The organism is uncultured Nonlabens sp., from assembly GCF_947495285.1.
GTDB lineage: Bacteria > Bacteroidota > Bacteroidia > Flavobacteriales > Flavobacteriaceae > Nonlabens.
In genome coordinates, this window is record NZ_CANLXZ010000010.1 from 57672 (window position 1) to 101034 (window position 43363).

A 43363-nucleotide genomic window follows, 5' to 3' on the forward strand; every position below is an offset into this window, starting at 1 on the left:
TGCTGGCACGAAACAAATGACATTAACAATGGTTTTATAAAGAGAGAGACTAAAATCCCTGATACAAAATCATACGATATGATATATAATGGTCCTCACTTTTTTGTTGGCAATCCTTTATATAAAACGCCAAGGGAAGTTTGTTCTCAAAATTCTCATTACGATATTATAGATTTATCTCTTTACCAGAGACCTAAAGATTTTCAAAGAACAAATTACATCCCATTAAATGTAACCGAAGATTACCACCACTCCATCATTGGTTTTAAAAATGGAACTTATGAGGATGGAAGATCGAAATATGATAGTTGGTTTGATTATTATAAACTTGGTTTTAGAAAAATGATAGATATTAATACCGAAAGGTCTTTAGCTGGTGCGATTTTAGCTAGAGAGTCTTCTCACGTTAATGGTGTTATATCGATAATTTTCAAATCAGAGAGTCTTTTACTTGAATTAGCAGCTATATCTTCTTCTGTAATTTTTGACTTTTATTTAAAATCCATTGGTAGATCAAATTTATATGATCGAACCTTGAGGTCATTCCCTATGGGAGTAGATGAAATCTTTTTGAATCATTTATCTTCTCGTATCCTTTTATTGAATTGTTTGAATAATCAATATTCAGATTTATGGGAACGCAACTGGAACGATGATTTTAAAAAAGAAACTTGGAGCAAAAAAGACACTCGATTAAAACCTTTTAGTGCCTTAACTGAAGAATGGAAATGGGATACACCATTACGCAATTGGTTTGAGCGTAGACAAGCACTTGTTGAAATTGATGTAATTACTGCAATGGCATTAGGCTTATCCTTAGAAGAACTTATTTTAATGTATAATGTACAATTTCCTGTTTTGCAACAAAATGAAGATGACACTTGGTATGATACCACAGGCAACATTGTGTTTACGGTTTCTAAAGGATTAGTAGGTGTTGGTTTAGACAGAGGCGATTGGAACACTATCGCAGCTATGAAAGCTGGTCAAACCTATGAACATACCATTACTAAAAGTGAATTGTATTTAGATAAAGAAGTAACCTACCACGCACCATTTACAAAGTGCGACCGCGTAGAAGATTATAAAACAGCTTGGGCACATTTTGAGGCCATTTTTAAAACAGAAGAAGCAGTAGTATGATCACAGACAAAGATATAAAAAGTATTGCAGCTTCTGGAGAAGGTTACAATGCAGAATTCAAGGTACGTTTACCTAATAAAGTAAAAGAAGTAACAGAAGAAATATGCGCTTTTGCTAACGCATCTGGCGGTACCGTATTAATAGGTGTAGAAGATGATAATGTAATACAAGGCGCTACAATCGATAACGCAAAGCGTTCTGCCATTCAAAACAGTATTAGAGAAATTAAACCAACCCTTAATTGTGATGTATATGCTGTTGACGTAGACGGGAAAGAAGTCTGGGTTATAGAAGTGCCATCTGGCACTCAAAAACCCTATGCACTTAGTGGAGCTATTTACGTGCGTAATGGTCCTAATTCACAAAAAGTAATGGAGATTGAAGAAATGCGTGATTTTTTTCAGCAAGCAGATCGTATCTATTTTGATGAAACTCCGTGTCCAGCTTTTGACATTGCGACAGGTATTCATACAGAAAATTTAAACGAGTTTAAAGCAGAAGCAAATTTATCGAGCGCAGTACCTAACGAGCAAATATTTAGAAATCTAAAACTACAAGACCAAAACGAAGCGTTTAAAAACGGAGCGGTTTTGTTTTTCGGGAATGCTCCAGAGCAATACATTGATACTGCCTTGATACGTTGTGTGGCTTTCGACGGTAAGGACAAACGATACATCGTAGACGATAAAAAATTTACTGGACCATTATACGTACAATATAAAGAAGCGATTCAATGGTTAAAAAACAAACTAGATGTACGCTATGATATTGAAGGTACCACTGGGCCACGTGAGGAAGTCTGGGAAATACCACAAACAGTCTTTAAAGAGGTCATCGTTAATGCACTTGCGCACAGAGATTATTATGACAGAGGCGCAACCATTACCATAGAGCTTTTTGATGATCGTGTAGAAATTGCTAATCCAGGTGGACTGGTAAGTGCGGTGTCTTCTAAAGATTTTGGTAAGCGTAGCCACAGTCGTAATCCATTAGTATTTGGACTTTTTGCACGTATGCGTATGGTAGAGCAAATAGGTTCTGGTATAGGTCGTATTAAAGACCTTATGAAAGAGAATAATTTACAAGCACCACAATTTTCTTTTGATGGAATGTTTACCGTAACACTCACAAGACCTTTTGATTTTGAAAAATGGATTAATAAATGGAAAGAACAACTTACAGATACACGTATTACGATTTTAAGAGCGATTCACAATAACCCAAAAATGACTAAAACTGTAATAGCAGATTTAGCAAATATTGGATCAACAGCTTTAGATAATAATATGGAATATTTAAAAGATTTAGGTTTACTAAATCGAGAAGGAACAAAAGGTGGACGATGGATTCTCAACTATATTAATCCAGAAGTGGGTGAATCAGGTGGGTAAATAAATTAATTTGAGTTGCTTATAAACCTCTGTAAACATTGGTTTTACAATTAATCAGGTTGTTTTAGGTGGGTAAATCAGGTGGGTAAATAATTTTAGGATTAAACGCTGTTAGTCAGCTGTTTAAGTAATACTGCTTTTGTAAAGTGGGTAAAAAGAGTGGGTAAATAATGATAAAAATAACTAATAAGAATATATAGATGCTACCATTACTACAAGCAAACGAAATAAAACGTGCGGTGGTAGATTATCTAAGATCTACTTTCAACTTTGAAGATCCGTTACTGGATCAGTCTTTTGAAGATTTCCTTTTAAGTGAAAGAAGGGGAATGTTTAAAGGGCCATATATGCAGTTAAGACTGCCATTTGACAAGATTACTACAGATGGTGACAGAGACGCTTTCGCGAAAGCGTTATATGTAAAACCACCTTTTGATCCATATCATCATCAGTTTTTATCTTTTCTCAAATTATCTACACGTAACGACCATAAGCCCGAACCTGTAATACTAACAACAGGTACAGGATCTGGTAAGACAGAGAGTTTCTTGTTTCCATTATTAGATTATTGCTATAAACATAGAGATAAACCAGGAATAAAAGCAATTATCCTGTATCCTATGAATGCACTGGCAACAGACCAAGCACGTAGGATAGCAGAAGAGATTAATGATTTTAATAATGGTGAGTTAAAAGGAAAAATACGTGCCGGACTTTTTATAGGAGAAGGAAAAGATAAAAATGGAACTCGCGCTACGCGTATGGGAGAAGACCATATTATTGAAGATAGAGATACGCTTGTAAAGTCGCCTCCAGACATACTGCTTACCAATTTTAAGATGCTTGATTTTGCATTACTGCAATCAAGATTTCATAACCTATGGAGCCACAACTTTAAGAATACAGACCTTTTAAAATTTATAGTGCTGGATGAACTCCACACCTATGACGGCGCAAAAGGATCTGATGTTGCAAATTTAATACGTCGCTTAAAGCTAAAACTCAAGCTGCCTAAAGATCAAATTATTCCCATAGGAACATCTGCAACAATGGGTGGCGGAGATCAAGGGAAGCTAGAACTGGTAGATTTCTTTTCTAAAGTATTTGGAGTAAAAGTTACCACTGATGCTGTTATAGAAGAACAGCGTTTAGAGCCAGATGAATTTTTTGATGATAATATAGAAGAACCTATTATTGATGTTACCCAGATTCAAAATTGCACTTTTGAAGAAAACGATACCTACGATAGCTATTTAGAAAGACAATTGGTTTTTTGGAGTTATGCAGGCTTATCTCCTAAAGATTTAGGAGATGCACTCAAAAAAAACAAATGGTTTTTTGACCTGTTGAAAATTTCAAAATCTAAAGTAGTTGAAATAAAACCACTGCTTAGAAGGTGGCAAGAAAAAATAGGCCTTGAATTAGATGATAAACAGATTCATTTACTTTTTGGCTCTTTACTGGCGCTTATAACGTATGCTAAGGAACAATCTGGTTCAAAACAGTTTCCTTTTTTGTATCTGCAAATCACATACTGGTTACGTAGTCTATCCAAAATAGTACGTAAACTACAACCAACAGCAGTTTTTGAATGGGAAAGCGATATGAACCCTAACGATCCAGTAAAAGCTTTACCGCCATACTTTTGTAGAGAATGCGGTGGTAGTGGATGGATAGGAATCAAGAAAGAGCAAAACGCTCATTTTGAAGAAGACTTATCCAGAACACGCCAACAATTAATGGCGCACAGCCAGAACAAGAACTTATATTTTATTAGCAGTCTTGAAGAACGTGATTATCCAGAAGTTTATGCATCTGATTACACACACTCTGGAGATGCGATAGATGGATATTTACATCCACACTCGTTAAGTATTTACGATAATTATGAGAGTGATGAGTATTTCAAAATATTAGGGACACGTATTGTTGAAGGAAATAGAATAGATAAAATCTGCCCACATTGTAATTCTCGTAATACACTTGCACTTATAGGAACTGGTGTGCCAACCTTAGAATCTATAGCAACAGCTCAAGTACTTGCCACAGCGACAGATCCTACAAAAGATGGACAACGTAAATTACTTGCTTTTACTAATGGGGTTCAAGATGCAGCGCATCAAGCAGGTTTTATAGAAAATAGAAACTTCCGTTTCGGTATGCGTCACGCGATACAAGCGATATTAAAAGATGTAAAAGAACCTATTACACTACCACAGGTATATGATAGATTTATAGAACACTGGAAAGAACATTCTGACGATGAAGGAACAGGGAATTTAGAAGCCTATTATTACAAGTTTTTTCCGCCAGATTGTGAAGCGAGATTAGAAATAAGCGATTACAAAAATAAGGATGGAAAATTAAGCAGTGTTTTTGACAAAGAGTTTTCTAATAGAATGTCTTGGGAAATATGGTCTGAGTTCTCATATAGTGCGATGATAGGTCGTACACTTGAAAAAACAGGAGCATCTGCAACCTATTTTGATACCGAGTTAATGAGTGAGGTTTATGACCAAATGAAATATTGGTTAGACGAAAATCAACTTGGAACTGCAATTGATAAAGAGCCTTTTTTGAAATTCTTAAACGGTTTCTTACACAGGCTACGAACGAAAGGTGGTGTAGATCATAAATACCTGAAAAAATATAGAACAGAAAAAACGAGTTCCTATCTTTTAGGAACCAGAGGAAATGTTAACAAACAATACTTCTTGATGAAAAATTTTGGGCAATCGTCAAGACTACCCAAGTTTTTAGCTCTTGCAAGTGGAACAAATACTAAAGCTTTTGATGTTGTTCAAACGACTACTAAAGACAATTGGTTTAGCGCTTATTTTAAAAAATGCTTTCAAGAGATTATTCAGGAAGAAACGATTTTAATAAATGACTTTTACGCGCAATTATTAGATTATCTAGACGCAAATAAAATATTAGATAAACGTGTTGCAGCTGGAGTAACTAATTATGGACTATCTGAGGATAGTATTTATTTAAGTGCAGAAGTAGCACACTATGGATGCTCTAAATGTGGTCATCAAATCAATACAGGTGCAGTACAAGCTCCGTTAGTTGATGGAATGAAATGTTTACAATACCGATGTCAAGGCCAGTATAAAGTTGCAGAAAACACACCATTAGATTATTACCGTATGGTTTACAATCGTGGACGCTCATTACGGATTTTTGCAAAAGATCATACAGGACTTATTGATAGAAACGAGCGAGAAAAACTGGAATATGACTTTAAAAAACAACCCAAACAAAATAGTACCAACGTATTAGTAGCGACATCTACTTTAGAAATGGGTATTGATATCGGTGATCTTAACGTTACCTTTAACTCATCCTTACCACCAGAAACTGCAAATTATTTACAGCGTATAGGACGTGCAGGAAGATCAAGTGGTACATCAATGATATTAAATCTTGCAGGGCGTGATGCTCACGATTTGTATTATTTCCAAGACCCACAGGATATGATGAGTGGAGAAATTAAAACTCCAGCTTGCTATTTAGAAGCTAAAGATATTTTAAAACGACACTTTATGGCGTTTTGTTTTGATAATTGGGCAACACTTGATCCAGAGGAAAACAAAATACCACCGCTTATAAGAATGTTGAGATTGAAATCACTAAAACCAGGTGATCCAAATTTCTTGTTTCAGAAAATAGCATCGTATGTAGAAAGCAATAAAACGGTGTTATATGAATCGTTTGTTGATCAGTATAAGGATCAGTTAGGAGAAAAATCACTTAGTCTTGAATCTATATTTGAAGATTTGAGCTCTGGGCGATTAATTAATAGGCTAACACGTATTCATAAAGATTTATTAAGCGAATTAGATTACTATGCTGGCAAGGTAAAACAAGTAACTAAAAGACTTAAAAACTTACCAGAAACAGGTAATGAAACGATAATTCTAAAGAATGAGAAAAGGGCATTATCTAGTGCTATCCATAATATTAATAATCGTAATGTTATTGAGTATCTAACTAATGTAGGCGTATTGCCTAACTATGCTTTCCCTGAAACTGGTGTTACATTAAATGCCCAAATTAAAAGGAAGAAAGAAGTTGATGGTAAAACAGAATATAAATATGAGGATTTTAGCGAAATAGTTAGACCTAGTTCATCAGCGTTGACAGAGCTTGCTCCAGCGAATACTTTTTATTCTCAAGGACACAAATTAAAATCTGAAGGTTTAGAAATTAAATCACAAGAAGACTATGAAGAACATCGTTTTTGTAGCAATTGTGATCACGTGAAGAAAGAGATTGATGTAGAAGAAAATCAACAAACCCAATGTCCTATTTGTGGTCACGGTTCTTGGTCTAGTTTAAATAACAGGAAATTTCTCGTTAGACTTCAAGGAGTTTTATCGGTTAACGATAAAGAACGTTCCAAAATCACAGACTCTTCAGATGATAGAGAGCGTAAATTTTATCAAAAATCGGTACACATAAAAATTAATCATTCTTCTTCTCAAGGTGCTCACGTTTTAAAGAGAGTACCATTTGGAATTGAATTTTTTCAAGACGTAGACTACTTAGAAATAAATACTGGTATTAGAGAAGAAGGTTTCTTCGGTACCAGAGAGATTGAAATTAATGGAGCAAAGCATCCGCAGGTAGGTTTTGTCGTATGTAAGACCTGTGGAAAATCAACAGAACGCCCATTAACAGCAAGGGAGATAAACAATAGAGACAGAGCCTATCATTTTCCGTATTGTTCTAATCGAGAAGCGCTTTATGAGGATGCAATCGATGATGTTTTTAATGAGATTTATTTGTATCGTAAATTCAATACCGAAGCCTTATCTATTCTTCTTCCCATTGAAGATTTTAGATCTGAAGAACGTATTGCCTTATTTAAAGCAGGTCTTCAATTAGGTTTAAAAGAATACTTTAAAGGTCGTCCAGATCATATCTTAATTAGAGAAAATGAGATATTCAATAAAACGACAAATAGAAAGGATAGATACCTCGTTTTCTATGAAACTATTCCTGGAGGAACAGGATATCTATCTAAGCTTTTTGATACCACTGTTTTTACAAAAATTTTAGAAAAAGCGTATGAACGTATTGCTTTCTGTTCTTGTAAGCAGGAAGGGAAAGATGGTTGTTATAGGTGTATTTACACTTACGGAAATCAATATGAGAGAACCATTTTAAGTCGTTCTGAAGCTGAAGAACTATTCTCTAATATCTTAGAAAAAACGGATGAATGGAATAGTATAGAAAGCCTTCAAAATGTAAGTACATTCGGCAATAATGAAGAGTCTGATTTAGAATGGAAGTTTGTAACGCTTCTTGAAGATTTTGCGAATAAATTTCCAGGATCATCTTTTAAGCCAGATAACGAAATGGGGCTTAAAATTTATAAACTTAAACTCGTTTACTATGGTAGCGAAATTGTCTATAAAGTATATCCCCAAAACTTACAAAGGTGGCTTTTTGGAATCGATAAGAAAACACGTCCTGATTTTGTTTTAAAATGTGTGGGACTCACTAAGGATGGAAAGAAGTCTACATTAGATGAAATCGAAACCATCAAGGATATTGTAATCTATCTTGATGGTTATGAGTATCACGCAAGTAAAAATAATAGCGAGCGATTCCCCAAAGATTTAGAAATTAGAAACAGCATTATAAAGTCTGGTAGATATAATCAATGGATATTTACTTGGAGCGATTTTACAGAGTCTATTTTTAATGATAAGGATGCCATAGGTTTAAATTTTATTAGCAAAGGCGCAACTGATTTAAGGCAAAACGAGAAGTTTATTAAAGAGAAGTTTTTCCTAAAACATCCTAAGTTTAAAGGCTATGATTTAAAAGACTTTTATTACAACAACAATGCTACACGGTTTTTTCAGCTCGTTATAAATCCAGTCACAATAGTTGATAATAAAAACTGGTCAAGTTTAGTTGTTTTGGCTCCTAAAAGTGGAAGTTTAAATGATTTTTATTCAATGACTAGTCTTGAAAAAATAATAGAGAATAAGAGTTTAAATGACATAAACACGGATGAGCCTAATTTATCAAATTATGTTTATGCTGATAGCATATTACTAAAAGATGAAGCTACTTTTGGCCTGTTTATTCGCCCTAAAGACTTTGAACTGAAAGGCTATGGTTATTACAAAACAGTTCCGTTTTGGGATAAAGATAATTGGGCTTTATTCTGGAGGTTCTACAATTTAACGCAATTTCATAATCTACAGGTGCATTCTTTTGATAAAGAAACCAAAAAAGAGACGCCAATATCAGAAGGTGCTGTAAGCGAAAAGATACTGCTTAACTTCTCCGAAGAATTACACGATATAGTCAAGCTACTTGCTAAGAATGGTTTTGATTTTAATGCAGACACAGATTTTGATTTGATGGATAATGATGTCATTTTAGCATCTGCCGAATTAGGCTCTCACGATAAAAAATTAGTTGTGAACCCATTTGACTCAGAATCAGAAGAAATATTTATAAAAAATGGATATCAGGTTTTTACTCCTGACAATTTTAAATTAGAAAAATAAGATGAATCACGCCATAAAACTGTTTATACACGACTCATTTTTTGATGCTTTCTCTGTTCTTCCTCGAAAGATACAGAAGAAAACTAGGGAGTTTATGAAGAAATTCAAAGAAGACCCTAAGTCAAGTGCTATCAACTATGAGAAAATAAATACATTCAAAGATCAATCACTTAGAACAGTCAGAATAGATCAAAAATACCGTGCTATTATTCAAGCTCCAGAAGAAGGTAATGGGTTTCATTTACTTTGGGTAGACAATCACGATGAAGCAATGGATTGGGCTGAGAATAAAGTTTTTGAATGGAATGCCAGTACGCAGTCATTTCAAATGTATGACCGTCCTAAAACTCAACCTAAGTCTGTATCTTCTGACATTAAAGTAAAGGATTCCACGCTACTTTATACATCATATTCAGACGATCAATTAACAAGTATAGGTGTACCTAACGACCTTATTGAATTAGTGAAAAGTATTGAGCGTGTAGATCACTTAGAAAGCTATGCGTCTAATCTTCCATCAGACGTTTATGAATATCTATACTATCTATCTGAAGGTATTTCTATTGATGATATATTAGAAGAAATAGAAGCTGGTAAAGTTGCTGATAACGAAACACTGAGTCCTAATGCTCAAAAGAATGTATATGTACTTACTGACGATAGTGAGCTTGAAAATATTTTGTCTGGAGACTTTGAAAAATGGAAGTTATTCCTTCATCCTTCTCAACGTTCTATAGCTTATGGAGAATTTAAAGGACCATTAAAAGTTACGGGAAGTGCAGGTACAGGTAAAACTGTTTGTGCATTACACAGAGCCAAGTACTTATCGCAAAAATTAGAATCATTTGACAAGCCAATACTTTTTACAACATTCACAAAAAGCTTAACGCAATATCTAAGTACCGTAACTGAAAAATTTAGCATACCTGATAGTGAAATAGTAATTTCAAATATTGACAAATTAATTTTTGAATTAGCTCGTGATTTTAAAGTGATAGATGAAACGTCAGGAATGATTAATAGCACTCAAGAGCTAGAACTATGGAAAGAGATTATTGAATTTAATCCCTCTACATTTGACGAAAACTTTCTGCAAAATGAGTATAATGATGTGATTTTAGCAAATTCCGTAAAATCAGTTAAGGAATACTACAAAACGTCGAGAGTTGGTCGTTCTGTTAGAATTGGTCGTCAAGACAAGACTCAAATTTGGGAGCTTTGCGAAGAGTTTGTCAAAACAAAAGAGTCTAATTACACTAAGTTTGAGTTATGTAATTTATTAATCGCACATTTCAGAAGTACTGTTGAAAAACCTTTCTCTCACATTATTTGCGACGAAATTCAAGACTTTTCAAACCTTGAATTATCACTATTAAGAGTATTAGTAAATGAGAAAGAGAATGATTTGTTTTTGGTTGGTGACCCATTTCAAAACATTTATGGAAGAAAAATTAATTTCTCTAAGTCAGGTATTCACATCCGTGGTCGTAGATCAAGAAAATTAAAAGTGAACTATCGAACTACCGAAGAAATAAAAAAGAAGGCTGTTAGCATATTATTAGATACACAGTATGATGATTTTGATGGAGAGAAGGAAACGAATACAGGATACGTTAGTCTAATGCACGGTTCAGATCCTACGTATCAAGTTTTCTCAAGTCCCGAAGAGGAAGATCAGTATATTTCTGAACAGATAGAAAAGTTACTAAGTAATGATAATGTTAACCCAAGTGACATCTGTATCGCAAGCAGAACAAATCGATTAGTTGATGAAAGCAAAAAAATGCTTAACGAGATTCAACAAAAGTACACAGATATAAAGGCTACAATAAGACCAAGTGAATCAATAATAGTATCAACCTTTCACAATTTGAAAGGACACGAGTTCAAACATTTATTTGTTAGAGGTTTTAGTAAGGACTATGTGCCATTTAGACATCCTGGTTTTGATGTTTATTCAGATATCCAGAAAAAGGAATATCTTAAGCAAGAGAAATCTCTTTACTATGTAGTTTTTTCAAGAGCAATTCAAACGCTAATGATTACAGGTGTTGGCGAAAAGTCAGATTGGATATTTGAGTAACTCAGAATTAACATATTGCAACAGAATAAAAATTTTGATTTTCAAAATAACAAGATACCGTTATCCTGCGTGTCTATGTAAATTCCCTGAAAATGCTCAAATGATGGATATATGCGAACGGTATAAAAAAGTAGTGTAGTCTATGAATGACAATTTAATAAATGAAACTGTAAATCAATTATTAGATTTCAACACTTCAAAGCCCTTGTCTCACTATGTTACTTTTAATGGAAATAAGATAAGGTACACTAAGGTTCCTAAAGAGAAAAAGGGACTCTATGCTTTTTGGTTGCTGAATAATGATCGTGATGTAGAGAAACTTAATAGGTTATTAGAAATAAAAGGACCAGGTAACGAGCTTTACCCATTTACTTGGGACTGGAATGTGAATGAAAAAAGCATATTAGTTTATGTCGGCAAAACAACTACGTTTAAGAGCAGATTGGCGCAACACTTAAAACTAAAAACTTTTAATTGGGAAGTGCCAGAAGACAAAACAAGTCCATATAAATCTACAACGTCCTGTCAATTAAGAAGCGGTATTGAGCATTTACTTAGTGGAAATACCCAACCAACTAATCTTGGATTAGATTTTATTAGAGACAGAATCCGAGTTTCGTATATACCATTAGACGGTTTAGGAAATCGATTCTTTGCAGAGGATCTTGCTATTGGTAAAGGTAAGCCTTGGTTTAATGTAGATTCAGAGCGTTAAGGGTCTAAATCGTTCATTATAATTGACTGTTAAGTGACAATGAACAGTCAATTATAATGAACACTATTACTTTAAGATTTTAACCTCATACTGATACCTGAAAACACTAGTCCGAGTGACACAATACTTTCCAATAACCGTTTCCCAACCCAAGATAGTCTTAATTCCCAAATCCTTAAAGGTAGAACGCCCGATATCTTGTGTCCGTCCCATTTTTACAAGTTCGTCTAGTATAGTCTCGTCAGTTGTTTTTTGAGTTAGTTTATTTGATTTCTCTGTTGTGACTTTTTCAAGTTTAGGTTCATCTTCAAGAACTTCTTCAATATCATTAAACTCCAGTTTATCGGCGTATTCTTCGTCTATATCTTCTAAGATTTCTAAATCAAGAGATTCAAGTTGCTCCAATAGATTTCCTTTTTCACAATCTGAAACCGTTTCTAACAGTTTGTGCATTCTATCAAAGATTTCAATTTTTTCTTGAATGGGTTGAAGTAAGAGCTTTGTATCAAGTTTGTTGTTTTTAAGGACTATTTTATGTTCAATTTTCTTCATAGTGTTATGCTGTTATTGGGATAAGTTGTTCGTTTTCTACCATTGCATTTTCAATGATATTTGATAGCGCAGCAGTTGCGAGAGACGTCGCGATGATAATGCCGGTTGTTTTCAATAATTCGGCACCTCTTGGGATTTGAAATGCAAATTTTTCTTTGTTCGCGTTCTTACCTAAATTATAATAGATAAGCGCTTCTGCAACACCTATGGCTAGACCAGCACCTGTAATGATTAATACTTTTTTATTCATAGTTATTTGGTGGCTTTTTCTTCCATTTTGTCATACTTCTCCTTAATGGCAAGTTCTCCAGCTTCGGCACGTACAAAGTTGATTCCATAGGTGTTCATAATACCTCTGTGTGCGCGGAGCAGAATCTTTTCGGCTTCCTTCTGCATCTTCACATTATCCTTGTGCGCTGGCGGAATCAAATTAGCAATCGCGATAAAATGATTCTTGATTTTGGTATGGCGCATTGGCTTGGGCTTCTTAGGCTCATTCTTGCGTTTTTCTTCATTAAATCGTTTGATTTTTAACCGACACGCCTTTATGTCTTTACTCAAACTATCCAGTTCTTTTTTGACTGTTGTAGTTGGTTCTTTGTCCTTTTTTGGAGCATCCTTTTTAGATTCAGAAGATTCCTTTTTGGAAGACTCTTTTGCTTCTTTCTTTTCTGATTTCTCAGCTTTTATAGCATTAGGTGCAAGACGTTCTACTAACAAAAAAACCTTTTCAATGTTCTCTTTGGCTATTTCTTCAAAAGCCTTTTTATCATTGGTTTCTTTGTAGTCATCCAGTATGTCCTGCACAGCAGTTTGTAACGCTTCAGGTTGTACGTTGCTCATATCGAGCGCTTGTAATTTTTGTATGGTCATCGTTTATTTTTAAGCTGCGATTAGTAATTCTAGTTCCAAGAGGTCTAATGCTCTTGCACGTTCTTTTTCTTGAAGGCGTATGATCTCTTTAGCATCGCTACGGTTATCATTCTGCTTCATTTTAGGATGTAGCATCTCATATAAAAGCGCATCTGCTTCTTGGGCTTTTGCATCAGATTTGCTGAAATCTTCAGAAGTTGATTTTATAACTTCCCAAGCCTTTACAGGATCAAGTTTACTGCCTGTGAGATCTACAATTTCATCTTGATTTTTAATCTTCAACGCCTTTAGCGCTTCCTTGGTTATATTCTTAGTTTTATACATTTTCTATAATTTATGATCGATGGCATATTGTTGATGGTACAGCGGTTCCAGCGACCAGATAAAATCATTGGCTTCCTCTTGGTCTGCATAATGAATGGAACACAATTGCGATGTTCCATCAGTTTTAAAACACTCATAACGGTAGCATTGCACAGGATTATCTTCGTTTGAAATATCAATGGTTGTCCAGCGCAGGATTAAAGTGTTTTTACGCTTTCGCGAAAGCATAATCTGAAAATCTGTACATCGTTCTTTACAGGCCTTATTGATTTCAATCGCTCTGTCCATTATCTTGTGAATGACACTTTGCTTCAAGTTTTTTTTATCCATTTGGCTGCAACTGGGTTTTATAATTAGTAATGATTTGTGACACTTCTTTTACTGCCGAATCCATCGAATAACTTTGTTCAAACACGAAACCTTTTGGGTTGATTGCTTTCGCGAAAGCGGTACCCATACTAGCTGAAATAGTTCCCAAACCAGAAGGAATCGTAAGACCGAAATAGTTGCTCATCGCCACTAACGATTTAAAACCACGAAATCTGAAATAACGAGGATCACTACTCATCAATAGCAATTGGTTTTTATCCAGTTTATCCTGAAAGCGTTTCACGCGTACACAACCCATCGTGACCTGATTATTGAAAGAAGTACCCAACATCACATTCACTTCAACCGAAACGCCACGCAATTCCATAAACTCCACAAGCTCTGCACAAGCGAGACCTACATAAAGCAAATCGTTACCCTTTACGTGCGCATTTGCACCAGCCATAATGTATAATTGAAGCGACTGATAAGACATTTGTTTATCCTTGAAATAGGCAAACACGCTCTTTACAGAGGTCATCACTTTCTTGTTGCCCAACTCAATATTCATCTGGCTTACAGAAGTGTTAAGTGGCGAAGTGGTATTGATAGGAAACTGTTGATACATTCCCATCGCAGCACGCTCAAAAGAAAATACGCCAAGACCACGATCGTTATAAGCCATCTTTGGTTTTGGCATTACAGAATCGTTGAGATACTGCAAATAATGTGTGAGCTTTTCCTTGATTTTTGGTTGAATCTTAGCAATCAGAGGCATCCCTAAAAAGGTACGATGTTCGTTAAGTTCCTTAACCGTTTTGGGTGTTGGTGTGCCGTACCAATCTGTTCCGCTTTGTAGTTGGCTATCGGTACTTTCTTTAATAAAAGTCCAACGCGACTGATTTGCAGACGATAGATTTTTAGTCTCATCATCTACAAAAGCATTGAAAGCAAAGACACTATCAAATAAAAGATAGTTGTATTTGCCATCAGGACTTTTAAGGGTATGTTGTTTCGGTGCGCTCACGTATGCTCATAAAAGTAAATTTTGAGGTGATGTAAGTTGCGGTATGAGATTGTAGTTTGGGACGTAGAATGTCACAAAAAAATTAAGACTTTTTTATTTAATAAGATATCTAACTACTTTTATCCCAAAGGAAAAATATTTTGAGAATAGAAAAGTTACACATATTTGAGACCAATACGGATGCAACTGCATCATTGAGAGGATATAATTATCAAATATTAAAAACAGTAGAAAGTTGGGTAGAGAATTTTCTACTAAAAAAAGATGATGAGATTTATTGCGATTTTGAAGAAGATATTTTTGAAAAAGATACTATCGCTAAAGAAGCTAAATTTCGCCAGATCAAGCTTTACTCAAAAAATTTTTCATTCTCCAGTGAAGAAGTAAATAAGTGTATCGCTCACTTTTTTATGCTTCACGCTAAAACTGATTATCAAGATTATGATAAATCCTTTGTGTTTGAAGCGAATACAAATGTGGCTCAAAAAAAAGGCGATAATGATGCAGAGCTTTTAAGAGAATGGTATGAGCATCAAGATAGTTTCTCTGAAGAGTTACAAAATAGATGTGCCGCAAAAGTGAAAAGTATAGTTTCAGACTATATTACAAAGCGGACTAAGGCTCTGGAAGATAAAGTAGAAGACTCAGTTTTAGAAGAAGCTACCGAAATATTTGATGCCTTAACGGAAAACGATTGGGTGAATTTCACAAAGCTTATTAAATGGGATTTTAAGAACATAGATCCTGAAAGCGAATTTATCAATACAAAAAGTAATATTGAAACATTACTACTACAATTGCCATTTCAAATAGATAAGTCAAACGTTACTGCTGCTTTTGGATTACTTATCGCTAAGGCTTGGGATAAAGCCTCAGAGACTAATCCAGTGAATAAAAAACTAACCTCAGAAAGTCTGACTGAACTGCTTGTGAAAATCGCAGAAGAAGATTTTAAATGGTATTGGGAATGCTACTATAAATGGAAGGATGCTGTCAAAATTGATTCTTTAGTTACTGGCGAGTTCTTTGAAATTATTGATGCCATACGATTTTGTAGACATAATCCTGTACTCTTAAATCATTCTAATGAATGGGCCAGACTACTCACTCAATATATTGAGCTTCCCAACATCGATGATCAATTGAAAAGAAATGCAGTATATGAATTATTATGGCTCAATCTAAAGCCTATAGATTACAATACTATTCCAGAAGGTAGCGTCAAAGGAATGAATGATTACTTCGATTTTTACTTTCAAGATTTTGAAATTTTTCAGTCCTCTCAAGAGATAGAAGATGCTCAAAGCCTTATAAATATTGCTTTTGCAGCCACAGCCTTCGATAAATCGGACTTGACTATGGAAGTTGTAAAACAATGGTTTGATGACATCGAGAAGATCATTTTAAAACGTCTGGACGAAGCCCAAGACCCAAACCAATTATGTCATCTTTTAGAAAATTTAGCAACGCACTACCTGTTTCTTGAAGCCGGTAATCTTGTGGAAAATGAACTATCAATACTTACAAAACCTCTTTATAAAATATTGTCTCATATCGATGATGCCCAACTCTACAATATCACTTCTTTAAACAATCGCCTCAACACCTACATTAAATTGTTAATTCAGAATGAAAGTGAAAAAAACGAGGGGATAATTGAGGCATTAGAACATTTTATAGAGAAAATAGAGCCTATAGTATCGCAACGTTATGGTGCGTATGGTTCTGCAAAAGTTGAAATCCAGAAAGGTATAGAATACCTTAAAAGTACAAATCCTAATTTTTCTTTAAAGGCATTGAATTCGTTTCATAAAGCCAAATCACTTTGGTATCTTGAAGAGAGTTTTGAAGGTTACGTACTTGCACTTATTAATATTGCTCAACTTTACGCTTCCATAGGACTAAATATGGCAGCAAAATACTATGCCATTAGCGCATTATGGGCAAGTGCTCATAAAGGCGATAGTAAAATGCTAAAACGTATAGCAGATTCACTATCCATAGTCTTTCATTCAGACTTCAAACAAGGCTCTTGGATGAGTGCAATACTATCTTTTGCAGATTACTTAAATGCCAGAAATGAGTTTAGAGCATCAGAATTAGATGCTGAAATTGATATAATGCCATTTAAGGCTATGCAAGATTTAGCATTTATATTTTATGTAGTGCCAAAAATTGAACCAAATCTCGATGTGCTAATAACGTATCATAAAGGATTGACGAGTAAAATTGCAGAAGGCTTTGTACCTGAAGTATTAACCCAACTTGAAACCTTACTTCCAGACAATGATGCTATTAATAATAGTTTAGTTAATAAATTGACGGATAGTCCAATTAACGATGTCGGATCTATTCGTAATATCTGTTTTAATGCTTTGGGTATTCGATGGGAAATACAATTCTCAAATACATTTGAGATGAACGCGGTTTCAGAGGAATTCTGTGGAGTAATGCAAATTGTACTGGCAGAAGTGGCGCTTTCAAAAACTGATTTTCATTTAATACGAGGTGGAGTTTCTATAAATCTGGAAATGAGTGATGTTTTTAAAGCCCCAAAGCTACAACCCTCTAATGAAAAGATTGAATGGACGGTTTACGTGAAAGAGCTGGATACTACTGAAAAAGCTGAAATAGTAATGAATACCTCTTTCTGTGTAACAGCTATGAGAACTATTTTGAGTAATCTCAGTCTTTTGGAATATGAAGAGTATAGTACTGCATTCATTCAATTATTTGAAAAAACAGATCTATCAGGAAAAACACTTCAGGTAGGTCTTTATCAGAGAATGTATAGATCAATATTGCCAAGGGCTAAGTTTGATAGTTTGCAAAGAGAGCATTTTGATTCTGTGTCTCTGGATAATGTTGACCTACCAGCAACTAACCAATTTATGAAATGGGATGATTCAATTAGTGCTAAATATGACAAAGCCTTATTTACATCGCAGATAGATTTACGATTTAAGCGATTACATAAAAACAGTCATATTACAATCTCAAAGTTGCTTAAAAATGATGTCTTTATTAAGCTTGTGAAGGATTTGAGAATTCAAGGTTGGCAAGACTGGCATATTTTCTTGAGTATCAATAATTTTATATTAGACTATAAATCGAACAAAAAATTAGAAGATTACACATTTAAATCAGAAGAAGAATATCGTAGTAAAAAACAAGAAATATTTAATGAGATACGAGAGCAAGATGAAAATGATTTTTATATTGAGTTTCCTATTGAAGCATTCACTTCCGATGAGTTTGCTTTTCAAATGAAGCATACTATTCCAATAATATTAGAGTCTTTCGGATTGGTAATTCCTTCTAAATACCCAAATTTTGAAGCAATCAAAGAATTTCTTGATATTAGGTTTAATATGGCAGAAGATGGTTCTGGCGGAAATAGCCCTTTTGAGAATATTGAATAACTTACCCAATCCGCCTCTTAAACTCAACAATAAAAGCCTGCTTCATCCCACTACTTTTATAAGAATTCAAGAATCCTTCAAGGTTGATTTCAGCCTTAATGTGTTCTGCTTTTTCTTTGGTCATTGCAATGAAATAACTGTGTAAAGAGTCTTTGAGCGTTTTACCATTAGGCATCTTGCGATAGGTTTTTCCAAACTCATCTTTCATTCCTGTTTCTCGCTTCATTTCAAGCTCATAGGCACGTTCAAAGTTGAGCATTGTACGAAGTGTCATAATATCTTCTGTATCGTCGTCTCCAGCTTCTTTTCCTTCATATTTGAGGATAGCCTTTCTAATAGTCAAACAGATATCTACAACTGCTGGATAAACAAGTTGTCGTTCCAAGGTTTCATTAAAACCAATGCGATAAATACAACCGCTAAAACGGTCAAGCAAAGACGCATCTTGTTTGTTATTCCCAACATAGTTTCCACTTGCACCTTTACCAATAACATTCCCAGTTGCAATGCAACCAAAGTTTCTATGTTTCTTAATAGGCTCATTATTTCCATTAAAGATGATAGCATCTTCACGCGCACTTTTTGCTAAGGCATCATTTAATAATCCAGCGGTATTAGCATCAAGCTTTGGCATTTCGTCCAGGATTAAAACTTTTCCATCACGCCAAGCTTCGATAAGAGCACCTTCTTTGTAACCAGAAATAGTTTGACCACCTTTAATATCAATAGGAGAGGTCCACTGATTGCAGTTTACAATAGTGAATGGTAATTCCTGACCATCATTTTCGGCACGTCCTTTTATCGCATAAGCTATTTTCTCGCCTATCGTAGTTTTTCCTGTTCCGGCACTTCCAACTAAGTATGGATTGTTTCCAACACTCAAATCATCCATAATTTTCATAAACTGCGGAATCTGCTGTACTTCTGGGATATCTAATTTTCTATTGTTCATTATGCAGTTGCTAATTGTAGTTGATTAATAAGTCTATCGATGGCTTCTATTGGTGTTATCGTATCTTCATAAAATACTCGTCCGAGATCTTGTGCTGTATAATAACCAAAGACAAATTCAGCATTACCATCTTCGTGTAGATTATTCAACATAAAATACCCCATTGTCTCAATTGCTTCGTGTAATGGTTGATCTCTCACTTCTTCAATAACGGCATTAAAATCATCTTTAATTCCTGTCTGAAGGATAGTCGTTTTCCAATCTTGGTAAGGTTCTTCAACGTTCTTAAAAATCGGAATCAGCGAGTAATTGTATTTCTCCTTATCCGTTAATGGACGGTTGTAAATCACGAGACCAAACTCATAATCTGCAGTCGGTTCTTCATAACTAACAAAACCGATGGTAGGATTACTTCCTTGGCCATACGCACGACCTAACTGATATTTGAAGTTTCCTTTTTTCTGTTTGGTTTGTGCTTTCCAATCGGTTTCATTTTCAATTTCCCAATCTTCTAACTCACGCGCTTTACCCATATACTGCACTTGAAAAGCATCCAGTCGATTTAAAAACGGTTGTAAATTTTCCAAATGTAATGCGCCAGTCATATCTCCAGCATTTTGTACAAAGTCTGGCAATTCATCTTGCGACTGTCCAGATTCACGTCTCAATAGCGAGCGCAGCTTTTCATCAATGACCGCTGGATAGAGATCTCGCTTATCAAGATAGACTTGGAAGTAATTATCACTTATTCGCTTTGCGCGAAAACTCAATTTATGATCTGCAAAGAAGTCGTCTAAATCTAATTTACTAATAATTGGATAGGCTTCAGAAACAGGTAGCAATGCCGAATCTGCTTCGCCTTCTTTACCAAAGTCGCGATGTAATAAGATTCCGTTTTTAATAGTTCCTTCTTTGGTGTTGTACTTGATCAACTTGTTTTGAGTACCAATCTGACCTGAAGCACCTACGATGTTTTCGGTCAAAATATGACGTCGTTCTCTTTTGGAAGATGCTTTTTTAATGAGTTCGTTCCATTCCAGATTCACCATTTGCACATCGGCATCGGTAATGCCACGACTCTCTGTAAACACTTGGCTAATGAAACTCTGTTCGGCAGGCTGTAAACTGTAGGTTAAAATCTTACGGGAATCCGTAACGCCAAATTTTAAACTGATATTACTTAAGGTGTATGGGTTCTTTCCAGATTTTCCAATGCTCACACCTAAGAAGATTCCCCAAGATGGTTTAATGGTCGTACCAATAAAAGGCACACGAATAACATCACCAATATTCCACATATTGATGTAGCGCAGAATGATGCCTTGAATGTTTTCTAGACCAGCGATATAAGTAGCGAGCTGCGAAGTTTTTTGATTGATAAGCGCTTCCAACTTGTTCCAGTCCGATAGAATCTTTTCGTTTTCTTCTTCAGTTTCTCCACTTCCGCGTTGTGGTAGTAGTTCACGATCTTCTTTTAGCTTTTCAATGACTTTAAAGCGCTTTGCTTTTCGGTCTTCTAACAATTTAGGATAAGCCTCATTGATTTGATCTTCTAACTTCAAACGCACTTGAACTGGCTTTTCTCCATCAAGCGCATCTTGAATGCGTTCATCAATATCCTGTTTGGTAAACGGACGTTTCAAGTTATTCACTATGGTAATATCACGCACGGTGTCTTTACCAAATGGTGTGCGACCACCTTGACCTTTTTGGAATAAGAATCGCTTTTTTACTTCCGCATCGAGCGGTAGGAATTCGGTTTCCAAATCGTACGTGCCTTGTTGCTTTTCTAACTTGATTTGATGGTCATAACGTTCTAATAAATCATCATACAAAGCATCTTGGTCTTCCACTTTAAGTAATCCAGCTCTTCCTGTTAATTGACGGATAGCGCCTTCTTTAAAACCATTACGTTCATAAGATATGAATCCACGTTTATCTGTTTTCTTTTGATAGGTAGGATAGCCTAATTGCTCCATCATTTCCTGATTCTCATCAACCCAATTCCACGCTGCAATGTCTCCATATTTGTTTAAGAAGTCTGCGCTTTTTAAGGTATCGTCATTGGTTTTTTGAGAGCCTGTTGTATTGGCATCCAGCGATTTTAATTTGGCTTTAAGCATTGTCATCAGTCGCTTTTCCGTAGGAATGTCGCTTGTGATATAGTAGTACTCTGGCAAGTTCACTTGACCTGTACGATTGATTCGTCCACGTTTTTGAACTTCGGTATTGATGTCCAATTCAAACTGATGTACAATCATTGCTCGTTGACGTTGGTCTTTAAAATCTTTACTTGCGTGAGCAGAAGATCCCGTACTACCGCTTTGATTGATAAGCAACACATCATAATTGCCACTATTGAACAATCTAAAAGACTTTTCTGTATTACTTCGGAAAGATTCTACAACCGCTTCATCTTCTGTTAAATCAATACGTTGGTTACGACCTGTCACTTCAGCAACTTTGAAAAACATATCCGAATGACCACCTAAGTGCTTGGGTTTCTTTTCCGTTTGTAATAAATGAATCAACTCGTCAATAGGCGAAATAGAAAGTCCAGAACTTTCTAATAACATTCGTTTTTTAATATCGTTGTACTTCTCAATTCCATTTTGAGGTAATTCTTCCAACTGGATTCGCTCTCTGGTTTTTTCACCATCAATCGCTACATAGTTGTAATTGAAAATTCCATCGAGTCCTTTGACTAAAGTCCTAACAAAGTCCAGTTGTTCTTTAGGAATCACATCGCCACTTACTAAATTCAAATCTTTCAAGAACGCACCCATTGTAGACTTAAAAGCAATCACTACTTTTTTATCTTCCTTGAGTAATTTGATAGTATGTGCTACTACATCTTTAACCTTTAAAGCAAATAGCATCTGGTCAATAATGTTGAACACTCGAGAGAAATATGGCGATTGTTTCACACCAAGACCTCTTGGCTTAGAGGACATATGCTCGCCTTGCGCTTTCGCAGAAGCGTGAACATCTGCTAATAATGGCGCAACAAACTCCTGTTCAAAAGCCACGACATCATTCATTAAACTAATAATGCGGTTAACGCTCTCACGACTTTTGCTTCTTTGTGGTTCAGCATCGAGTGTGATGTAATCCACATTGATACCTTCATTAGAACGCTGACGTCTAATGAGCTGACCACTTTCTGAAAGATTTGACGCTACAATTTCTTGCAATGCTAATCCACCACTTGTCATTGAACGTACAAAGTTGGAATCAGTTAAACCAGTTTCAGCAATAGCGGTTTTCTTGGCATAGAAAGGCATCACCTCTGGATATTTTGCAAACGTGGCGCTTAGGAAACAACAGGCTCTAGTTTCTGGTAATACTTGACGCATCCAGGTACCGATGATGGAATCGAAACCGCCAGCCATATGCGACTCATCGAGAATGAAGATGAGCTTCTTGTATTTTTTACTTCCATCAATTCCGTTAGTTACCATTTTTTCAATCCACATACGTTTGTATGGATGTGCCGATTGTACCTGAGAATAAGTCGCAAAAATCATATCGTAACCGAGTGGTAAATGATCTAATGTGAGTGGTATTTTAATCGTCGGTACTTTGTCTGGATCTGGCAATTTCTTGCCTATCTTTTTATGGTACTCTATAGACTCTGGACTTTCAGTAGGGAATTCAATTTCGTTTGAAATCAAGTCAGCTTGAGCAGAACTGCTCAGCGGACTAAAAATCACATTCCCGTCTGCATCTTTAATCTTTGCATTGGTATCTGTGTTCACAATAAAGGGTCTGATATTTTCAAAACCTATCGCCTTTAAATCGCGATACATATCTGTAAACAAGTCTGGCTTCTTAGTAAAAAAGACAGGAATATAATCGTTCATAACCGCGTGTCGTATCACCGCAGCAGCTTGCCGACCTTTTCCTATTCCTGTCTGATCTGCTATAATAATGCCTTGCTCATTCTCAAATTGTTTGAGATACAAACCAACCGCATCTACCTGTTCAGCACCTAAGCCATTCCACAATTGCTTAGTGGATTCGTACTTCAGCTTATTTCGCACATAGTTGTCAATATTGCCTTTTGACTTCACAATACTGTTCAGCGACTTTTGAACCTCAAAAGCCATATTGCGCGGAATGAGCGTGTTCATTCGGTACGGTGCTTTTGATTTTGGAACGTATTCAACTAAAGCACTTTCTTGTGTGGCCAGTTTTGCAACTTCTTCTGCATCTTGTTTAAAGTCTGCCTGTTCTATTTCTAATTCTTGATTACTCATTCTTATGTTGGGCTAATGCCTCTAAATAGGTTCGTAATGTGATTTCTGAATACAGTTGAATCGCTTCTTCTTTGTCCATTCCACTTCCATAAAGTAGAGAATCTTGAGGTGCGCTATCGTCCATTTTATCCCAGCTCTCTTTGAGTGTCCAGAGTGCGAGTTGCATCTTGTCCGTATTGGCTAAGAAGTCGGCGATTTCTGCTACCGTTTTCCCTTCGGTATAGACCAACTCCAGATAATCCTCAATAAGAGCAATTGGGTTTTCACCTTTCGCGAAAGCGTGCTCCACCAGTTGATGTAGTTGAATGTAAAGCGCAGCTTCGTGATCTTCATAGCGTTCAAAAGGTTTGGTATTTGTAACCATAAAGAGCTTTGCACTCGTGTCGTTTGTCATTAGTTGATTGTTGAAATAGATCATTTTGTACGTGCGGTTTTAAGCTGTTTTATAATGGTGTCGATATTTGGTTTGATGTGTGATTTTGTTTGCTCCCAGAGATCTTCAAAGGTCTCCACCATATCTTCTAAATGTGGTTGTTCGCTTTTATTTGGTGCTACTCCAGAAGGTTTAGATTTACGACCGCCTATGAGAATAAGCATCGTTTTTGTGACCGCGCCTTGTTTGTTGTAGAGTTTGTAACTGTTCATATTGATTACGTCGTCCACCTTGTAATGACGATACAACCAATTGAAAAATGGACGATATTTTGCAAAGAGTCCATCTTCACCAAAATAAACGTGGCCCATAATGATAATAGCTGCTTTACCATCATCTTTCATAGTATATAATGCCAATCCAGCCATTAAATGTTCCAGGCGAATATGATTAGCCAATCCACGATGCTTGTTGAAGTATTTCTGAATGATTCGTTCTTTATCAAACTTCGTATCATCCCAACTCGCAAATGGCGGATTAGTTACCACGACATCGTGAACTTTGTGCATCATTTCAGGAAAAGGTTCTGCAGCGTTGTCAGAAGTGATCCTACCGAATCCTTGATGCTCCAACGATTGCTTTCGGCTTTTGTCAATCTCGTTGACGTGTGTGATTCTGGGATTAGCTCCTACGAGTAATAATCCGTTTCCAGCACTCGGTTCAAAAATGAATTCAGCTTCGTCCATTCCTGTGTATTGTGCGACGATTGCCCCAATAGGACAAGGCGTGGAATATTGCTTATAAAGTTCTTTGCTACTGTCTGAATAGGCATACGTTGGTTGTGCTTTATTCCAGAATAGCACCATCTTTTTGAGTCGTGCTTCAAAAGGAATCGGTTCTCTATAGAGCATTTTGTACCATAGTAGCCAGCTCAGTTCTACTGCTTCCCAAAGTGCGCCCATAGTTGGTGCGTTCGTCTCTTCTTTAAGCTTTTCAATTTTCTTTTTTGATAGGCGTTCCGCTTTCGCGAAAGCGGTATGCATAATAGCGATGACCTTATCGAGATAGTCATTAGGTTGTTTATTCTTTTCTTTTTGAGGTTTTGGTTCTGGAAGTGATTCTTCAGCCTCTAAATCCTTGTTCATATAATCCTGAATGACCAGTTTAGATCTTTCCAATCGGCTAATTTCCCATTCAATATCATTGAAAGCTTCTTTAGACTTCTTATCAGTCTTAGGCTTGTTTGTTTTTGGATTTACTAATTCGAGTTTCTTTTCAACCAATTCCATTAATAAGGAATCTATAATCACAATGCCTTTCGCTAAATCTGCAATAGGTCTAGAATGTTCTACTGCAGACCACCATTGATGCCTATCATCATAAGCACCTATTTGAGAAGCTAAAGTGGAAACACTTTTGTAACCAACGTGAACGTTTACAAAGGGATAATCCAAATCTGTGGGATAACCAATTTCCTCAAACGCCTCACTACCGCGACTTTCCCATTCACGAAGTACTGCAGAACGATTGACGTTTATTCCATAATCATTTGGGTGTGCCATTTGTGACAAGCGGAATAAATCTAATCCCGAGGCCTGGTCAATAGTCTCATCTGTGATGTTGTAAAGTCGCTTAAACTTCATTCTCACAAAATTGGCGTCACTCAAATTGAGTCCGCCAGATTGAAAAGGCTCGCCAGCTTTGGATGGTACTAAAACATTAGGCACGATATGATCCCGATTAAAAATATCTTTAGATACGGATAGCGTTTTAGGAACATCCTCTTTGAGATAGAAAAATGGTAATTCGAGTGATTGATTCAAGCGATTGATTTCCATTAAAGCCATTGTGCGTGTGGAAAAGGTCAAATCAAAAATCCAGTCTTTAAAATTTTGGAGCGCTTTTAAAAGTTCGTTTTTAAAACGGAGATTACTGGATTGTTCCGCAGCATCTTCTAAATCTAAAATAGTGGTAGCTATAATGGTTTCATCTTCGCCTTCAAGTCTGTCTTCTAAAATCGCAAGCTTGCCAATTACTTCATTTAAAATCTCACGAGTAGAAATTTGTCGTTCTTTATCCGTTTTGTAACCAGAGTCATTTTCTGTAGCAACTTCTTCAGTAGGTTCTTCGATTTTAGTTTTGCTGTCTTCTATAGGAAGTTCGTTTTCTACTTCCTTAGCAGGTTCGTTTTCTTTTTCCGTTTTCTCATCCACCTTAATACGATTTATAATTTGCCTATTGTCATATAGAATGCGGGCTTTACGCTTATAGTTTCTGGGAGAGACTTCTATGTTTTGCAAGTCATCACCATACTTGGTAATGGCATATTGATTTGCAATTTCTGTAGCGACCTTCTTATAGGGATCGAATAAAACATAGTCTTTAGTTTCGGCTTTTTCGGCACCGCGATAGGAAATAGAAACAAAACTGAATTTGCTTTTATCAATGTTTTCTAAGGAAGGTTGAAACGATGGGTACACCGCAACGGTTTCCCAATGATCGCCACGAGAAAACGCATCTCTTAAGGAAGTAGCAAAACTTTTGTAGGCTGGATGCGCATCTGCATACCACGTATTTTTATCCTTTAATGACTCCTTAAAGCCCAGTTCTCTAAGGAAGGTCATTAACTTTTCAGGTAACTTCTCGCTAAAGAGAAGCTCTATTCCTTTCTTGTTTTCGTTATGTGTAATTGATAGTTCCATTTGTCCTTAACCTCAAAAACTACTTCCTTAGGAGGGTCGTTTTCTATTTGATTTAGGATAAATATAGATTTGAGAGGCGCGTGAATGACCTTACGGAAATGTACTTCGGTACGTTGGGATTATTTTGTAATTAAGTTGAAAATGGGGAATTCTAGTAATGGTAAGGGTTTTGAATTTATGGGTGGGGTAAATTAAAGAGATTATAGCGGTACTTTATGGAACCCCTAAACCGAAAATTTAATACTCGATTCAGGGAATTGTTTAAATAAAAGTGTCTTTTAGGTTTTCAATATTAGTCAGCGAATAGCTATGGCTTTTCCAGATGCTTTTGACGATAAATGAAGACAAAAGAGATTTGTATTCCACATCCTCATTTGAAATTGTTGTTATGATGTCCAACCACTCTGGAACTTCACTAGCAATAAATCCCGTTTCTCCATCCTTGATAAATGCTTTTGCTGGATGATGAATAGAAGCTACTACTGGAATCCCAAAAACAGAAAGTTCTAAAAACAACTTGCTATTTTGATGCCTGTTAAAAAGTCCATCCTTAGCAGGAAGCAAAACTATATCAAGTTGTAAGTTATTTAGTTTTTCAAAATAGTCCAGGAAGGAAACGGAGTCGTGTATTTCACAATCTATTTCCTCAAGGAGTAAATCTCCTTCCTTAGAAGAATGGGGCTTACCGAGACATACAAATTGTATTTTATCTTTCAAAGCAGCACGCATTTTAAAAAGTACTTCCTTAAGAGATAGCAAATCTTCCTCCGTTGGTTTTATGAATCCTACTCGTAATTTATCTGAAGCGTTTCTCGTAAGTGGTGGCATTTCTTCGTATCCATATCTGGAGACTAAAACAGGTAGGTATTGCACAAACGTATGTGCGTTTTCTAAACGGTCGTCTATGAATCGTTGGAGAAACTTTTGTAATGCTTCATTTGCCACAATCACCATATCCATTAAGCCCAAATTATTTTCCAGACACTTTAGTTTATCGTTAGTCAGCTTTCGCGAAAGCGGAATCGAAACGGGTACCGCAAAATAATTTCTATCTAAGTCCATTACTAATTGAACTGCAGGATTGAGTGTTTTAATGGCTTGTATCAAATAAGTCACATCACTAAACAGCGGAGGGAAAATGATGTAATCTGCCCAGGCTATTAATCGTTCATCCAGTTGATTTACAAAATCAGAGAGTTTCCTAGAGAAATCATTTGTTTCAATACTGGTAATAATCGCTTTATGAGTAATCGATTTATTGATTTCTAATGCTGGAATAATAGACCTGTAATAGCCTGTTGCATTAAGTTTAGGACTCACATAAAGCAGATGAATCTTATCATCTGCCTCAATATTATATCGTTGCTCAAAGCTATTTTTAGGGTTGAGCCTAGCTTGTAATTCTTTGATTGTTCTCATTACGAAGTAGTTTCAAGTGATTTTTCAATGCCTTCATAAAACTTTGCGATGCGCTGTCCGGTTGCTTTGTCATAAATCTCAATGGTACCAGCCAGTGGACCATATTGTTTTATTTTTTTTCTGAAACGTTCCATTCCAGTTTCTTTGCTACGCGTTCTTGATAATTTGTGCTTCCAGTCTATAGAGTACATTGTTCTTACATTACCGTCTTTAAACCAGACAATCATTTTTGTAAATGAATCTTGTCCTAGTTTCCATCCTTTGCTTTGTGCCATTATTTGAAATATTTAATTAGTGAATTAAGTGGTATTTGTTTGATAAAATCTTCATTTTGAAAGGCTCTAACCTGAACTTTATCTTCTTTGAGATGTATCCAAATACGGACGCTTTCTTCGTCAATGCGATTGGCTTCTGCAAATTCCTTGAGGTATTGCTTGATGCTGAAGGCAATCTTGTTTTGTACACTTCCTAGTTGTGCCATTTGTTCTTCCATAAAAAAATACGTGAGCTCTTCTGTAGGTATGGCACTTACAGGCTTGCTCTGGTTATACAGAAATGAGCGAATGATATGATCTTTTTGAAAAATCCTGATGTAGAGACGATCCTTCGGTATTTGAAGTCTATAGGAAATGTAGTTGGTGCGGTTAGTAATATTTTTAGTAACCATCTTTTCGTAGCCGAAAATATCAACCGTCAAATCGGTTAATGCACCTTTGAGTTTTTTGCTCAAAGACTTATCATTTTTTTTAAATGGGTTCATTTTTTTAGGTGTTAAATTGTAAATATGTATGTGTGGAGTGATTCAAAACAGATGCGTGAAAAGCATTAAGTAGTTCTGGCTGGCCTAGTTTGCCTATTCTGGTTTCGCAAGACCTAAATAATTCAAGGCGAGGTTTTTGCTTTGCAGTTTCTTTTTTCTCATTATTGAGAAAACGACGAATTTGAGCTTGTAAAATTAGTTTTAAGCGAACCTCATATTCTCTTTTTTTCTGCTTTTGGTACCAGATTCTCGTTCCCGTAAAACCTGATGGATTTTTAGGATCGAAGTATTTGTCTGGGAGCTGGACATAACGCTTCGTTGGGTCTTTGGCGATGTATTTCAGGACAATTCCTAATCGACTTACATAAACCTCGTGGACGTTTTGCAGTTGTCTGTCTGAAACAGGTTCGTACCAAAGGTGAAGCAGTTTTAGCGCTGTTTTTTCTTGGCTTTGAGTGAGATAATGCTCCTTGTAAATAGTGTTTCTTGCCAGTTTCCAAAGGGATTTTACGTAAAATGATAGGGAAGCGGAACGAGCCTGATCAACCTCCGAAATTTCGGCGCTGGTTTGATCTGTGGCTCGTGATTTCCGCTCTATTTCCCCTGCATCATTTTTTTTTGTGGGGTCTATTTTTCCTGTGTATCCTGTAAAAGTGTTACTAGTAGCGTTGCGTGACTCATAACCGTTTGTGAGTGGTAACGAACTCGCTTTAGTCTTCAACTTATCAACGCCTATTATTATATTATTTATGTAATTGTTACTAGTATCTGTATGAGGACAAGTTGTCGTTCTAAAATTTTTAAAAAACTGATTATCAGTAGGTTTTAATTTTTCGGATTGAAGCTCTTTTTGAGGCTTATTAACGGCTTTTACACCACCTATTAACAATATGTTTGGGTTGATGAAAAGCTCATAACCAGAGTTGGAACCGTGCCATATCTTCTTAGTGATAATATTAGCTTCCATAAGACGTTTGAGGTGTCTCTGTATGGTTCTGGTGCTTGCTTTGGCACGTTTTGCCAGTTGCACATTGTTAGTCTTTAATGGAGGTAGATTTTGTAAATCTATAGCAGCTATACTGTTTGCCTTCAATAAGGATATAGAATAAATCTTGATGATCTCTTGAGTGGTCAAGATCATAGCCTGTCTTATATGGGAAGAAAGGTCTTTTGTACTTGCATTATGCTGGTTTACGTAACCTTCTAAGGCATTAAATGCAGTTGAGTATTGAATGATGGCCATTGTTTAGACAATAGCCAGTAATCAGCTTTTTTGCTGTCTGTACTGGTAATTTGAATGAAGTGCCCGTTTAAGCATCTTAATATTTAAGCCTCGTTGAATAGCATCTCTGTTCGCTTCTTAATAGAAGATCTTTTTTCTTCTTTTTCTTCTATAAGGTCAAGACACAATTCATAAATAATTTCAACACTACTGGGTCTAATAGATTGTAGTCTAAAAAACTTAGTAATCGTGGGGCGTGATAACTGTGTTTTGCTTTTTATGACGTTAACGGGACTATCATAGAGTTTTTCCATCCTGAGCACCACCTTTTTAATATCTTCTGTTAGGTACATTAATTAAATATTTAGTAAATTAATTGACAACATATTGTAAATAAAATACAAATAAAACATCATTTACACTTTATTTGATGCCAAATATACTTAATATTGCATTTCAATTAACATAATAATCTTAAATAATGTTGTTTTAAAATCGATAATATTAATAACATATTGATAAATAGATAGATATAGATGAAAGAAAATCCCCAGTATGACGAGATAGATCTCAAATTTGTAAAAGCAGTAGATGAAGTGATCGCTGTAAATTCTGAATTAGGCATTAAACCTAACAATGACAGCTCAATAGGTAAAGAGGTTTATCCAACTAATAGAAGTATTGTTTCTGCAGTAAGAAGCAGATCGAAACATATTCCGCATTTAGCCATTATCAATTTTGCTAAGCGTTTTAATGTGGATATGAATTACTTCTATAATGAAACGCCATTACAATATCAGCCACCTACTATCACAAATATTACTGTAAAGAAAAACGGAATTAGCAGTACAGGAAATAATACTACTAACATTCACGCAGGTAATGGAAAGATAAAAGGCATTAACAATGCGGAGGCTGGCTCAAAAAACACCTTAGTAGAAGTTGTGGAAGTCAATACAATGATTAACAACTTTATATCTCAAATGGATGGTGAACGAGTTAAGCAATTCTTGACTATCATTTCCAAAATACAAGTGGAGAGCAAATCTTCATCTGAAAAATTAGAACGTATTTTAATTGAGAAATCAGAAGAGATAAAAGAAATGCGTATTTCATTTAAAGAAGAAATGGGAGAGTTAAGAGAGGAACTCAAACAAACGCGCGATAAATTAGATATTTCCCTTAAAAGAGAAGTGGATTTATTGAGAGAGCTATTAAATGAAAGGAAATGAGCTTAATTATAGAACAAAAGGATTCAAAGTCATTAGATGATTTTAGTCCAGAAGAACTTCAGTTAATTGAAATGACAAGAAATCAAAAGTTTCAATCATTGAGAATTATAAAACGTGACGGTCGAATTGATATGATTGAAGGAGTTGAGCGAATTGAGGACAGAACTAAAATAGTAGATATCCTTAAACAACACGATTATCAGAATATTGAAATTAAGCAGAGCGATGGCAGAATCGTCTTGATTAATAGGACAGTAAAAACAAAGGTTAAATAAACCAATTAGAGCAACTGAGTATAGTCATCGAAAATACCGAAGCTATGCTACAAGATCATAAGGATCATTATTTCAGATTCAATTGTAACCAAGAAGTATTGGAGCGATTGATAAGAAAATTAAGATGTCTAATTCAATTGCAGTAGAAGAAAAACCTATTTTTAAGAAATATGATGCTGAATGGCTTCAAAAGTTTGATGGCTTTGAAGATTACTCAGATAAGAAGGTCGAAGAGACAATATATAAATTAGAAGAATTTGCAAAAATACTTTGCGAGCATCTTCAAAATAGTAGTTAAGCGTATGAAAGACCAAACGATATTTGATCAGTTTGCCAAAAAAGGCAAAGGACAGAAATTGCGAACAGACGGTAAGGCTGTAATATACACTAGGGTATCAACAAAAGAGCAAGCGGAGAACAACGCTAGTTTAGAAACTCAGTTAAAATACTGTAAGGAACTTGCAAATAAAAAAGGACTTGAAGTAAGCGAGTATTTTGGCGGAACCTATGAGTCAGCTAAGAGTGATGAACGTAAGGAATTTCAAAAGATGCTTAACTATGTGAAGCGAAGAAGCAACGTAGGCTATATCATTGTCTATTCTTACGATAGATTTTCGAGAACTGGTGCAAACGGTGCTTATATAAGTGATCAGCTCAAAAGACAAGGAATTGTAACAATATCAGCCACCCAAGAGGTCGACACTTCCACGAGTGCAGGATCATTCCAACAGAACCTTTACTATATGTTTTCTCAATTTGACAATGAATTGAGGCGAGACAAATCTGTATCTGGAATGCAAGAGAAGCTTCGCAAAGGGCATTGGACAGGTGCATATCCATTTGGATATACTAATGCTAATCCAGGAAAAGGAAAAACTCCAAAATTTGTTATTACTAAAGAAGGAAAGCTATTGAAGCAGGCCTTTTTGTGGAAAGCAAACAGCAATATGTCTCACGTTGAAATTGCAAATAAGCTACAAGAAAAAGGGCTTAAAATAAACGATAAGAGATTGAGCGTTCTATTTAGAAATCCATTCTATTGTGGACTTATTGTAAATAGCTTAATACCAGGAGAAGTTATTGAAGGTATTCATCAGCCTATGATAACTAAAGAACTATTTCTTAAAATTCACAACCTATTGAATACAGGAACTGAAACCAGAAAATACTGTGTGGATGACGAAAACTTGCCTCTAAAAACATTCTTGAAATCCACGACTTGTGGTACTCCATACACAGGATTTATAGTAAAGAAAAAAGGACTTTACTACTACAAAAACCGTCGTAAGGGAAGTAAGGAAAATAGAAGTGCGAAAAAACTGCACCGAGAGTTTTTAGAGCTTTTAGAGACTTACAAGCTAAAGGATAAGAAGTTTGTAGCACCATTAAAAGAAATGGTCTATGACACCTTTGTTAGTATGAATGAAGAAGCTATTAAGGAAACTAAAGAACTATCAACTGGTATAGTTGCTCTTGAAATGAAACTAGATCGTTTAGAAGAACGTTACGTTTTTGAAGAAATAAATAAGTCTCAATACGACAGATTCAGGACGAAGTTAGTAGCAGAAGTTAATCAGAAAAAGAAAAATTTATTAAAACATAGCTTCGATAGTTCAAACCTTAAGAAGTCGATAAATATTGCGTTGAAGTATGCGCTTAACCTACCGTTATTGTGGAGTTCCGGGGATATTGAAGTTAAAAGAAAACTTCAATATATGGTCTTTCCAGACGGTTTAGGGTATGACTTCCAAAACAAGAGAGTTCAAACTTTTAGAGTCAACTCTATTTTTGCTCAAATCGCCTGTATATCAGATAAGTTAGGAGCAAATAAAAACGGGAACTTTCAAAATAATATTGAAAATTCCCGTTTAGTGACCTCGACAGGATTCAAACCTGTAACCTCTTGAGCCGTAATCAAGTGCGCTATTCAGTTGCGCCACGAGGCCAATCTATATTACTTTAAGGTAGTAATTTAAAATAAGTATGAAACTTATAACCTGTGCTATTAATCATTATTCTGTTAGCGGTTGCAAATATAGTTTAATTTTAAAATGTGCCAAGCCTTTTCAAGAAAAAAAATAAAAAAAATAAAACTATCAATAATCTTTACTATCTCTAATTTAAACACCACTTTATAACCTTTATTAGAAACCCTTTTTTATATTTAGCTCATGAATAATACTACACTCTCTAAATTTATTAAAGACATACCTGACTTTCCTAAAAAAGGAATTACTTTTAAAGATATTTCTCCGCTTCTAGCTTCAAAAGAAGCAAGAGAATCGATGACTCAATCTCTTATTGCTCCATTTAAAGATAAAAATATAGATGTGGTTATAGGAATAGAGTCTAGAGGTTTTCTATTTGGGATGTTAATGGCCGATGCTCTGAATGCAAAATTTGTAATGATGCGCAAACCTGGCAAATTACCAGGTAAGATCATATCCCAAGAATATCAACTGGAATACGGTACTGACACTCTAGAAATTCAAAAAGACAGCCTGTCATCACAGGACTATGTCTTAATTCATGATGATGTACTTGCTACAGGTGGCACTGCAGCTGCTGCCTCTTCTTTAATAGAACAAACTGGTGCTACAACCATAGGATATAGTTTTATAATAGAACTGGATTTTTTAAACGGTAGGAATCTTTTAAAAAACCCTAACGTAAACTCTATTTTACAGTATTGAGAACTAACTTGAGTACTGCACTACCTAAGGGTTTTAAAAAACGCTATAAACTTTGTAATTTAAAATCAATCCTGTCCTAATTAAATTTACGACATAAAAAGTCCTTCCTCTTCAGTCTACTTTGAGACATTTTAGATTGATTATTAAAATAGAACTTCTTGTGTATGTATTGATTTTGTGATGGCAGTCCCTCTATAAAAGGACGATCGAGCCATTATTCTAAATAAATTTTCACAAATAAGTTTAGTCTCATAAAAACTACTAGATTGGGTACATACCGTTTATATAGTGCTATTGAATTTAAGGCTTTTAAAAAAGAATAGGTATCAATGCCCACCCTATCTCTATCATTACCGCATTTTTTTACTTGTACCTATTAATGATGAGATATGAAGCCGTTGTTTTTATATCCCTAAAAAAAATCAATATCCATCATGCTTTATATAGTTCGATAATGAGATTTGCATGTTATATGCTTAGTAACAAACTGACACAGTAACATTGAAACTAGATCATTACACTATTAAATCCCTTCTGATGCTTATCGGACTGTTTAATCTTAACCAGTTTTTTTTTAATGCAGGACTGTCTCATTTAAGAGGTACCTGAGAAAACAACGTTATTTTAGACATAAAAAAGGGTTTTAGTTTTATTTTACTCCTTAAAAATATAACTTTAAGGAACAAAAACACATTCTCTTTTTGATCATTAAGGACCCTATTGATTTGCGATATAAAAGTTTACTCATTAAACCTTATTATGATAATTATAGATTTAAATCGTTAAATCACAAAGAAATAACAAACTATTCCTTTTCTATTTACCTCGTATCTCACAGCTCAAAATTAAAGTGGTGGATTCCTTAAATCGTGCTTATGTGAACTAATAAGAAACTAACCTGTTCCAGCTAGACTTAAAATCTTTATCAAATAAAACTACTTTGTGCTGTAAAGTTTTTAAACTATTAAATCTCTTTATTTGTTTAGGGCTTAAAAACTGTGCGCCGCTCTTATTCATTCCTAATGCGCTATTAATTTTAGTACGCTGCAATTTACTTAACGGTAAGTATTTATAATTACTATGTTTAAGGTAATAATCTTCATCTTTACTCGATGCATAATAAGACTTATCGGCATCTATCTGTTTCATGTCATTATGGATAGCAAATTGATCTAGTTGCTTATTACTAGTCACGGTTTTATCATAAGTTACCTTTACAACCTCATGCCCCTTCATAAAACCAGCCTCTGTATTCAACACACCTATTTGTGAACCTAGCTCTTTTTCTCCAGTCCAGAAACAGTACATGCTGTAATAGCGATCTTGTTGACTAGAATTACCTGCATGCAACTCTTCTCCTAACAGTTTCATATAAGCAGGTATTTTTTTCTTATAAGTAACTAGCGCTTCTTCCATAGCTGTGTAAAGTCCTTGTGCCGTATAATTACCTGCTACACGTTTTACCATTTTATCACCTTTGTCATTTACAATATTAACCACGGGATTATTCCAGGCACTTTCAGTATATTTTTCTAGAATAATACGATCCTTACCTCCTTTATTGTTGTAAATCGCAAGTGGCACAAACTCGTTCTCAATAACTTCTGTCATTAAGGGATGACTCAATACATTTTTACCATAATTTTTACAAGTAGAACAGCCTGGCACCTCTTGAAATAAAATTAAAACCGGCTTACCAGACTTTTTAGAACTCTTAAGAGCCTGATCATAATCTCTATACCATGAAACTTTACCCAATTCTGTAGGTTGATTAGATGGATTTGTACGCGTTTGTGCTGTGGACGTTGCTACAACTGCGACTAAAAATGCGTAACATAGAATTATCTTTAAAATATTCATATCTTTTCTTTTGATTTAAAAGTAAAAGAAGAGTATAAAGGAAATGTCACGGTAGTATAAACTTTTTGCGATTCATTAAGTTTATGAGGTTTCCGCTTTCGCGAAAGCGAGAATAAATCCAACTCTATTCATCTAACACTTCTGATGCCCAATCGATAGCTTCTAAAACAGTAGATACCACCATGAATCTCTTTGAATAGAATTCACTCTCAAAAAGAGCTGTTTTCTTACCTATTACAGAAGTCGTGATAATACAAACTCCTATAAGATTATCAATTTTTGAAGTTTCAAAGTAGGTTATAGGATTTACATTGTAGTCCAGCGTACGATTAGAAATGTACACCCATTTTCTATCTGTAAAGTAATTCAAGATAATATCTCTCATCTCGTCATTATTTTCAGGGTTAAGAACTACTCCTTCATTTATTTGAGCTATTACATAATTTTTAAATATAAAAAGCTCACCATAATCTAGATTATGATATAAAATTCGTGACATAGATAGGTTGGTTTATTAATGCAAAATAAACATTAACATCCTTACCGAATATATCTATTCCAAAAAATAGTTATAAACTAACATTTAATAGTATCGTGATCGATTTTTATCGATAACACGATCCATACAGTTAATCCCATCTATACCAGCACTAATAATACCACCGGCATATCCTGCACCTTCTGCACAGGGATACAACCCTTTAATATCCACATGCTCGAGGGTTATAGGGTCTCTAGGTATATTGATAGGTGAACTGGTTCTACTTTCTGGAGCGTGTAATACAGCATTATTAGTATAATATCCTTTCATTTTTTTACCAAATGCTAGGAAAGCAACCCTTAAACGACTGGCTAGCATTTCTGGTAATACTTTATTTAAATCTACACTAGTTAATCCAGGATGATAAGAAGTTTTAGGAAAATTTACAGACACCTTTCCCTCTACAAAATCCATCATACGCTGCGCTGGTACGCGTTGCGTTTTCCCTGCAGCAACCCAACAATCGTATTCTACTTTTTTTTGAAAATCTAATGATACAAAAGGATCGTTAGGGTTATTAGGGTCATAATTAGGAAGATCTCCTGGAGAGACGCTTACCACTATCCCACTGTTAGAATATGGATTATTACGTTTACTAGGGCTCCATCCATTAGTAACTACCTCTTCTGTATCTGTAGCGCAGGGTGCAATTATACCGCCGGGACACATACAAAAAGAGTAAACACCCATACCGTCCACCTGTTCTACTAGGCTGTAACTAGCTGGTGGTAGATATGGGTTTTGATCGTCTCCATGATATTGAATCTGGTCTATGAGCTCTTGTTGATGTTCTATTCTTACTCCTATTGCAAATGGTTTTGCGAGTATCTTTACATCTCTTTTATGCAATAAATTAAATACATCTCTAGCAGAGTGTCCAGTGGCTAGAATTACGTTATCGTACTCCTTCCACTCTGTATTATTTATTTGTATTGCTTTCATATGATTATTCTCATGACGTAGGTCGGTCATCTTAGAATTAAAATACACCTCTCCACCAGCCTCAAGAATAGCCTCTCTCATGGAGGTTATTATTTGCGGCAGCTTATTAGTCCCTATATGTGGATGGGCATCTACTAAAATATCGGGCGTCGCACCAAAATCTACAAACCATTCTAGCGCTTTGAGAACGTTACCACGTTTCTTTGATCTAGTATACAGTTTACCATCACTATAAGTACCTGCACCACCTTCTCCAAAACAGTAATTTGATTCTGGATTAACAGCATGATCTTTATTAATAGCAGCAAGATCACGTCTTCTAGAGCGTACATCTTTGCCTCTTTCATAAACTATAGGTTTAAGACCACCTTCTACAGCTCTTAAAGCGGCATATAATCCAGCTGGTCCTGCACCTATTATAGCTACTTCAGTGGCAGCAGACACGTCTTGTATTTTATAGACATTTCTTTCAGGGATTTCTTCTCCTGTAAGCCATAATTCTATTTGCAAGTTGTACTTTACTCTCTTCTGTCTGGCATCTATAGATCTTTTTCTAACCTTCCATTTTTGAACGTCATCCATACGCAGGCTTAATTTTTCAAAAACCTTATGTAGTATATGGTCTTCGTCTTCAAGATGATGCGGTAAAACAGAAATTTGCACAAGTTTGCTCATGGTACAAAGGTAATAGAGAATATACCAATAAAAGGAAAACATATAAATGAAAAAAAGCCTTTTCCATAAGTATGAAAAAGGCTTTTATGAAAATGGTTCATAGGTTTACTTACTGTACTTCTTTAAGTTTTCTATTTGTGATTCTATGGCAGTTTTAAACTCTGTTTTCATTCTATTGAGTAAGTCAGATACTGGTACAGAATCTTTAATAGTAGCACTACCTTGTCCTGCGCTCCATATGGTTTTCCACGCTTTGGCCTCGGTATTCATTTCTTTACCAAAATCAATTTTAACCTTGGCCTTCATTTGTTCTTCTGTAATACCAGCTGCATTTAAACTAGCACCTAAAAAGTTTGCGCTAACTCCAGAAATAGCAGCTGTATAAACTATATCGCTACAACCAGCGTCTATTATCATCTCGCGATAATCATCTGTCGCCTTAGACTCATCTGTATTAATAAAACGTGTACCCATGTAAGCGAGATCTGCACCCATTTGTAATGCACTAGCCACATCCTGACCAGAACTCATTGCGCCAGAAAGTAAAATAGTCCCTTTAAAAAATTCTTTAGTCTCTCTTATAAAAGGCATAGGATTATTAGTCCCAGCATGACCACCTGCTCCTGCACAAACTAGTATTAACCCATCCACACCAGCTTCTTGAGCTTTTTGAGCATGGCGTTTCTTAATTACATCATGAAATACAATTCCTCCATAACTATGTACAGCATCTACCACATCGCTCACAGCACCTAATGAGGTGATAATAAGTGGTACTTTATGTTTTGCACACAGTCTTAAATCTGCTTCTAATCTTGGGTTACTCTTATGAACAATAAGGTTAACACCAAAAGGTGCCGCCGTCTTTCCTGTTTCTTTTTCCCATCGAGACAGCTCTTCTTTAATCTGTATCAACCATTCTTCAAAACCTTCACTAGAACGCTGATTGAGCGCTGGAAATGTACCCACTATTCCATTTTTACAGCATGAAATAACTAATTCTGGTCCAGAAATTAAAAACATAGGTGCTGCCACAACTGGCAATGATAGTTTATTTGTAAGGTGTGAGGTGGTCATAAAAATAGTTTTTATCAAAGTTAACAAAGTATTACTATGTGTGCACAACAATTTAAAAACATCTTTAAAAAACTTAGTACTGTGTGAATTAATCTCAATAGACATTACATTTGTAACAAATTGATTGCACATACGTTATTTTAAAAATTATAACACCTAGCCATTGAAAAAGTTAATACTATTAAGTGCTTTTATTGTTCTCGCTTTCGCGAAAGCGTACTCACAAAAAGCAACTCTATCAGGAACAATTACTGAAAAAGTGTCTGGAGAAACCATGCTTAACGTAAATATTATTATCACAGATTTAAAAACTGGTACGATAACAAATGAATACGGCTACTACTCTATCACCCTACCTGTAGGAAGCTACAACATTCAATTTACCAGTCTAGGTTATGCTACGATAGAACGTAAGGTCTTATTAAAAGAGAATCTCAAATTAAACGTCTCTCTTAAAGAACAAGAGGAAGAACTCGATGCGATAATACTCACAAACGACGTAGAAAAACTGAATATAAAATCACCTCAAATGAGCGTGAATGCTCTTTCTATAGAAACCATAAAAAAAACACCTGTCGTGCTAGGAGAGACAGACTTAATAAAGTCTCTTACTTTATTACCTGGTGTTACTAATGCTGGCGAGGGCGCCAGTGGCTTTAATGTACGAGGTGGCGCTGCAGACCAGAACCTGGTTCTACTTGATGAGGCTACACTTTATGGAAGTGATCATTTATTTGGTTTTTTCTCTGTATTTAATCCAGATGCAATTAAAGATCTTAAACTGTATAAAGGTGGCATACCTGCCCGTTATGGCGGGCGTGTTTCTAGTGTGCTGGACATCTATCAACGCGATGGTAATAAAAATAAATTGAGCGGTACTGGCGGTATAGGACTAGTGGCAAGCAGGTTGCTGTTAGAAGGTCCTATTATTAAGGAAAAGGCATCCTTTTTAATAGGTGGACGTAGTAGTTATGCTCATTTATTCTTACCTCTAATTGACGTAGATAATGTCGCTTACTTCTATGATTTAAATGCTAAGGCTAGTTTTAATCTAGACGACAATAATCGTTTATACATGTCTAGTTATTTCGGTCGTGACGTTTTTAATGTGGATAAACTTTTCAGCAACACCTTCGGTAATAGTTTTGTAAACCTGAGATGGAACCATCTTTTTAATGATAAATGGTTTTCTAATGCATCGATTATCTATAGTGATTATAATTACGGACTAGAACTGGATTTTGTGCAATTTACCTTTGACAGCGGTATTTCTAATCTTAATGTAAAGTACGACCTCACCCATTTTGTAAATGATAAGGTAAAAATGAGGTATGGAATCAATAGCATTTATTATGAATTTGATCCTGGAAAAATAAAACCTAGTAGCTCTTCTAGTGGTATCAATGAAAGACAACTCGTTAAGAAATATGCATGGGAAAACGGCATTTATGCAGACGGTGAGTTTACCCTAAGCGATAAAATCAATATCAACGCAGGACTAAGAATAAGCAGTTTTAATAGATTAGGACAGGATAGTTTAAACATTTATGAGAATAATGAAGCTCTTACTTATAATGAAGAATTAGAAATCTATGAAAGTGAAGATGCTATAGATACATTTTCTAGCAGCCGCAGTGAAACACTAGAGTCTTTTATTAATCTAGAACCTAGATTTTCTATAGCTTATTCTATAGATGACGATACCAGTTTTAAAGCCAGTTACCAGCGTATTAATCAATACATACATTTAATTTCTAACACTAACGCTCCTACTCCATTTGATTTATATGCGCCTAGTGGTACATTTATAAAACCACAGAAAGGAAACCAAGTAGCTGCTGGTTTTTTTAAAAACAGAGGTGATTATTCTATAGAAACAGAGGTTTTCTTTAAAACCGTAAAAAACAGACTGGACTATATAGATGGTGCTGACCTTATTGCAAACGATGCTGTAGAACAAATACTATTAGAAGGTGAAGCGAGAGCGTATGGTCTAGAATTTTTATTAAGAAAAAACGAAGGTAAATTACAAGGGTGGATAGCTTACACACTTTCTAAAAGTGAACAACGCACGCCTGGAAGAACAGCTGTAGAACCTGGTATAAATAATGGAGAGTGGTATGATGCTGCATGGGACAAAACCCATGACCTTACCATAACAGCAAATTATGAGCTGAATAAAAAATGGGATCTAGGCGCTAACTTTACCTTACAAACAGGACAGCCTGTAACGTACCCAAATGGACAGTATGAATTTAATGGACTATTTGTTCCCACGTTTGAATCCAGAAACAGTAGTAGACTGCCTGTTATCCATAGACTAGACTTTTCGGCAACGTACGTACCTCAACCTGATAAGAAAAAAGGATGGCGATCTAGCTGGGTTTTCAGTTTATATAATGCCTATAATAGACGCAATGCGGTAAGTATATCATTTGCCGAAAATGAAGATACTAACAGAAATGAAGCAACACGTCTATCCATATTTGGTATAGTCCCTGCGGTTACCTATAATTTTAAATTTTAAGTAAATGAAAAAGTTACCTTACCTAATTATCGCACTACTTTTTCTACTATCCTGCTCTGATGTGGTAGAATTAGATCTTAATAGTTCAGACCCTAGACTGGTTATAGATGCTAGACTAGAACTACTAGAAGACGGTACTACAAGTTCTATTATTAAGTTAACTCGCACGGCAGACTTTTATGTAGAAGAAAACCCTAGCGTTACTGATGCAACCGTTTTTATAACCGAAGATAACGGTACGGTACACAACTTTACAACCACAGGTAATCTGGGTATTTACACAAACAACACTATAAACCTACAGGATAATAACATCTACACGCTAACCATTATAGATCAAGGAGAAACCTATACCAGTAGTGAGCAACTAGAGCGCACCTCTACATTTACTGGTGTAGAACAAGAATCTTTTAACGGTTTTGATGACGAATTTTTACAAATAACGGCGTCTTTTGATGATCCTGAAGGGCTAGGCGATTTTTATCTATTTAAGTATGACGATATAGATAATGATCAAATAGACATAGGAAATGATGAATTTATAGACGGCAATAATGGCGATACCATTTTCTTCGTAGAAAATGCTGTACCTGGCACCGTTGCTACTTTAAGAATAATAGGAATAGACCAGAGATGCTATAATTTTTATAACGTATTATTGCAACAGGCTGAGGATGGTGGCAATCCATTTGCTGCACAACCTGCTGTAGTGAGAGGTAATATTATAAATATTATGGATTCCACTCGTTATCCATTTGGGTATTTTAGAATATCAGAAGTTTTTGAAGTAGAATATACTATCGAGTAATAGTTCAATTAGGTACATTCATAGAATACGCAATTATTTGATTTACATATTTTTGTGTTTACATAAAAATAGAAAAAATGCTGTTTTACCTGGTATTGCAGTTTAAATTTTAAATATACCTAAGACTCTAAAAAAATATAATTCATAGAGTCGTTATTCTGTTTTTTTACTCCAGCGTTGATGATTACTTATTTTCTTGTCGTTTTCTATAATGTGAAAAAAGTACACCTTAACTTTTTAACCTGAGTTCGATTAATAAAAAGTCAATTGATTGGACTTTACTGTTTGATTTTTAATAGAAGATTTTTTAGCCAAGAAGCTATATGCTATAAGAACTGCAGCTATAGTTGAGAAAAAATTACAAGACGGCTTTTGTGTCTAGAATGTTCTATTTCATAGATATTTTTAAGTTCATCATTTAGTGTTATAATAACAGCGTTTACAAGGTAAAACTTATCACTCATTAACCTTAAAGAATTCTTCATGTTATATTTGACACCTTTGCCCGAGGTTTATATTTTTGTAGTTTTTCATGCAAGAATAATACCAATTTACTTTTGAAAAGTCTCTATGAAAGCATTTTTATAATGATGGTTACTAGTTATTGATTTTATGGTCTGGCTACTCATACCAACTACTGTTGTGTGCAACCATTTTTTCAGTTCTCCCAT

General features: G+C 35.3%; 33 protein-coding genes and 1 tRNA gene (1 of these 34 running past the window's edge). 13 read left to right on the forward strand and 21 right to left on the reverse strand.

All coding sequences use genetic code 11. The features are described 5' to 3' along the window. The 5 genes from Q0838_RS05915 to Q0838_RS05935 form a co-directional block, all read left to right on the forward strand. Positions 1 to 1143, forward strand: partial view of a hypothetical protein gene (locus tag Q0838_RS05915; RefSeq protein WP_298952345.1) — the end only. Its footprint begins 3651 nt before the window's first position; 1143 of the gene's 4794 nt are visible here — the last part of the coding sequence; the start codon falls outside the window, past its left edge; it ends in the stop codon at positions 1141 to 1143. Next, positions 1140 to 2534, forward strand: a complete 1395-nt coding sequence (locus Q0838_RS05920) for an RNA-binding domain-containing protein (RefSeq protein WP_298952347.1) — start codon at positions 1140 to 1142, stop codon at positions 2532 to 2534. The genes Q0838_RS05915 and Q0838_RS05920 overlap by 4 nt, the downstream gene beginning before the upstream one ends. A 200-nt stretch (positions 2535 to 2734) precedes the next feature. Further along, complete coding sequence (locus tag Q0838_RS05925) at positions 2735 to 9070, forward strand: DEAD/DEAH box helicase (RefSeq protein WP_298952348.1); 6336 nt, start codon at positions 2735 to 2737, stop codon at positions 9068 to 9070. A gap of 94 nt (positions 9071 to 9164) precedes the next feature. After that, the gene (locus Q0838_RS05930) at positions 9165 to 11153 is read left to right on the forward strand and encodes a UvrD-helicase domain-containing protein (protein ID WP_298952349.1); all 1989 of its coding nucleotides are present in this window, start codon (positions 9165 to 9167) and stop codon (positions 11151 to 11153) included. Between the two features lie 142 nt (positions 11154 to 11295). Next, complete coding sequence (locus Q0838_RS05935) at positions 11296 to 11868, forward strand: hypothetical protein (protein ID WP_298952350.1); 573 nt, start codon at positions 11296 to 11298, stop codon at positions 11866 to 11868. A 66-nt stretch (positions 11869 to 11934) separates the two neighbouring features. Here the strand turns inward: Q0838_RS05935 and Q0838_RS05940 are convergent, their stop codons facing one another. The 6 genes from Q0838_RS05940 to Q0838_RS05965 are packed head-to-tail and all read right to left on the reverse strand — an operon-like array spanning position 11935 to position 14953. Beyond that, entirely contained in the window at positions 11935 to 12420 is a 486-nt protein-coding gene (locus Q0838_RS05940) for a hypothetical protein (RefSeq protein ID WP_298952351.1), read from the reverse strand. A 4-nt stretch (positions 12421 to 12424) separates the two neighbouring features. Beyond that, on the reverse strand, positions 12425 to 12670 hold the full coding sequence (locus tag Q0838_RS05945; protein ID WP_298952352.1) for a hypothetical protein: 246 nt from the start codon (positions 12668 to 12670) through the stop codon (positions 12425 to 12427). 2 nt (positions 12671 to 12672) lie between these two features. Next, positions 12673 to 13293, reverse strand: a complete 621-nt coding sequence (locus tag Q0838_RS05950) for a hypothetical protein (RefSeq protein WP_298952354.1) — start codon at positions 13291 to 13293, stop codon at positions 12673 to 12675. 9 nt (positions 13294 to 13302) lie between these two features. Beyond that, positions 13303 to 13617: a hypothetical protein gene (locus Q0838_RS05955; RefSeq protein ID WP_298952356.1), complete on the reverse strand. Its 315-nt coding sequence runs from the start codon at positions 13615 to 13617 to the stop codon at positions 13303 to 13305. A 3-nt stretch (positions 13618 to 13620) separates the two neighbouring features. Then, positions 13621 to 13947 carry a hypothetical protein gene (locus tag Q0838_RS05960; RefSeq protein ID WP_298952358.1) on the reverse strand — a complete coding sequence of 109 codons (327 nt, stop codon included), beginning with the start codon at positions 13945 to 13947 and terminating at the stop codon, positions 13621 to 13623. Continuing rightward, complete coding sequence (locus Q0838_RS05965; protein ID WP_298952359.1) at positions 13940 to 14953, reverse strand: hypothetical protein; 1014 nt, start codon at positions 14951 to 14953, stop codon at positions 13940 to 13942. Before Q0838_RS05965 ends, Q0838_RS05960 begins: the two co-directional genes overlap by 8 nt. A 140-nt stretch (positions 14954 to 15093) precedes the next feature. Here Q0838_RS05965 and Q0838_RS05970 point away from each other — a divergent pair, with 140 nt between their 5' ends. Beyond that, a complete protein-coding gene (locus tag Q0838_RS05970) occupies positions 15094 to 18375 on the forward strand; it encodes a hypothetical protein (protein ID WP_298952362.1) in 3282 nt (1093 codons plus the stop codon). Between the two features lies 1 nt (position 18376). Here the strand turns inward: Q0838_RS05970 and Q0838_RS05975 are convergent, their stop codons facing one another. The 9 genes from Q0838_RS05975 to Q0838_RS06015 all read right to left on the reverse strand — a co-directional run bounded on the left by Q0838_RS05975 (position 18377) and on the right by Q0838_RS06015 (position 30415). Beyond that, positions 18377 to 19327, reverse strand: coding sequence for an AAA family ATPase (locus Q0838_RS05975; protein WP_298952364.1), 951 nt, complete (start codon positions 19325 to 19327; stop codon positions 18377 to 18379). Beyond that, positions 19327 to 23586 (reverse strand): strawberry notch C-terminal domain-containing protein, encoded by a 4260-nt coding sequence (locus Q0838_RS05980; RefSeq protein WP_298952366.1) that lies wholly within the window; start codon positions 23584 to 23586, stop codon positions 19327 to 19329. Before Q0838_RS05980 ends, Q0838_RS05975 begins: the two co-directional genes overlap by 1 nt. Further along, positions 23579 to 23980, reverse strand: coding sequence for a hypothetical protein (locus Q0838_RS05985; protein WP_298952368.1), 402 nt, complete (start codon positions 23978 to 23980; stop codon positions 23579 to 23581). Before Q0838_RS05985 ends, Q0838_RS05980 begins: the two co-directional genes overlap by 8 nt. A gap of 20 nt (positions 23981 to 24000) precedes the next feature. Continuing rightward, complete coding sequence (locus tag Q0838_RS05990) at positions 24001 to 26661, reverse strand: N-6 DNA methylase (RefSeq protein WP_298952370.1); 2661 nt, start codon at positions 26659 to 26661, stop codon at positions 24001 to 24003. Positions 26662 to 26922: 261 nt separating this feature from the next. Further along, positions 26923 to 28080, reverse strand: coding sequence for a glycosyl transferase family 2 (locus Q0838_RS05995; protein ID WP_298952372.1), 1158 nt, complete (start codon positions 28078 to 28080; stop codon positions 26923 to 26925). Further along, positions 28080 to 28355 carry a hypothetical protein gene (locus Q0838_RS06000; RefSeq protein WP_298952374.1) on the reverse strand — a complete coding sequence of 92 codons (276 nt, stop codon included), beginning with the start codon at positions 28353 to 28355 and terminating at the stop codon, positions 28080 to 28082. The genes Q0838_RS05995 and Q0838_RS06000 overlap by 1 nt, the downstream gene beginning before the upstream one ends. Beyond that, a complete protein-coding gene (locus Q0838_RS06005; RefSeq protein ID WP_298952376.1) occupies positions 28355 to 28840 on the reverse strand; it encodes a hypothetical protein in 486 nt (161 codons plus the stop codon). Before Q0838_RS06005 ends, Q0838_RS06000 begins: the two co-directional genes overlap by 1 nt. 4 nt (positions 28841 to 28844) lie before the next feature. After that, positions 28845 to 30083, reverse strand: coding sequence for a hypothetical protein (locus Q0838_RS06010; RefSeq protein ID WP_298952377.1), 1239 nt, complete (start codon positions 30081 to 30083; stop codon positions 28845 to 28847). Between the two features lie 83 nt (positions 30084 to 30166). After that, positions 30167 to 30415: a hypothetical protein gene (locus Q0838_RS06015; RefSeq protein ID WP_298952378.1), complete on the reverse strand. Its 249-nt coding sequence runs from the start codon at positions 30413 to 30415 to the stop codon at positions 30167 to 30169. 183 nt (positions 30416 to 30598) lie between these two features. Between Q0838_RS06015 and Q0838_RS06020 the strand changes: the two genes are divergently transcribed. From Q0838_RS06020 to Q0838_RS06035, 4 genes are all read left to right on the forward strand, one after another. Beyond that, a complete protein-coding gene (locus Q0838_RS06020; RefSeq protein WP_298952381.1) occupies positions 30599 to 31294 on the forward strand; it encodes a hypothetical protein in 696 nt (231 codons plus the stop codon). Continuing rightward, the gene (locus Q0838_RS06025; RefSeq protein WP_298952383.1) at positions 31291 to 31569 is read left to right on the forward strand and encodes a hypothetical protein; all 279 of its coding nucleotides are present in this window, start codon (positions 31291 to 31293) and stop codon (positions 31567 to 31569) included. Before Q0838_RS06020 ends, Q0838_RS06025 begins: the two co-directional genes overlap by 4 nt. A 124-nt stretch (positions 31570 to 31693) precedes the next feature. After that, entirely contained in the window at positions 31694 to 31867 is a 174-nt protein-coding gene (locus Q0838_RS06030; protein WP_298952385.1) for a hypothetical protein, read from the forward strand. Between the two features lie 4 nt (positions 31868 to 31871). Further along, entirely contained in the window at positions 31872 to 33476 is a 1605-nt protein-coding gene (locus tag Q0838_RS06035) for a recombinase family protein (protein ID WP_298952387.1), read from the forward strand. On the opposite strand, the gene Q0838_RS06040 is transcribed toward Q0838_RS06035, so the two are convergent. Further along, positions 33442 to 33515: transfer RNA gene (locus Q0838_RS06040), tRNA-Arg, on the reverse strand. The genes Q0838_RS06035 and Q0838_RS06040 overlap by 35 nt on opposite strands. 225 nt (positions 33516 to 33740) lie before the next feature. On the opposite strand from Q0838_RS06040, the gene Q0838_RS06045 reads away from it, so the two are divergent. Beyond that, positions 33741 to 34262, forward strand: coding sequence for an adenine phosphoribosyltransferase (locus Q0838_RS06045; protein ID WP_298952389.1), 522 nt, complete (start codon positions 33741 to 33743; stop codon positions 34260 to 34262). Between the two features lie 882 nt (positions 34263 to 35144). Here the strand turns inward: Q0838_RS06045 and Q0838_RS06050 are convergent. The 4 genes from Q0838_RS06050 to Q0838_RS06065 all read right to left on the reverse strand — a co-directional run bounded on the left by Q0838_RS06050 (position 35145) and on the right by Q0838_RS06065 (position 39357). Next, a complete protein-coding gene (locus tag Q0838_RS06050) occupies positions 35145 to 36122 on the reverse strand; it encodes a VPGUxxT family thioredoxin-like (seleno)protein, type 2 (protein ID WP_298952391.1) in 978 nt (325 codons plus the stop codon). 124 nt (positions 36123 to 36246) lie between these two features. Beyond that, positions 36247 to 36621 carry a hypothetical protein gene (locus Q0838_RS06055; RefSeq protein WP_298952393.1) on the reverse strand — a complete coding sequence of 125 codons (375 nt, stop codon included), beginning with the start codon at positions 36619 to 36621 and terminating at the stop codon, positions 36247 to 36249. A gap of 84 nt (positions 36622 to 36705) precedes the next feature. Then, positions 36706 to 38280 carry an NAD(P)/FAD-dependent oxidoreductase gene (locus Q0838_RS06060; RefSeq protein WP_298952395.1) on the reverse strand — a complete coding sequence of 525 codons (1575 nt, stop codon included), beginning with the start codon at positions 38278 to 38280 and terminating at the stop codon, positions 36706 to 36708. Positions 38281 to 38385: 105 nt separating this feature from the next. Then, complete coding sequence (locus Q0838_RS06065; protein ID WP_298952397.1) at positions 38386 to 39357, reverse strand: nitronate monooxygenase; 972 nt, start codon at positions 39355 to 39357, stop codon at positions 38386 to 38388. A gap of 163 nt (positions 39358 to 39520) precedes the next feature. Here Q0838_RS06065 and Q0838_RS06070 point away from each other — a divergent pair, with 163 nt between their 5' ends. Both Q0838_RS06070 and Q0838_RS06075 read left to right on the forward strand, forming a co-directional pair. Next, positions 39521 to 41884, forward strand: a complete 2364-nt coding sequence (locus tag Q0838_RS06070) for a TonB-dependent receptor (protein WP_298952399.1) — start codon at positions 39521 to 39523, stop codon at positions 41882 to 41884. A 4-nt stretch (positions 41885 to 41888) separates the two neighbouring features. Continuing rightward, positions 41889 to 42692: a DUF4249 family protein gene (locus Q0838_RS06075; RefSeq protein ID WP_298952401.1), complete on the forward strand. Its 804-nt coding sequence runs from the start codon at positions 41889 to 41891 to the stop codon at positions 42690 to 42692. A 341-nt stretch (positions 42693 to 43033) separates the two neighbouring features. On the opposite strand, the gene Q0838_RS14360 is transcribed toward Q0838_RS06075, so the two are convergent. After that, entirely contained in the window at positions 43034 to 43177 is a 144-nt protein-coding gene (locus Q0838_RS14360; protein ID WP_366942020.1) for a transposase, read from the reverse strand. Positions 43178 to 43363 lie beyond the last annotated feature (186 nt).

What these genes read in the sequence shown, in the direction of transcription:
- Q0838_RS05925 (WP_298952348.1), top strand. Translation starts at nt 2,735, where the DNA reads ATGCTACCATTACTACAAGCAAACGAAATAAAACGTGCGGTGGTAGAT.
- Q0838_RS06020 (WP_298952381.1), top strand. Translation starts at nt 30,599, where the DNA reads ATGAAAGAAAATCCCCAGTATGACGAGATAGATCTCAAATTTGTAAAA.
- Q0838_RS05930 (WP_298952349.1), top strand. Translation starts at nt 9,165, where the DNA reads ATGAAGAAATTCAAAGAAGACCCTAAGTCAAGTGCTATCAACTATGAG.
- Q0838_RS05945 (WP_298952352.1), bottom strand. Translation starts at nt 12,670, where the DNA reads ATGAATAAAAAAGTATTAATCATTACAGGTGCTGGTCTAGCCATAGGT.
- Q0838_RS06015 (WP_298952378.1), bottom strand. Translation starts at nt 30,415, where the DNA reads ATGTACCTAACAGAAGATATTAAAAAGGTGGTGCTCAGGATGGAAAAA.
- Q0838_RS06010 (WP_298952377.1), bottom strand. Translation starts at nt 30,083, where the DNA reads ATGGCCATCATTCAATACTCAACTGCATTTAATGCCTTAGAAGGTTAC.
- Q0838_RS05920 (WP_298952347.1), top strand. Translation starts at nt 1,140, where the DNA reads ATGATCACAGACAAAGATATAAAAAGTATTGCAGCTTCTGGAGAAGGT.
- Q0838_RS05985 (WP_298952368.1), bottom strand. Translation starts at nt 23,980, where the DNA reads ATGACAAACGACACGAGTGCAAAGCTCTTTATGGTTACAAATACCAAA.
- Q0838_RS06075 (WP_298952401.1), top strand. Translation starts at nt 41,889, where the DNA reads ATGAAAAAGTTACCTTACCTAATTATCGCACTACTTTTTCTACTATCC.
- Q0838_RS06005 (WP_298952376.1), bottom strand. Translation starts at nt 28,840, where the DNA reads ATGAACCCATTTAAAAAAAATGATAAGTCTTTGAGCAAAAAACTCAAA.
- Q0838_RS06050 (WP_298952391.1), bottom strand. Translation starts at nt 36,122, where the DNA reads ATGAATATTTTAAAGATAATTCTATGTTACGCATTTTTAGTCGCAGTT.
- Q0838_RS06035 (WP_298952387.1), top strand. Translation starts at nt 31,872, where the DNA reads ATGAAAGACCAAACGATATTTGATCAGTTTGCCAAAAAAGGCAAAGGA.
- Q0838_RS06025 (WP_298952383.1), top strand. Translation starts at nt 31,291, where the DNA reads ATGAGCTTAATTATAGAACAAAAGGATTCAAAGTCATTAGATGATTTT.
- Q0838_RS05960 (WP_298952358.1), bottom strand. Translation starts at nt 13,947, where the DNA reads ATGGATAAAAAAAACTTGAAGCAAAGTGTCATTCACAAGATAATGGAC.
- Q0838_RS06045 (WP_298952389.1), top strand. Translation starts at nt 33,741, where the DNA reads ATGAATAATACTACACTCTCTAAATTTATTAAAGACATACCTGACTTT.
- Q0838_RS05995 (WP_298952372.1), bottom strand. Translation starts at nt 28,080, where the DNA reads ATGAGAACAATCAAAGAATTACAAGCTAGGCTCAACCCTAAAAATAGC.
- Q0838_RS06055 (WP_298952393.1), bottom strand. Translation starts at nt 36,621, where the DNA reads ATGTCACGAATTTTATATCATAATCTAGATTATGGTGAGCTTTTTATA.
- Q0838_RS06065 (WP_298952397.1), bottom strand. Translation starts at nt 39,357, where the DNA reads ATGACCACCTCACACCTTACAAATAAACTATCATTGCCAGTTGTGGCA.
- Q0838_RS05940 (WP_298952351.1), bottom strand. Translation starts at nt 12,420, where the DNA reads ATGAAGAAAATTGAACATAAAATAGTCCTTAAAAACAACAAACTTGAT.
- Q0838_RS05955 (WP_298952356.1), bottom strand. Translation starts at nt 13,617, where the DNA reads ATGTATAAAACTAAGAATATAACCAAGGAAGCGCTAAAGGCGTTGAAG.
- Q0838_RS14360 (WP_366942020.1), bottom strand. Translation starts at nt 43,177, where the DNA reads ATGAAGAATTCTTTAAGGTTAATGAGTGATAAGTTTTACCTTGTAAAC.
- Q0838_RS05975 (WP_298952364.1), bottom strand. Translation starts at nt 19,327, where the DNA reads ATGAACAATAGAAAATTAGATATCCCAGAAGTACAGCAGATTCCGCAG.
- Q0838_RS05980 (WP_298952366.1), bottom strand. Translation starts at nt 23,586, where the DNA reads ATGAGTAATCAAGAATTAGAAATAGAACAGGCAGACTTTAAACAAGAT.
- Q0838_RS06000 (WP_298952374.1), bottom strand. Translation starts at nt 28,355, where the DNA reads ATGGCACAAAGCAAAGGATGGAAACTAGGACAAGATTCATTTACAAAA.
- Q0838_RS06060 (WP_298952395.1), bottom strand. Translation starts at nt 38,280, where the DNA reads ATGAGCAAACTTGTGCAAATTTCTGTTTTACCGCATCATCTTGAAGAC.
- Q0838_RS05935 (WP_298952350.1), top strand. Translation starts at nt 11,296, where the DNA reads ATGAATGACAATTTAATAAATGAAACTGTAAATCAATTATTAGATTTC.
- Q0838_RS06030 (WP_298952385.1), top strand. Translation starts at nt 31,694, where the DNA reads ATGTCTAATTCAATTGCAGTAGAAGAAAAACCTATTTTTAAGAAATAT.
- Q0838_RS05950 (WP_298952354.1), bottom strand. Translation starts at nt 13,293, where the DNA reads ATGACCATACAAAAATTACAAGCGCTCGATATGAGCAACGTACAACCT.
- Q0838_RS05990 (WP_298952370.1), bottom strand. Translation starts at nt 26,661, where the DNA reads ATGGAACTATCAATTACACATAACGAAAACAAGAAAGGAATAGAGCTT.